This window comes from Nocardioides pocheonensis (assembly GCF_003725535.1).
In the GTDB taxonomy this organism is placed as follows: domain Bacteria; phylum Actinomycetota; class Actinomycetes; order Propionibacteriales; family Nocardioidaceae; genus Marmoricola; species Marmoricola pocheonensis.
The window spans coordinates 178,471-235,580 of record NZ_RJSF01000007.1 but is presented as its reverse complement, the minus strand read 5'-3'; the positions used below and the strand labels follow the sequence as shown (position 1 = coordinate 235,580).

The following is a 57,110-nucleotide window of genomic DNA, read 5'->3' as shown; positions in this document are numbered from 1 at the left end:
CTGACCCAGCTGAACAAGCTGGCGAAGAAGGACGGCCTCACCGCCCTCGAGCCGGCGAAGGCCGAGGACGCCAACGCCTTCGCCGTCACGCAGAAGTTCGCCCAGGACAACCACCTGACCACGCTCAGCGACCTCGGCGCCTCCGGCCTCTCGGTGAAGCTGGGCGGCAACAGCGACTGCCCGCAGCGCGCGGACTGCCAGAAGGGTCTCGAGGACACCTACGGCATCAAGGTGAGCGGGTTCGAGCCGACCGGCTTCGGCAGCCAGGCCACCAAGGACGACCTCGTCCACGGCGTCACCCAGATCGGGTCCGTCGGCACGACCGACGCCACCCTCGACAAGCTGGGGCTGGTCATCCTCGCCGACGACAAGCACCTGCAGAACGCCGAGAACCTCGTGCCGATCGTCAACAGTGACTGGCTCAAGGACAACGCGAAGGCGAAGAAGGCGCTCGACAAGCTCTCGGCGGTCCTCACCACCGCAGACCTCACCGCGATGATCGGCAAGGTCGACCTCGACCGCCAGAAGGCAGCCGACGTGGCGAAGGCCTACCTGAAGGACAAGGGACTCATCTGACCGGCCGGACGACCCTGCGGCGTCAGCTGGCGCGGGCGGTACGCCGGCTGCGGCACGGACGTCCCCTCGTCACGCTCGTCGTCACGGCCTCCGGCGCCCAGCCGCACCTGCTGCGCCGCACGCTCGAGTCCGCGCGCAACCAGCGCACCCCTGCGCTGGAGGTCCTGGTGATGTGCCTGGACGACGAGGCCCGGGGCACCGCCGAGGCGGCCGCCGGCGACGACACCCGGGTGCGCATCCTCGACGCGCCCGACGTGCCGACGGCACGGCTGAGCGGCCGGCGTCGCGCGCGAGCGCAGCACCATCTCCTGGCTGCCGCGGGTGACGTCTACGTGCCCGGCGCCGTCCAGGCGGCGATCGACCTCCTCGACGGTCCCGGGCCGGTGGTCCTCGGGCGCGAGGGCGAGCCCGCCGGCCGCACCGACCTGCACGAGACACCCCAGGTCGCGGGTTGCCTGCGCCTGGGGCGGGTCGTGCTGCCGAAGGGCGAGTCCGCCACGTTCGACGACCCGGACCCGGACGGCGCGAGCACCGCCGCCCGGCGGCTGCGCGCGGGCTTCACGGTCACCGGGCGCCCGGCGTACCTGGACGCGCGCGAGGCCACCCCGCCTCCGCACGCCGTCCGTCGTGACCCTCTGCCCGGCCTCGATGCCCGCATCCGGCGCGACCGGGCCGCGCTCGACGAGCTGCCCGTGCAGGACCTGCCGGCCGCGCACTGCCACGCCGCCGCCGGGGCGGTCCGGGCCCTCCAGCCCTTCCTCGAGCACGCGGAGGTCGCGACGTCGGACCAGTGGGCCGCACTGTCGGCCCACGCCCGGGACCTCCTGGCCGCAGCCGCAGACCGCGCCGCGGACGTCCCGGTGCTGCCCCGGGTGCTCGCCCGCCTTGCCGCCGACGACCGGCGCGACGACCTCGTGGCCCTGGTCGACGCCCGCCGCTTCGCCGGTGACGACTTCCCGACGTCGGTGGTCGACGGGGAGGTCCACGCCGACCTCGGCGTGCGCGTCGACGCGGCCGACCTGCGGCTCGGTGAGCAGGAGACCCGGCTCCGCGCCCGCGTCCAGAGGCTCGCGGCCCACGAGGGGGAACTCGTCCTCCAGGTGCAGGGCGGTCTCCGGCACGTCGCGCAGACCGAGGCCCCGCGGGTGAGCGCCGTGCTGAGCGACGGCGAGCGGCGCCTCGCGTTCGCGGTCTCGGTCGCCGACGACCCGGCCGTCGACCAGTGGCTCGCGGAGCCGGAGCACGACCACCCGGCCGGCCTGGTCACCGCGCGCATCCCGCTCGACCAGCTCGTCCCCGGTTCGTGGCAGATCGCGCTGACCTGGCAGACCCAGGGCCTCGAGCGGTCCGGGCTGGTGGAGGAGGTGGACCACCAGGGCTCGGCAGGCAGGAGCCGGCTGGTGGTGGGCGATCTGGGCGTGCACCTGCGCGAGTCGCCGGGCGGAGTCCGGCTGCGGGTCGAGCGGTACGCCGGCGACGCGCCCGAGCACGACGTGGAGTCCGTCGAGATCGGGGAGTCGAACCTCCACGTGACCGTGCGCGGCGAGGCCGACCACGTGTTCCTCGAGGGAGAGGGTCTCCACCTCGACGCCGTCCGCCAGCACCACGGGGTGTGGGCGGTGCCGCTCGTGCACGACGTGTGGGGGCTGGTCGAGCGGCCGCTGCCGACGGGCAGCTACCGGCTGCACGTGGAGCGGTCGCGCACACGCCGGCCGGCCGTGCTCGCCCCCCGGGTGCTCGACCGCGTGCCCGAGGAGACCCGCACGGCTGCGCACCGGCTTCGGCTGCTCCGCGGCCACGCCGACGGCCTGGTCGTGCGCCTCGACCCGCTGCTCGGCGCCGACGAGGTCGGCGCACGGGCCCAGCGCCGGCTCCAGCAGGCCTACCGCTCGGTGCAGGAGCCGCTCGACGAGCGGCTGGTGTACTTCCAGTCGTTCACCGGCCAGTGGGCCAACGACCACCCGCTGGCGATCCAGCAGGAGCTGGCCCGGCGGCGGCCCGACGTACGCATCCGCTGGGCGGTGTCGGACTCCTCGGCGAACGTGCCCGACGGCGCCGAGCCGGTGCTGATCCGCAGCCGGGAGTGGTACGACGTGCTCGCCCGGGCCGGGCACCTGGTCACCAACATCGAGCTCGACCGGTGGTTCCACCGCCGGCCGGGCCAGCAGCTGCTGCAGTGCTTCCACGGCTACCCGTCGAAGACCATGGGCCTCGGGCTGTGGCGCTCGCGCGGCCTGCTGCCGGGACACCTCGAGCAGCAGCTGGACCACACCTCGCGCACCTGGAACGCGCTGCTCACCCCCGACCCGGCGATGGACCGCTACTACCGCAGCGAGTACGCCTACGACGGCCGCATCCTCGCCCTGGGCTACCCGCGCAACGACGTGCTGGTCTCACCGCACGCGCACGACCTCAGGATGGACACGCGCCACCGGCTCCGCATCGCCCCGGGGCAGCGCGCGGTGCTCTACGCCCCCACCTGGCGCGACGACCTGGCCACGAACTTCCGCGCGGCCGAGGCCGTCCACCACCTCGACGTCGAGCAGGCCGCCGCCGCGCTCGGCGACGACTACGTGCTGCTCCTGCGCGGGCACCGCTTCCACGCCCCGGGTGACCGCTGGGGCTCCCGGGTCGTCGACGTCACGACCTACCCGGACGTCAACCACCTGATCCTGGCCGCCGACGCCGCCGTGCTCGACTACTCGTCGATGCGCTTCGACTTCGCGCTGACCGGGCGACCGATGGTGTTCCTGGTCCCCGACCTGGACGACTACGACTCCCGCACCCGCGGCTTCCTGTGGGACTTCGGCGAGACCGCGCCGGGCCCGTGGGTGCGGGACACCGCGGGGGTGGTCGCGGAGCTGCGTGACGTCGACGGGCTCGCCCGACGCTGGGCCGAACCGATCGCTGCGTTCAACGCGCGGTACAACCGGCTGCAGGACGGCCGGGCCTCCGCGCGGGTGGTGGAGGAGTTCTTCTCCGACCTGCCCGACCCGGTCTGAGGGTCAGCCCCGCCTGACGCCGAGGCGGGCCGCCGTACGCCGGGCGAGCAGCTGGAGCAGCTGACGGCCCCCGAGGTCGTCGCGCTGGCCGCGGACGTCGGCTGCCGGGCCGGCCAGCGTGCGGGCCTTCATCCGCTTCGCCGCGGTGCGGAGGCCGCTCACCACGTCGGCCAGCACGTCGAGGTCGACGGCGGTGATCTCGTCGGGCAGGTCCACCGGCTCGACCTGGCCGCGCACCCGGAGCCGGTCGGGGTCGCCGACCACGTTGACCCCGGACGACCGGATGTCGTCGACCTGGGTGTCGGCGAGCTCGGCGACTCGCTCGAACGCCCACGCGGGCACGCCGCCGATCCGCGGACCGCTCTGTCCGGCGCGGTTCTTGAGCTCCTTCACCACCCCGAGCTGCACGAGCTGGCGGTACTCCACCGGGGTCCACTGCTCGTCGATCGCGAGCCGGTTGATCCGGCGCACGGCCTCGGTCTCGGCCAGGCCCATGGACTGGTTGGCCGGTCCGCCCGGGGGCGCGATCAGACCGGCGGGCAGGCCGAGAAGTCCCTCGAACGCGCGGGGGAGGGCCTCGCGGTCGCCCTCCTCGGCGACCACGACCGCCATCCGCTCGGGCGGCAGCACCTTGCCCCAGCGCGCGAGCACCGCGCCGACGTCCTGGGGGTCCATGACGAGCCGGTGCCGCCAGGTGTCGGCGTCGGGGTCGAGCATCTCGCGCAGGAAGTCCTCGTAGGACGTGGTCATCCGGGCCTTCACCTGCTGCTGCCAGTGCGAGGGCAGCACCTTGTCGAGCCGCCGGGCGACGTACACGAGGTGGGTGCGGTCGGCGCCGGTGGCTGTCAGGATCCGGTCGATCGCGGCCTCGTCGGCCCGGCCGAAGTCCTCGTTGCTGAGCACCATCCGGGGCAGCGTGGTGGTGGCCATCTCGTCGACCAGGCGCTGCCAGCTCTCCGGGCGGGGGTCACGTCGGCCGATCGCGCCGTGGGCGAGGCCGAGGGCGATGCCGCCGGCCTCCTTCTCGTGCGGCCGGCTGCCCACGTAGTGCACGCCGTGCCGGGCCAGCTGCTCGCGGACCTGGAACATCGCGTGCTGCATGGCGGTCGACCCGGTCTTCGCGGGGCCGATGTGCAGCAGCACCGCGGGCGCGGGCACAGGGCTCGGGACGCTGGTGGGCACCACGTGATGCTAGCGTGAGCCGCCATGTCCGATGACGCCTCCGCCGAGCCGCAGGGCCGCCGGCTGGTGCTCGTCACCGGTGCCGGACGCAGCGGCACCAGCACGATCGCGGGAGCGCTGCACTTCCTGGGCCTGCACGTCCCGCTGCCGGTGATCAAGCCGAACGAGTCCAACCCGATGGGGTTCTTCGAGTCGACCTGGCCGGTCAAGTTCCACCGCCGCCTGCTGGAGCGCGCCTTCGTCGAGCAGACCGACGGCCGGCCGCTGGCGCAGGAGCTGGCCGCGGCCGTCGTCGACGACGTCGTCCGCGACGAGCTGCGCACCTGGCTGGCCGACGTGGCCCTGGTCGAGCCGCAGGTCGTCGTGAAGGACCCGCGCTCGATCTGGGTGCCGTGGCTGTGGAAGGAGACGGCCGGCGAGCTCGGCTACGACGTCGGCTACCTCACCATGCTGCGCCACCCGGCGGAGGTGCTCGGCAGCCGGTCGACGTACTACCGCGAGAACCGGCCGGGGATCACCGACTTCCAGTTCACCGTGATGAACCTCTGCGGCTGGATCAACGGCAACCTCGTGGTCGAGCGGCAGACCCGCTCCGACCGCCGCGTCGTCCTCGGCTACCACGACCTCGTCGAGGACTGGCGCGCCTGCCTCGCCCGCACGCGGGACACGCTCGGCCTGACCTTCGACGACGACCTCCAGCCCGGTCACCACCACCAGGTGGACGACTTCATCGACCCCGGCCTGCGGCGGCACGAACCGTCGTGGGACGAGTGGGACGTGCCGCGTGACCTGGTCGAGGTCGCGCAGGAGGTCTTCGACCAGATGACGCGGCTGTCCGAGACCGACGGGCACGACCCGGCCGCCGAGGCGGCGCTGGACGCGGTCGGGGAGCGGTACGCCGTCGTGATGCGCGACGCCGAGGCGATCGCCCACGACGCGATCCGGTCGTTCAGCAAGTCGATGACCGCGAGGGCGACGGCCGGCCACGAGGCGAGGCTGGCCGAGCAGGCCGCCGAGCTCGAGCAGGCCCACGCGCGCGTCCGCGAGCTCGAGGCGCAGGCCGGGCAGGGCGCGTGGTCCCGTTTCTACGCCGGCATGAAGCGGCGGCTGGGTGCGCGCCGGGCGACGCGGCAGGCGGGCTGACCGTGTCCCCGGCGCACCCGCCGCGTGCGTTCCTCCACGTCGGGCTTCCCAAGACCGGCACGTCGTACCTGCAGAGCCTGGCCTGGGCCAACCTGCCCGAGCTGCGCGAGCAGGGTCTGGTCGTGGTGCCCGACCCCGGCCCGACCGCGCAGGGCAGGCCCGGCGCCGAGGTCATGCTCGCCGCCCGCGGCCGCCTGAAGCCGGAGCGCGACGCGCTGACCGCCGGGGAGGTGCTCGACCGCCTCGCCGCCGAGGTGGCCGACGCCGATGAGGCCGACGTGCTGCTCTCCCAGGAGCAGCTCGCCGGCTGCACGCGGAAGCAGGTGCGGGCGCTGCTGGAGCGGTTCGGCGACCGCGAGGTGCACGTCGTCGTCACGGCGCGTGCCCTGTCGCGCCAGGTGCCGTCGGCCTGGCAGGAGCGCGTGAAGACCCGCAGCACGGTGGCGTTCGAGGACTTCCTCGTCGCGGTGCGCGACCGGACCGAGGACGCCAAGGGCTTCTGGCGCAACCAGGACCTCCCGGCTGCGCTCGCCCGGTGGGGCCACACGCTGCCGGCCGGCCAGGTGCACCTGGTGACGGTGCCACCCGAGTCCGGGACCGACGAGCTCGCGGCCCGCTTCTTCGGGGTGCTCGGCGTCGCCCACCTCCGGTTGCAGGCCGCGGAGACCCGCAGCAACACCTCGCTCGGTGCCGTCCAGGCCGAGCTGCTCCGCCGGGTGAACCTCGCGCTGGGCGACCGGCTGCCGAAGCCGCGGCTGGGCTACGACCGGGTCGGGCGCTGGTTCCTGGCCGACAAGTTCCTCGCGGCGCAGGGCGGCCCGCCGCCGCTGATGCCGACCTGGACCGAGGAGTGGTGCGACCGGCTCGCCCAGGAGTGGACCGCGACGATCCGCGAGGCCGGGTACGACGTGCGCGGCGACCTGACCGACCTGCTGCCCGACGCCGGGCACTTCGCCGGCGCCGAGGCCGACGTGGACGACCAGGCGCTGCTCGACTCGGCGCTGCGCGCGCTGGCCGACGTGCTGGCCTTCCGGCACGACGAGCTCGCCACGATCGACGCCCTCCACGCCCGCGTCGCCGAGCTGGAGGCCCGGCTCGCCGAGCAGGTCAGCGCCAGGGAGTCGTCTCGTCCAGGAACGTCGCGAGCACTCTCTCGGTGGCGCGGCCGTCGTTGAGCCGGTTGAAGCGCTCGTTGAAGGCCGCGATGTCCGCGGCGTACCGGCGCGCGACACCCTCGTGGTCGGCCAGCAGGTCGGCGACCTCGCCCGTCGTGCGCGCCCAGGGGCCGGGAGCCGACTCCTCGAAGGGGAAGAGCGGTGCGCGCAGCGAGAAGTAGGAGTCGATGTCCGGGACGAAGAACACCATCGGCTTGCCGGTGATCGCCCAGTCGAAGCGCAGCGACGAGTAGTCCAGGACGGCCACGTCGGCGGCGAGGGTCAGGTCGTTGATGTCCGGGTAGTCGGTGACGTCGACGACGGTCGCGGCCCGGCCGACCCGATCGGCCTCGCGCTGGTTGTTGTTGTGGCCGCGCACCAGCACGACGTACTCCGGACCGAGGCGGCGGGTCAGCTCGTCGAGGTCGAGGTCGTCGAAGCGGCGGGCGGCGTACACCCGGGTGGTGAGCGTGTCGCGGAAGGTCGGTGCGTAGAGCACCACCGTGCGGTCCTCCGGTACGCCGATCCGGGCCAGGACGTCGCGCCGCACCTGGACCGCGTCGGAGTTCACCAACGGGTCGGTGCGGGGGTAGCCGGCGGCGAGCACCGCACCGGTGTAGCCGTACTGCTCGCGGTAGTAGGCCTCGCACTCGGCGCTGGGCACCAGGATGAGGTCCCACTCGCCGGCGGCCCGGCTGGCGAAGTGCCGGACCTGGCCGGGTGGGAAGCCCTTGCTGCGCCAGAAGTCGCGCCCCATCGACTTGAACGGGTAGCCGTGGAAGGTCTGCAGGTAGGCCTGCTCCGGGCGCAGCCGCAGCCAGGGGCCGAAGTCGATGTTGCGGCAGAGGAACCGGCTCGCGACGACCGCGTCGTACCACTCGGCGCTGTCGAGCAGCACCGCCCGCGCGCCGTCGGGCACCTGCACCGACCAGTCACGGACGCCCCAGACCCGCTCGAGGTCCGGTCGCGTCGCGGCGAGGTGGCGGTCGATCGCGAGCTGGCTGTCGGTGCACGACTCGCCGAGGTAGCTGGCCAGCAGCACGCTGTCGGTCAGCGCCGGCGTGGCGCTGCGGTAGGACGCGTGGAGCCGGAACTGGTGGTACTTGCCGAGCTCGTCGTCGCGCAGCGGCGGCACGACGGAGAGCTGCACGGTCCGGTCCGGGCCCAGGGCCACGTCGAGGCCGAGGTGGGCGCTGCGCAGCCGGAGCGGCAGGTCCCCGGCGAGCTCGGGGGCCGCGACGGCGGTCCGGCCGTCCAGCGTGAGCGTGTAGTCGCCGCTCGGCGCTGGGCGGGTCGCGCCGAACTCCGAGGCCCGGGTCTCGAAGCGCAGGGCGTGTCCGTCGTCCGCCGGCTTCACGTCGATCAGGGCCAGCGAGAGTCGTGCGTTGCCGAGCGTCGCGCGCGTGAGGTCGTCGCCGGCGCCGCGCACCCGGAAGCAGAGCTCGCCGTCCCCGAGCTCGACCGCGTGCACCGTCGCGCCGTTCGGTGGGGTGCGCGTGGCGGCCTTGGCCGCGCGGAGTCCGAAGCCGAGAGCCGGGTCCCAGAAGCCTGCGATGCCGCCGCCTGACCCGGGCTGGTCGCCCGACGTGCCCGGGATCCGGTAGTGGAAGGCTCCCGACGAGGTGATGCCGTCGACCGTGACGCTGCCCTGGAGGTGCCAGGGTGCGGACCCGTCCGCCAGCAGGGTGAACGGCACCTCGACGCGGAAGCCCCCGCGGGCGCAGCCGGCGTGAGGGAGCTGGGCCCAGAGCTCGGCCTCGGGGATCGTGAGCTGCTCGGGCTCGAGGTCGACGGTGCGGTCGCCGGACCGCAGGCTCAGCGACAGCGCGGGGGCCTCGGTGATGTCCAGGCTGCGGTGCCGCATCCAGCCGGTGAGCGTGACCCGGTCGGCGTGCAACGCGACCTTCTGCACGACTCCCTCGAAGTGCGCCTCGAGGGGCGCCATCCGGAGCAGGTGAGCTGGCAGCTCGCGGGCGAACGGCAGGTCGGTCGGCAGGTCGGCGACGAGGCGACCGTCGACGACCTTCGTCGGCGGCACCTGGTGCACCGAGAGGAAGTAGTTGGTGGCGTCCTCGACGTCGTCCCACCGGCCCTCGGCGACGAGCTGGCCGCGGACCTTGGGGTAGACCCGGACGAGGTCCCAGGCCCGCTCGGTGGCCCGGTCGCAGAACGTCCGGTACGTCGCGCCGAGGATGTTGCGGTAGGCCTCGTTGGCGTCGAGTCCCTGGGCGGCGTACGGCGCGAAGTCGACCTCGAGACAGCGCGCGACCCAGACGTCGTAGACGAAGTCGGAGGCCTCGGCCTTGAGCAGCTCGTGCGCCTCCTCCTTGACCGCGATCCGGTCGAGGAGGTTCTCGATGTTGGCCTTCTGCTGGCCGGTGGAGGTGTGGTCCTCGCGGATCCGCCAGTTGTAGGTGACCATGCTGAGGATGTCGAACTTGGTCGCCCGCACGTACGCCGTGAGCATCGGCACGTGGTCCTCGTAGGCGATGTGACCCCGGAAGCCGCCGACCTGCTCGCGCCAGAAGGCTGTGCGGAACATCCGGTTGGCGCAGATGATGTCCTGCATCGCGGCCGGGAACTCGTCGAGCGTCGTGCCGATCCGGTCGGACTGGTGCACGGTGCGCTGCCAGGTGGTGCGCATGAACTGGCTGTGCCGCAGCCGGCGCACGCTGCCGACGCAGAAGTCCGATCCCGAGCGCCGCAAGGTGTCGACCATGTGCTCGAAGGCGCCCGGCGGGATGGTGTCGTCGGAGTCGATGAAGGCCAGGAACTCGCCCTGGGCGTGCTCCACGCCGTGGTTGCGGGCGATGCCCTGGCCGGAGTTCGGCTGGGTGAGCACGCGCACGCGGGCGTCGCGGCGCTCGAACTCCCGCAGGATCGCCAGCGAGCCGTCGGTCGAGCCGTCGTCGACCGCGATCACCTCGAGGTTGTGCAGGCTCTGGGTGAGCACCGTGTCCAGCGTCTCCCGGACGAACGCCTCGACGTTGTAGACCGGCATCACCACCGACAGCACCGGCCGCAGCGAGCGCCGCTCCCAGGCGACCAGCGGCCGGCCGGCGACCCGCCGTACGCCGCGCTTGACCCGCCCGCCCGCCTTGCGGCGGGCGAGGCCGAACGCGCGCTGGGTCAGGCTGGGTGTCGCGGGCATGCGGGTGCGGGGCCTCTCTGGCGGCGGCGGTCTCGTCGGCGGGGGACCGGGTCAGTCTAGGAGACCGGGGCACCATGGACTCGTGACCCTCGCTCCCTGCACCGACCGCTCGGCCGCCGACTGGATCACCACCAGCGCCTCGCCGTGGGACCGCCTGGTGACCTTCGGCCCCGAGGGGTTCGAGGCGTACGCACGGCTGCGGGTGATCCCCGACCCGGAGGCCGAGGGCCAGCAGGAGGGTGACGTGGGGCCGGTCGGTCCGCTCTCGGAGGTCGAGCAGGTGCGCGTCGCCGTGGGCCTCCTCACTGCCCACACCCGGACGCCGGAGCACGCGTACGTCGCCTGGTGGGACGGCTGGCCGCGGACGGTCGAGGGGTTCACGCCCGACGACCTGGAGGGGTCACGCTTCGACCTGCCGCACCGGACCTACTACCTGCTCGAGGGCTCGTTCGCCGGCTTCGACGCGTGGGCGACGCGGGCCGACGGCGCGTCGCAGTTCAGGCCGGCGTTCGTCTGGCCCGCCGACCACGCGTGGTGCCTGGCCTTCGACGTGGACCCGCACTGGGCAGGCATCGGTGCCGCTGCGGGCGCGATCGACGACCTGCGCGCCGACCCGCGGCTCGACGTGGTGCTCGCGGATCCCGGGGAGAAGCAGCCGGCGTACTACTGATCGTGGGTGGGTCGGCGCTGCTCCACGATCGCGACGACCGCGACCTCGCCGTCCTCGCGCAGCGACAGCGGCGTGACCGACGTGCGGACGTGCTCGCCGATCATGCGGCCGGCGCGCTTGGCCGCCCAGCTCACGTCGACCGCCTGTTGCACCGGGTACGCGCGCACTCGGCGCACCGACGTGCCGCTGAGCTCGAGCTCGCGGGCGATCTCCACTGCCAGGTCCTCGTGCACGTCCTGCGCCATGCAGTGACGGTGCCCGGTGGGGATGGATCCCAAACCTCGCCTGGATCACCTCACGCGGCGGTCAACCTGCGGAGGAGCTGTGTGCCCGGATCGGGTGCCCCGGGTGGATCGGGTGGGTGGCTCTGTTGTCGGTGTCCGGTGGGGCTGGTGAGGTCGAGGATGCGGGTGCCATCGGACCTGACGGTCAGGGTGGTGTGCCAGCCGGGCAGGTCCTTGGTGTAGTTGCAGGCCTCGCAGAGTCCCGTGCCGTTGGTGCTGCTGGTGTCGCCGCCGTGCTTGGCCGGGGTGGCGTGGTCGGCGTGTCGGACCGGGGCGTCGCACCACGGGGTGGCACAGACGTCGTCGGTCAGGATCAGCTGGTGGCGCAGCTGCCCGGTGAAGAGCCGGCGGCGGGAGTCGATCGCGACCAGGGCTCCGGACTCGGGGTGGGTGAACAGCCGACGGACCCAGGCTCGATCGGCGTCCCGGGCCAGGGCGCGGGCGGTGTGCGCGGGGACCGTGCCGCAGCCGACGAGGTGGGCGGGCTCCTGGGAGCCGGCGAGGAGCGCCTGGTCGGTCATCACCAGCCCGATCTCGACCGGGGTGCCGGTGGCCTGTCCGGTGAGGCGCTCCACGAGCGTGTCGGCCATGATCTGCCCGCGAGTGCGCGGGTCGCCCTGGGCCTTGCGGGTGTCGGCTTCCCGGGTCAGCGCGACCTGGCAGGCGACGCCGTGGGCGACGGGAAGGAACCCGGTCAGGTAGGTCATCGTGTCGGGAGCCGGCCGCAGGCTGACCCTCCGGTCGGACTGGGCGCCGCGGACCCGGCGCACCGCTTCGCCGCGGGGACACCCTCGGCGGCCTCCCGGCCGGCCCGGACGGCGTACAGGTGGGCGGTCAGCCTCGCCTGCGCGGCCGCCGCCGCCGCCTTCAGCTCCTCCAGCGCCCTGACCTGGTCGAGCAGCTCGGCCTCCTCGAGGCCGGCGCGGGTCCATACTCGTTCGATGGTGTGGGCCAGGGTCGTACTCGCGGGGGGCTTGCTCCTTCTCGTCGCGGCATTCTCCCTGGGCACGCAGCCACAGTCGGTCGTGGTCGACGACCAGATCTACTCCTGCGACGCCGCGATTGCTCCCTCGTGGCTCGAGCCCGGCACACCCGACCAGACCTTGAGCCCGGGATCCGCGGCGACCGCGGATCAGCGACGGGCCGCGACCGCCTGCGGTCCGGTCATCCATCGATCCCGAGTGGCCCTCTTGTCGGCCGTGGGACTGGGAGGTCTCCTCGCGCTGATCGGGTGGACCGCGATTCGTGAGCAGCGCGCACCGGCACCCCGCGAGCTCGTCCTCTCTCACGACTGAACGCCGGTCCCGTCTAGCATCGACCCGGTGACCGCCCCCACGCCGTACCTCCACCTCCCCGGCACGGCCCGGGACGCCCTGACCTTCTACGGCGACGTCTTCGGCTGCGCGGTGCAGCTGCACTCGTTCGCGGAGTTCGGCCGGACCGACGGTCCCGCCGACGCCATCGCCCACGGCTACCTGCACGAGGGGCCGGTCGCGCTCTTCGCCGCCGACGTGGCGGGGGACGAGCCGACGTTGCGGTGCGAAGGCATGATGCTGTCGCTGCTCGGCACGGCGGCCCCGGCCGACCTCCGCACCTGGTTCACGCGCCTGTCCGAGGGTGGGCGGGTCGTGGACGACCTGCAGCGGCGCCCGTGGGGAGCGTCGGACGGGCAGGTGGTCGACCGGTACGGCCTGCACTGGCTGATCGGGTTCGAGGGCGACGACGGCGACTGAGGCCGAACACCGCAGACCTCAGACCTCGCCCAGGTCCCCCGCGAGCGGGTCGTCGCGCCGGATGTCCACGATCAGGCCGGTCTCGTCGCTCAGCAGTACGTCGATGGACCGCACGGCGACCTCCCGGGACTCCAGCAGCGTGCCGGGCGGCTCCTCACCGAAGGCTCGCGTGCGCATCGGGGTGCCGGTGCGCTCCGGGTTGATGCAGTTGACCCGCACGCCGTCGGCCGACCACTCGTCGGCGAGCGCCTGGGTGAGGTTGACGAGCGCGGCCTTCGCCGAGGAGTACAGGCTGTAGCCGCTGCGCCCGCGGGTGTAGGAGCTCGACGTGAAGTTCAGCAGCGAGCCACCCGTGCGCTTGAGGTGCGGGAAGAACTCCTGGGCGATCATCACCGGCGCCAGGTAGTTGATCTCGGTGGCGGCGTACACCGCCTCCTCGGTGGTCTCCACGAGGGGGCCGCGCGGGAGGACGGCGGCGGAGTTCACCACGTGGTCGATCCGGTCGGTCTCGGCGAGGACCGAGCGGATCGCGTCCTGGAGGTCGCCGCGCCGCTCGACGTGGGTGTTGGTCGTCGAGCGGCTGAAGCTGAAGACGGTCGCGCCGTGGTCGCGGGCGAACGCGGCGATGTCCGCGCCGATGCCGTAGCTGCCGCCGAAGACCACGAGGGTCTTGCCGGTGAGCGCCTCGCGGTAGGACTCCTCCGAGCGCGCCGGCGGGAGGTTGCTGGTCGTGAGCTGGAACAGCTTGTCCGCGAGGTAGACGTCGATCGGGTCGGTGACCTTCATGTTGCGCTCCTCGCCGGCGACGACCCAGATCGGTACGTCGGGCAGGTAGCGCAGCACCACGGTGCAGTCGTCGGTGGCCTGGAAGTCGGGGTCGGCCATTCCGATCGCGTAGGCCTTGCGGATCACGCCGGCGCGGAACGCCTGCGGGGTCTGCCCGCGACGCAGGTGGGCGCGCGGCGGGATGTTGCGGATCACGTTGTCCTCGTCGACCTCGATGATCGTGTCGGCCGAGGGGATCGCCACGTCGACGGCGTCGTAGGAGTCCAGCACCTCGAAGCAGTCCGAGATGATCCGGGCGCTGACCAGGGGTCGCACGGCGTCGTGGAACAGCACCTTGGTGTCGTCGTCCGGGATCGCGTCCAGCGCGCGCAGCGTGGTGCCGTTGCGGGTGTCGGCGCCCTCGAGCACGTGGGTGACCTTCGTGTAGCCGCCGGAGCGGACGATCGCGTGCACCGCGTCGAGGTGGCCCTGGGCCATCATCACGATCACCTCGTCGACCATCGGGTGGGCGTCGAAGGTCGCCAGCGTGTGCTCCAGGATCGTGCGCCCGGCCACCTTGATGAGCTGCTTGGGGATGTCCAACCCGACTCGGGTGCCGACGCCGCCGGCGAGGATCACCGCCACGCGTGGGGTTGTCATGGTTGCTCCTTCGCAGCGTCGTTCCTGGCGGCCCGAGCCTGACGCACCCGCTGCCCGAGCGCGAATCGGACCGAGCGGACCAGGCCGAGGCCCTCGAGCTCGGCGATCCGCTCCTCCTGTGCGCGGGTGGTCTCGGTCCACTGCCGCGCGTAGCGGACCGCGTGCTCGTGCCCGGCGTCGGCGATGCCCTGGACCAGTGCGAGGTCCTCGGGCGCGAGGCGGCCGCGCAGGTCGATGAGGTCCAGCTCGGCGAGGAACCGGTGGTAGTAGTCCATCGTGTAGTGCACGTAGAACGGGCCCCACGGGTGGTCCGCGCAGGTGAGGTAGCCCTCGTCGCGCAGGTCGATCGCGTCCCAGCCGTACGTCGAGGTGGCGTGGTCGTCGAGCCGCCGCCACAGGGCGTTGGCCAGCGGTACGTCGATCCGCACCCCTTTCTTGAACGACCGCAGCGGCACCGGTCGGGTCTCGCCCGGCGGCACCAGCTCGTCGGTGTTGAAGCCGCAGTGCACGACGACCTTCGTGTCCGGGCAGTGCTCGCCGACGTACGCCGCGAACCGCTCCAGCGCCTCGGACCACAGCTCGAAGTACCGGTCGGGGTCGTCGAGGATCCGCAGCCGCTCGAAACCGTCGTTGGCGGCCAGGTCCTGGTAGAAGTCGGTGTGGTGGGTCTTCCAGCGGTTGTTCGTGACGAACCGGCCGTCGCGGAGCCGGAGCACGCCGAAGTGGATGTCGGCGAAGAAGTCGAGGACCAGGTAGTCGGGCGGCTGCTCGGCGAGCAGGCCCAGGAGCTCACGGCTGAGGTCGGAGCGGATGTTCCAGAGGTCGTAGTCGCTCATCGACTTCGTGGGCGTGAACTCCGCCTCCACCGCCGGCGACATCATCGTGATCACCGACGTCTGGCTGGCGGCGTACGGGACCTGGTACCGGCTCCGGTAGTCCGGGTTGAAGCGCGAGTTGAAGCTGTCACGGGTCGTGCAGCTGCCGAACACGGCGACGCTGCGGGGGCCAGACACGCGTCCCAGCATAGGGAGCAGGCGCTCCGGTATCCTCGGGTCGCCCTGTCTGGAGGAGATTGGTGGTCGCGTGACGCCCCGGTTCTCGATCGTCACCGCGGTGTACGACGTCGACCGCTTCCTCGAGGCCTTCATCGCCTCCGTCGACGCGCAGACGTTCCCGGCCGACCGGTTCGAGGTGGTCGCCGTCGACGACGGTTCCACCGACACCTCGGCGACGCTGCTCGCCGCGTGGGCAGAGCGGCGGCCCGGGCTCGTGCGCGTGCTCACGAAGGAGAACGGCGGCCAGTCGAGCGCCCGCAACCTCGGGCTCGAGCACGCCCGCGGAGAGTGGGTGACCTTCGCCGACCCCGACGACGTGATCGAGCCCGGCTACCTCGCCGAGGTCGACCGCTTCCTGACCGAGCACCCCGAGACCGGCATGGTCGCCTGCAACCTGCTGGTGCTGCAGGACGCCACCGGCGAGCTCGAGGACACGCACCCGTTGAAGCACCGCTTCCGCGGGAAGGCGCGGGTGCGCGACCTCGACGACCACCCCGGCTTCTTCTTCGTGAGCGCCCCGGTGGCGTTCTTCCGGCGCGACCTGGTCGAGGCCGCGGGCCTCCGGTTCGACCCGGAGATCCGGCCGAACTTCGAGGACGGCCACTTCAGCGCCCGCTACCTGCTCGGCCTGGAGCGGCCGCTGGTCGGCTTCGTGCCCGGAGCCCGCTACCACTACCGCAAGCGGGCCGACGTCTCCTCGACGCTGGCGCAGAGCAAGGTCGACCCCGAGCGCTACACGCGGGTGCTGCGGCTCGGCTACCTCGACCTGGTCAAGCGGGCGTCCGAGGGCGGCGTACGGCCGGTGCCGCAGTGGTTGCAGAACGTCATCCTCTACGAGCTCTCCTGGATCCTGAGCGTCCAGCACCAGGCCGCCGGGCTGGCGTCACGGCCGGACGTCGTGGACGAGTTCGAGGCGCTGATGACCGAGCTGCTGGACTACCTCGACCCGGCGGTGATCGACGGCACGCCGGTCGCCCGGCTCAAGCGGCTCTACCGCGAGATCCTGCTGCACTCGTGGCGCGCCGAGCCGTGGTGCCAGGAGTTCGCCCTGCTCACCCGGCTCGACGAGGACCAGGACCTCGTGCAGGTGGTCTACCGGTTCACGAAGCGACAGCCGCGCGAGGAGATCCTCTCCGACGGCGTGGAGGTGGTGCCGCCCCACGCGAAGGTCCGCGACTACCAGGTCTTCGGCCGCACCGTGATCCACGAGCGGATCCTGTGGCTCCCCGCGGGCGGCCCGCTGCGGATCCGGCTCGACGGCCGCGACGTGGCGCTGGAGCTCGACCAGCCCCGCCGCACGTCGTACGTCGCCAACCCGCCGGCGATCCGGCGCAAGCTCGGCCACGTGGGCCCGCGGGAGAAGCGCACGGTCGACGACGAGGCGCCGCAGCGGCCCACGCTCGTCGAGCGGCTGGCCTGCTCGCCCCGCGTGCGCCGCCGGTACGCCGAGGCCTGGCTGCTCATGGACCGGCTGCACGACGCCGACGACAACGCGCAGCGGCTCTTCGAGTACCTGCGCGCCGAGCGGCCGGAGATCGACGCGTGGTTCACCGTGAAGAAGGGCACGCCGGCCTGGCGCGCGCTGCGCAAGCGGTTCGGCCGCCGGGTGGTGGCGCACGGGTCGCTGCGCTGGGCGGTGCTGGCCCTCAACGCCCGCCACCTGCTCTCGTCGCACGCCGACCTGCCGGTGATCGCGCCGCGCGAGCTCGAGGAGCTGACCGTGCGTCCGCGCTGGCGCTACACGTTCCTCCAGCACGGCGTGATCAAGGACGACCTGTCGACCTGGCTCAACGTGAAGCCGATCGACCTCTTCGTCACCAGCACGAACGACGAGTACCACTCGGTCGCCGACGACCACACCGGCTACGTGTTCACGACGCGGGAGGCGATCCTCACCGGGCTGCCGCGGTTCGACCGGCTGCGCGCGCTCGGGGAGCAGGTGCCGGAGGCCGAGCGCAACCTCGTGCTGGTCGCGCCCACGTGGCGCAGCTGGCTGACCGGCGACATGGACATCGTGTCCCAGCGGCGGGAGGTGGCGCCGCACGTGCTCGAGTCGGAGTTCATGCGGCTCTGGCTGCACGTGCTCACCTCCGAGCGCCTGCGGGCTGCCGCCGAGCAGCACGGCGCGGTCGTCGGCTTCCTGCCGCACCCGAACCTGCAGCCCGTGCTGGAGCAGGTCGACCTGCCCGACTGGGTGCGACCGCTGACGTTCGACGACGACGTCCAGCAGCTCTTCGCCCGGGCTCGCGTGCTGGTGACCGACTACTCCTCGATGGCCTTCAACACCGCCTACCTCGACCGGCCGGTCGTGTACTTCCAGTTCGACCGCGACCGCGTGCTCGGCGGAGAGCACGTCGGGAGCCGCGGCTACTTCGACTACGAGCGGGACGGGTACGGCCCGGTGGTGCTGGAGCCCGAGGCCGCGGTGGACGCGCTGGTGACCGCGCTCGACGAGGGCCTGGCGCCGGAGTACCTGCGCCGGGTCGAGGACGCCTTCCCGCTGCGCGACGGTCGCTGCTGCGAGCGGGTCACCGAGGCGGTGCTGGCCTCGACCCGCAAGGTCAGCGCGGAGGCTGCAGGGCGCTGACCGCGTCGAACACCCGCCGGCAGCTCTGGTCGTCCGGGTGGGGGAACGCGGCGGCCATCCGCTCGGCGTACGGCGACACCGGCGACGACCCCTGCTCCAGGGTCTTCACGATCGCGGCGACCGCCTCCTCGGCCGACGCCGTCACGGGCCCGAAGCCGTCGCGCCCGTGGTCGAACCAGCCGGCCCGCCCGAGGTGCGCGCCGGTGAGCGCCAGCTCACGGTCGAACTGGAAGTACACGACCGGGCGCTCGATGTACGCCGCGTCGAAGGCGATCGAGGAGTAGTCGGTGACCACGACGCGGGACCGGGCGACCAGGTCCGCCGTGCCGGGACCGCTCTCCACCTGCACGTGCTCGGGCAGCGACAGCCGGGCGGCCAGCGCGGTGAGGCGGGGGTGCGGCCGGAACGTGACGGTCATGCCCTGGCGGCGGCAGGCCTCGGCGAGGGCCTCGTCCGCGAGCACGGCCGACCACTGCCGGACGAAGTCGGAGGCCACGGCGTCGGGCCCGAGCCAGCGCCGCCAGGTCGGCGCCACCAGCACCAGGTCGCGCTCCTGCGGGCCGATCGCCCGGCCCACCTCGAGCAGCTCGTCGAAGCGGGGCAGCCCGGCGAGCCGGACCTCCTTCGTCGTGAACGGGTACGCCGACCCGTCCCCCGCGATCGACGCCGCCTCGCCCGCCGTGCTGGTGACGAACAGGTCGATCGGCCGGTCGCCGAGCCAGCCGGACAGGTCGTCGGCGATAACGCCGTGCTGGAGGAACGTGAACCGCCACCGGGGCACGGTGAACTCCGTGATCGCCGCCGGTCGCACGACCTCGTCGTCGGCGTGGGACGCCAGCAGGTGGACGCAGTGCGCCATCAGCACGCGCCACTCGAGCGAGCCGTGGGCGACGACCCGCTTGCCGAAGGCACGGCGCAGCTGCGACCAGTCGGGGGCGTCCTCGGACAGCACGAACCACGCGTTGACCTCGGGGCGCTGCTCCCGGAGCCAGCGGAACAGCGCCTCGCCGCTGTCGCCGGCGCCGTCGACGCGGTCCATCAGCACCCAGGCGCCGGCGTACTTCTTCCGCGCGGAGCCGCGGGCCGCGCGCTCGCGGGCCTTGCGTCCCTCGTCGGTCCTCGGCTCGGGCTCGGCCCGCGCCACGAGCTGGCGGTCCTGCCGGGACGGGGACCCGGTGCGCCGGCGCACGTCGCGAGGGGTGACCCGGGTGGTCTCGGCCAGGGTCGGGCGGGTGAACACCAGGTCGGCCCAGCGGTCGCCGACGCGCAGCCGCAGGTCGGGGGCGAACGGCACCCAGAGGATCCGTTCCCGGGCGAGCACCCGGCCGAACCAGGTCAGGTCGCGGGTCTTCGCGTGGGCCGGCTCCGTGGGCACGTCGGCGTTGAGCACCAGCTCGGCAGGCGGCTCGCCCGTGAAGGAGTAGCGCAGCCGGGCGAGACCCTGGTCGGCGTCGAACGTGTCGATCCACACCCGCGCGTCGTGCCACGGCGTCCCGGCGTACCCGTGCGCGAGCGCGACCAGGTGCTCCGGCCGGGACCCGAACTCGAGCCGGGGGAGCACCTGGTCCAGGTCGCAGTGCTCCAGGATGCGGGCCACGCCGCGGTGGAAGGACTCCAGCGCCGGGTCGTCGGTGAGCACCGGCACCTTGCCGACGTCGTGGGCGACGAGGTAGCCGAGGATCTCGTAGCAGAGGAAGTGCTGGAGCCACCGCGGCACCCGGCCGTGCCGCTGGAGCGCCTCGTCGAGCACGGCCAGGTAGCCGAACTCGAAGACGTCGGTGTAGCGCCGCCGGTCGAGCATGCTGCGCTGCAGCGACGACGACTGGTCGGCCCGCTTGCGGTAGTGGTAGCGGGTCGAGCCGACCATGCCGACCAGGGGCCGCTCGCAGCGCAGCAGGTACGCCGAGCAGAAGTGCCCGTCCTCGAAGTTCGGCCGGATCCGCACGTCGAACGACACGTCGTGGGCACGCAGCAGGTCGAGGTCGAAGAACGCCGCGGGCGCACTGCCGTGGAACGTCGACTCGTCCAGGTCGAGGTCGGCGAGCCGGTCGTGGCCGAACATCCGGCGCAGCGGGTGGGTGTTCGTGACCTCGCCGGTGGCGTCGTTCCACAGCGCCCGGTTGGTGGCCACCATCACGGCGTCCGGGTGCGCCGCGAGGAACGCGTCGACGGTGCTCAGGTAGTCCGGGTCGAGGGCGTCGTCGGGGTCGGGGAAGGTGACCCACTCGCCGGTCGCGACGGCCAGGCCGGCGTTGCGGGCCGCGCCCTGGCCGGCGTTCGGCTGGCTGAGCACGCGCACCAGGTCGGGACTGCGGTCGGCCCACTGCCGGAGCAGCGCCAGCGAGTCGTCGTTCGACCCGTCGTCGACGACCACCACCTCGACGCGGCCCAGGTCGAAGTCCTGCGCCTCGACCGACGCCACGAAGTCCGGGAGGTAGGGCGCGACGTCGTACACCGCGGTCACGAGGCTGAAGCGCGGTCGTGGTGTGCTCACCTCGTCGCCTTCCGTCGTTGCCGGGCCGTACGAAGCATAGAGAGCGCGAGGCCGTGCCCGGTCAGCCCGCGCCCAGGGCCTTCGCGAGGATCGGGCCCAGGTACGGCGCGAGCGTGCGGGCGTACGTCGCGGTGAGGTGCGTCGCGTCGAAGTAGGTGATCACCCCGCCGGTCACCGCGCTGCACGTGGTCGGCCCGCAGATGTGGTCGGTCAGGTCGACGAAGCTGACCAGCGGGCTGTGCACCTGCTGCACCGCCTGCTGCTCCGGGGCCGGAGGTAGCCATGCCTGCCGGGTGCCGTTGCAGTCGCGGTAGGCGGTCTTCTTCTCGGCGATGCAGTCGGGCACCGAGACGCCGGGAGCCGGTGTGTCGCGCAGCACCACGGTGCGGATGCCGGCGTCGCGCCAGGTGCGCAGGATCGAGGCGTAGCCCTGCAGGTACAGCTGCTCGCTGCTCGTGGTGCCGTCGGTCTCGGCTCCGACCGAGATCCGGTTGGCCATCACGACCAGATCGGGGTGGAGGGCCACCACGCGCTGGGTGGTGCGATGCACCCAGGTGAGGCACGCGGTCGCGTTCGCGGCCGTGTCGAACTGCTGGCGCACGTCGGAGAGCGCGCAGCGCGAGGCGAGCATCGTGGTGATCTTGAGGTGCTGGTCGGCCGCGACCTGCTGCAGGGCGGGCAGCCACTGACCGGCGTGGGAGTTGCCCACGAGCACGACGTTCTTCGCCGACGTCGCGTCGCCGAAGATGCACTGCTTGGTCGGGAAGCTCGGCTGGTAGGCCCAGCAGTCGTGGCCGTTGGCCTGGTTGTCGTAGGCGTCGGACTTGTCCTGCGCAGCCTCGATCGGAGCGGGGACCACGTCGGCGTACGCGACGTCGGGGCACGACTTCGGGTGGTCGAGGGCACGCGACCCGAAGCAGGGGTCCTTGCCGGCCAGGCCCTTGGCGAGCACCGCCGCTGCCCGCTCGCTGCGGTGGTGGACCTCGGCCAGCTGGGCGCCGGCGAGGCCGATCACGACCGCCATCGCCGCCGCGGCGAGCGCGAACGGCTTGCGCAGCGGGATGCCCCAGCGTGCGGCCCGGAACCGGTCCTCGACGAACAGCTTGGTCAGCCACGCGAGCAGCAGGGTGGCGGCCAGGATCGCCCCGCGGTCGGTCCAGGTGAGGGCGTGCCCGGTCGCGGCGGGCACGAGCACGATCAGCGGCCAGTGCCAGAGGTAGACCGAGTAGGAGATGTCGCCGAGCCACTGCACCGGACGCAGCGCGAGCAGGGGGCCGGGCGAGAGCCACGCCCGCCTCCAGGAGTCGGGCGGCTGTGCCGCGATCACCGCCGCCGTGCCGAGCACCGGCATCGCCGCCTGCCAGCCGGGGAACGGCGTCCTGCCCGTGTACGTCGCGGCCGCCCAGCCGATCGCCAGCAGCCCGACCCAGGCGAAGGCGGTCGCGGCCCACGGCCGGATGCGGCCCGGACGCAGCAGCGTGAACGTCGCCAGCAGCCCGCCGACGCCGAGCTCCCACATCCGGGTCGGCGTGACGAAGTACGCCGCCGGCGGGTTCGTCGCGGTGTCGTGGATCGAGTAGGCGAGGGACGCCGCGACGAGCACGACCAGCCCGGCCAGCACCACGGGCAGCGGCCGCCGGCGCATCGCGCGGGCCAGCGCTCCCAGCACCAGGATCAGCACCGGCCAGACGAAGTAGAACTGCTCCTCCACCGAGAGCGACCAGAAGTGCTGGACGGGCGAGGGGGCGTTCTCGGCGGCCAGGTAGTCGACCGCGTCGCGGGCGAGCAGCCAGTTGACGACGTACAGCACGGCGGCGCGGGCCTGGCGTGCCGTGTTCTCCCACTGCGTCTCCGGGGCCACCAGCCGGGAGCCCGCGAGGGTGACGGCGAGCACGAGCAGCGAGGCCGGGAGCAGGCGGCGGACCCGGCGGCTCCAGAACATGCCCAGGTCACGGGGGTGGGCGGGCATCCGCTCCAGGAGGTGCAGCGTGATCAGGAACCCGGAGATCACGAAGAAGACGTCGACGCCGGTGAAGCCGCCGGTGAGCGTGTGCGGGGCCAGGTGGTAGACGAGGACCAGGGACACCGCGATCGCGCGGAGACCCTGGATGTCGGTGCGGACGGAGCGGCGGCTGTCGGCCGCGGTCGCCGCGGCACCGGCCGCAGGTTCGGCCGCAGTCTTCGCCGCTGTGTCGGTGGAGGGTGCCTGCATCCGCTCGCCTCGTCGGGGATCGGTCTCGCGGCATCGTACGGCGCGCGCCTGTCCCGCCCGAATCCCGCGAGACCATGCGCCCCGGGCCCTGTGACGTACCCCACCGTCGCGACGGGTTCCGGCCGTGTCCGGGCCCGGCGTACGCTCGTTGACGTCATTGAGTAGTCCGGTACCCGCGAGGGACTGGAACGAAAGGCGATGAGTCCAGATGGCCCGAATCGGGGTTGTGGGCGCCGGCCGGGTCGGCGCCGTCCTGTCCGCCGCGCTGCGCGCCGCCGGTCACGAGATCGTGGCCGCTGCCGGCGAGTCGACGGCCTCCGTCGACCGCATCGAGGCGCTGCTCCCCGGCGTACGCCGGGCCAAGCCGACCGACGTCGCCCGCAGCTGCGACCTGCTGCTGCTCACGGTCCCCGACGACATGCTCGAGAACGTCGTCACCACGATGGTCGGCGCCGGCGCGATCCGCTCCGGCCAGGTCGTCTGCCACACCTCGGGCCGGCACGGGCTGGCGGTGCTCAGCGCCGCCACCGCGATCGGCGCCCACCCGCTGGCGCTGCACCCCGCGATGACCTTCACCGGCACAGCGGTCGACCTCGACCGGCTGTCAGGCTGCGTCTTCGGCGTCACCGCCGGGGAGGACGACCGCGCCCTGGCCGAGTCGCTGGTCGCCGACATGGGCGGCGTCGCGATGTGGGTGCCCGAGGACAAGCGGACGCTCTACCACGCCGGTCTCGCGCACGGCGCGAACCACCTGGTCACGCTCGTCGCCCAGGCGATGGAGCTGCTCGCCGCCTCGGGTGCCGAGGACCCCGCCGCCACGCTGCGGCCGCTGCTGACCGCCGCCCTCGACAACGCGCTGGTCGCGGGCGACGCGGCGCTCACCGGCCCGATCGTGCGCGGTGACGTGAACACCGTGGCCGGCCACCTCGCGGAGATCGCCGAGACCGCCCCCGGCACCATCCCGTCGTACGTCGCGATGGCGAAGGCCACCGCCGACCGGGCCGTGCTCGACGGCCGGCTGCTGCCGATCCGGGCGGTGAAGATCGTCCGGCTGCTCGACGAGGCGCTCGCGAAGGTGGAGCTGCCGGCGGTGCCTGCGCCGCGGCACGGTTCGCCCGCTGCGCTCCGCCGGCCCGGGACCGACCCGGCGTGACCACGACCCTGCAGCGCGCGGACACGCGCGTCGAGCTCGACCGTGCGCTCGCCGGGAGGACCGGCGGCGCACGGGTGGCCTTCGTCCCGACCATGGGAGCGCTCCACGACGGCCACGTCTCCCTGATGCGGTGCGCACGCGAGATCGTCGGCCCGGACGGCGCGGTGGTGGTCTCCGTGTTCGTGAACCCCACGCAGTTCGGCCCCGGGGAGGACCTCGACCGCTACCCGCGCACGCTCGAGACCGACCTCGAGGCCTGCGCGGCCGCCGGCGTCGACGTGGTCTTCACGCCCTCGGTCGACGAGGTCTACCCGGGTGGCCTCGAGGCGGCCGCTCGAGGTGTGACCGTGGATCCCGGACCGCTGGCCGACGTCCTCGAGGGAGCCTCGCGCCCGGGCCACTTCCGGGGCGTGCTCACCGTCGTGGCCAAGCTGTTCGGGCTGGTCCGGCCCGACGTCTCCGTGTTCGGCGAGAAGGACTACCAGCAGCTCGCGCTCATCCGCCGGATGGCCGCCGACCTGTGCCTCGGTGTCGACGTGGTCGGAGCACCCACGGTGCGCGAGCCCGACGGTCTCGCGATGTCGAGCCGTAACCGGTACCTCGACACCGACGCCCGGCTCGACGCGGTCGCGCTCTCGCGAGCACTGTTCGCCGCCCGAGCCGAGGCGGAGCGCGGAGCGGAGTGGGCCCTCAGCGCTGCCCGTGCTGAGCTGCGGCGTACGCACCTGGTCGACCTCGACTACCTCGAGATCACCGCACCCGACCTCGGGCCCGCTCCCGAGCACGGCCCCGCCCGGATGCTGGTCGCGGCCCGCGTCGGCTCCACCCGACTGATCGACAACATCGCCCTCGACCTCGGACCGTCCACCGGCAGGGTGGTTGAGCCTGCCGAAACCACCGGAGAGTGACCATGCTGCGCACGATGATGAAGAGCAAGATCCACCGGGCCACCGTGACCCAGGCCGACCTGCACTACGTCGGCTCGGTCACCGTCGACCGCGACCTGCTCGACGCCGCGGACCTGCTGCCCGGTGAGCTGGTGCACATCGTCGACGTGACCAACGGCGCGCGGCTGGAGACCTACACGATCGCCGGCGAGCGCGGCTCGGGCGTGATCGGGATCAACGGTGCCGCGGCACGCCTGGTGCACCCGGGCGACGTCGTGATCCTGATCGGCTACGGGCAGATGGAGACCGCCGAGGCCCGGATCTTCGAGCCGCACGTGGTGTTCGTCGACGCGGACAACCAGATCATCGGCACCGGGTCGGACCCCGCGGAGGCCCTGTCCGGCATGGTGGGGGCGGGCAGCGGGCTGGGCAGTGGGCTGGTCCGGGGCGACCTCGTGGACGCGAACCGATAGCGTCTGCGGGGTGGTCATCAGCCTGCCCGAGCGACTCGCTGCGGGCGCACCGGGATGGGACACGACGGCGGACGTCGTCGTGGTGGGTTCCGGCATTGCAGGGCTGACCGCCGCCCTCCGGCTCCGCGACCACGTCGGCAAGGTCCTCGTGGTCACCAAGGACGTGCTGTCCGCGGGCTCGACGCAGTGGGCCCAGGGTGGCATCGCGGCGGCGCTGGGCCCCGGTGACACCCCTGCCCAGCACGAGCGGGACACCCTCGTGGCCGGCGCGGGCGCCTGCGATCTCCAGGCCGTGCGGACCCTCGTGACCGAGGGCCCGGAGGCGGTCCGTGAGCTGATCGCCCTGGGTGCGAACTTCGACCACTCCTCCGACGGGGTGCTCTCGCTGACCCGTGAGGGCGGCCACCACCGCGACCGGATCGCGCACGCCGGCGGCGACGCGACCGGTGCCGAGATCCAGCGCGCCCTGGTCGCCGCGATCAAGGAGGCGCCGGACATCGAGGTGATCGAGCACGCGCTCGCCGTCGACCTGATGCTGGACGAGAACGGTGGCGTGTCCGGGCTCACCCTGCACGTGATGGGCGAGGGGCAGCGCGACGGGGTCGGTGCGGTGCGCTGCCGGGCCGTCGTGCTCGCCTCCGGCGGCCTGGGCCAGGTCTTCTCCCAGACCACGAACCCCTCGGTCTCCACCGGTGACGGCATGGCCCTCGCGCTGCGCGCCGGTGCCGTGCTGCGCGACCTCGAGTTCGTGCAGTTCCACCCGACCGTGATGTACCTCGGTCCGCAGTCGACCGGTCAGCAGCCGCTGATCTCCGAGGCGGTGCGCGGCGAGGGCGCCTTCCTCGTCGACTTCGCCGGCAACCGCTTCATGCAGGGACAGCACGAGCTGGCCGACCTGGCTCCCCGCGACGTGGTCGCGAAGGCGATCACCCGGCGGATGCAGGAGGAGGGCAAGCAGCACATGTGGCTCGACGCCCGGCACCTCGGGGCCGCGTTCTGGGAGAAGCGGTTCCCGACGATCCTGGCCACGGCCCGCCTGCACGGCGTCGACCCCGTGACCGAGCTGATCCCGGTCGCTCCGGCGTGCCACTACGCCTCGGGCGGCGTCGCCACCGACCTCTGGGGCCGCTCGACCGTGCCGGGGCTCTACGCCACGGGAGAGGTCGCCTGCTCCGGCGTGCACGGCGCGAACCGGCTCGCCTCGAACTCCCTCCTCGAGGGCCTGGTGTTCTCGCGCCGGATCGCGCAGGTGCTCCCCGCCGAGCTGTCGGCGTACGCCGAGCCGGCGCCCGACTCGCGCCGGCCGGGCGTCGTCTCGGCGACCGTCAGGACCGCGATGCAGGCGACGATGACCGAGCGCGTCGGCGTGCTGCGGAACGCCGACGGGCTCGCGCTCGCCGCCAAGGACCTCGAGGACCTCGCCCAGACCGAGGGCGAGGAGGGCACCGCGGCCTGGGAGACCACCAACCTGGTCTCGATCAGCGCCGCGCTGACCGCCGCCGCGACCCTGCGCGAGGAGACCCGCGGGTCGCACTGGCGCGAGGACTTTCCGGCCCGCGACGACGAGCACTTCGCGGGCCACGTCGACGTCGTGCTCGTCGACGGTGCGCCCAGCGTGCGGTTCCACCCCAGCCCGGCCACCGACGGAGGTGCTGCGTGAGCACGGCGGCCTACGACCTGCTGCCCGACGAGCTGCTGGCCGAGCTCACGGCCGCCGGCCTCGACCCTCGCGCCATCCACGACGCGATCGTCGCGGCGATCGCCGAGGACCTCCCGCCCGGCGGTCCGGGTGTCGACGTCACCAGCGCCGCCACGATCCCGGCCGACCTGTACGGCGACGCCGACCTCGCCGCGCGTGAGGACGGCGTGGTGGCCGGGCTCGCGATCGCGGAGCTGGTCTTCGTGCACGTGCTCGGCGACCAGGTCGAGGTGACCGACCGCGTGCCCGACGGCACCCGCGTCAGCGCCGGCGACGTCGTCATGCGCGTCTCGGGCCCGGTCCGGGGCCTGCTGACCGCCGAGCGCACCGCGCTGAACTTCGCCTCCCACCTCTCCGGGGTCGCGACCGCGACCGCGGCGTGGGTCGCAGCCCTCGAGGGCACGCGTGCACGGGTGCTGGACACCCGCAAGACGCTGCCCGGCTACCGCGCGCTCCAGAAGTACGCCGTCCGGTGCGGCGGCGGCGTCAACCACCGGTTCGGCCTGACCGACATGGCGCTGGTCAAGGACAATCACGTGGTCGCGGCCGGTGGCGTGCTGCCCGCGTTCGAGGCGGTCCGCTCCGCCTACCCCGGGCTGCCGGTGGAGGTCGAGGTGACCGACCTCGACCAGCTGCGCGAGCTGCTCGACGCCGGGTGCGACCGGATCCTGCTCGACAACATGAGCACCGAGGAGATGGCCGAGGCGGTCAGGGTGACCGACGGCCGGGCCACGCTCGAGGCCTCCGGCGGCCTGACCCTCGAGCGGGCCCGCGAGGTAGCGGAGACCGGCGTCGACTTCATCTCGGTGGGTGCGCTCACGCACTCGGTCAGGGTCTTCGACCTCGGCCTGGACCTGCGGTGAGGGTCCTGTGAGCCTGCTGTGCGCCGACATCGGGAACTCCCACACGACGCTCGGTCTCCTCGACGACGGGGACGTGCTCGACCACTGGCGCGTCGCCACGCTCGAGAGCCGCACCGCCGACGAGTGGAACGTGTTGATCCGCGGCCTGATCAACCAGAGCCCGCGCAGCGAGATCGGCATGGTCACCGGCATCTCGGTGTGCTCGACGGTGCCGTCGGTGCTGCACGAGTGGCGCGACATGCTCGCCCGTCACTTCGCGGCGGTGCCGTCGGTCGTCGTCGAGACCGGGGTGCGCACCGGCGTACCCGTGCTGATGGACAACCCGCGCGAGGTCGGCGCCGACCGGGTCGTCAACGCGCTGGCCGCCGCGACCCTGTACGACGGGCCGGCCGTCGTCGTCGACTTCGGGACCGCCACCACCTTCGACGTGGTCAGCCCGCGCGGCGAGTACATCGGCGGCGCGATCTCGCCGGGCATCGACATCTCGCTCGAGGCGCTCGGCCGCCGTGGCGCGCAGCTGCGCAAGGTCGAGCTGCTCCGGCCGCGGTCGGTGATCGCCAAGAACACCGTCGAGGCGGTGCAGTCGGGCATGGTGTTCGGCTTCGCCAGCCAGGTCGACGGGATCGTCGAGCGGATCATCGACGAGCTCGGCGTCGAGCCGGCGTCGGTCAACGTCATCGCCACCGGAGGGCTCGCGCCCGTGGTGGTCGACGAGTGCCGCTCGATCACCGACCACCAGCCCTGGCTCACGCTCCGCGGCCTGGAGCTGGTCTTCGCCCGGAACACCTGACCCGTGAACAGAGGAGCCGGGAGCCGCCACCCGTGGTGACGGCTCCCGGCTCCGTGCTGGGCCGGGGCTAGCCTGCGGCCAGGGCCGGCAGCAGGGCCGCCGCGTTCGGCGTACCGAGGCCGGTCACCGGGTCCCACCCGGTGGTCGCCGGGTAACCGGTGACGTTCGGGTCGGCGGTGTTGTTGCCCACCGTGATGTCGTAGAAGTCGTTCGCGTACGACGTCGGGTTGGACGCCAGCTCGTACAGCCGCGGGTTGATCAGGCCGAGGTCGTGACCGGCGATCTGGTCCGCGATGGCGACCAGGCCGGCCCACTCCGGGCAGGCCAGCGACGTGCCACCGATGTCGTACCACCCGGTGCTGCACGGGGCACTGCCGCAGATCAGGCCGCTCTGGCCGTCCGGCGGCAGGCTCAGGTACACCAGGGCGCCGGTGCCGGCGCTCGCCTGCAGCGCGATGTCCGGGACACCGCGCATCGTGCCGATCGCCGTGCTGCCGGCCGGGAGCGGGTCCTGGTAGCCGGGCTTGCCGAACACGTGGCTGAAGCCGCCTCCGGAGAAGGTCCAGCCGACCTCCGCCTGGCCGGGGTTCGCCTGGCACTTGGCCGGCGGGTCGGCGCTGTCGACGACGCGGCTCGTGGTGTTGGTCGGGTCGGTGCACAGGTAGGTGCCACCGACGCCGGTCACCAGCGGGTCGGACGCCGGCCACTCCACGGTCGGGTACGGGAACGTCGAGCCGCCCTTGCCGACCGGGGACTTGCCGCCGTTGGCGGAGCCGCCGTCACCCGACGAGCCCAGCACCGTGATGCCGGCCTGCTGAGCGGAGATGTAGGCGTGCCGCAGGTTGAGGAGGGACTGCTTGCTGCCGAAGGCGTCCTCCGCGGAGGCGAAGCTCTGCGAGATCACGTCGGCCATGTGGTGGTCGATGACGTACTGCTCGGCGTTGATCATGTCCGGGAAGCCCTGGACGCCCAGGGTCTCGGCGGTCGGCGTGGTCACCAGCAGGATGTTGGCCCCGGGAGCCATCGCGTGCGCGGTCTCGACGTCGAGGGCCACCTCGAGCGCCCAGGCGGACTTGTCCTCCTGGTGGGTGCCCTTGCCGGGCTGGGCCTTGGTGGCCGGCGATCCCTGGAAGTGGAACTGGCTGAAGGTCGGCATGCCCGGAGCGCAGGTGACGCCCTCCTCGCCGCACATCGCCGGCAGGCCGAAGGCCTGGTCGTAGACGTGCAGGTCGTGGGCCATGGTGTCGCTGCCGTAGCTGTCGACGACCGCGATGGTGGTGCCGGTGCCGTCGAAGCCGTCCGCGTACAGCGGGTTGACGTTGTACGCCGCGCGGGTGGACTGCGGCGTGAAGCACCGTCGTCCCACGGAGAAGCACTGCGCCTCCGTGGGTGGCGTCTCCGAGCTGGAGACCTGGACGTAGTCCGACGCCGTCGGGTGCATCAGGACGCCGTGGGCGGCCGTCGGGGTGGTGGTCGCCGCGTTGAGGGAGAGCGCGCCCAGGGTGAGGGCGAAGAGCGCTCCGGTGGCGCGACGGACGGTGGAACTGTGCATAGCTCGACCTCCGAGGTGAAGGCGCGACTCCCATGGGTGGGAAGCGGCGCTGCGTTCGGACGCTAACACCGAGGCGGGGTGTTCAGGCACCCCTCGGACGCGCCCATCTTCGGGCTCACCGGCCTCGATAGCCTTGGCGCCATGACCGACGTGCCCGCACCCCCGGCGATCGACGCCGACGCCGACCTGCCCGAGCAGATGCAGGTCCGCCGGGAGAAGCGGGCGCGGATGCTCGAGGCGGGACGCCCGGCGTACCCGACGGTGGTCGAGCGGACCCACACGGTCAAGGAGATCCGCGAACGCTACGACCCCGCGCTCGAGGCCGGTGAGCTCGAGCCGGACACGCACACCGGCGAGGTCGTCTCGATCGCCGGCCGGGTGATCTTCCTGCGCAACACCGGCAAGCTCTGCTTCGTGCGGCTGCGCGAGGGCGACGGCAGCGAGATCCAGGTGATGCTGTCCCTGGCTGACCTCGGTGAGGAGTCGCTGGCGGACTTCAAGGCGCTGGTGGACCTCGGCGACCTGATCGCGGTCACGGGCGAGGTGGTCACCAGCCGCCGCGGTGAGCTCTCGGTGCAGGCGTCCGCCTGGCAGATGGCCGCGAAGACCCTGCGACCGCTGCCCAACGAGCACAAGCCGCTCTCCGACGAGGCCCGGATCCGGCTGCGGTACGTCGACATGATGATCCGCCCCGAGCCGCGGGAGATGGTCCGCACCAAGGCGGCGGTGCTGCGCAGCCTGCGCGAGACGCTGCACGACCTGGGCTACCTGGAGGTCGAGACGCCGATCCTCCAGCTGACCAACGGCGGCGCCGCGGCCCGGCCGTTCCGCACCCACCTCAACGCGCTCGACCAGGACATGCTGCTGCGGATCGCCCTCGAGCTCGACCTCAAGCGCGCGATGATCGGCGGGGTCGACAAGGTCTACGAGATCGGCCGCACGTTCCGCAACGAGGGCCTGGACTCCACCCACGCGGCGGAGTTCTCGATGCTCGAGGCCTACCAGGCCTACGGCGACCAGTTCACGATGATGGAGCTGACCCGCCGACTCGTGATCGACGCGGCGCGAGCGGTGGGCCGCACCGTCGTACCGGCCCGGGACGGCAGCGAGATCGACCTGGAGGCCGAGTGGCGCCAGGCGCCGATCTTCGACCTCGTCTCCGTCGCGGTCGGTGAGGAGATCACCGTCGAGACGCCGGCGGAAACCCTGCGCAAGTACGCCGATGCGCGTTCCGTGGAGCTGCAGCCGAAATGGGGCGCCGAGGAGATCGTCGTGGAGCTGTTCGAGCAGCTCGTCGAGGATTCCCTGATCCAGCCGACTTTCGTGATGGATTACCCCGCTGCGGTCAAACCGCTGGCCAAGGCGCACCGTTCGAAGAATGGCGTGAACGAGGCGTGGGACCTCATCATCAACGGCGTCGAGCTCGCACCGGCGTACTCCGAGCTCAACGACCCGGTGGTGCAGCGGGAACGCCTGACCGCGCAGTCGCTGCTGGCCGCGGCGGGCGACCCGGAGGCGATGGAGCTCGACGAGGTCTTCCTCAAGGCGATGGAGTACGGAATGCCGCCCGCAGGCGGCATGGGCATGGGCGTGGATCGGCTGATCATGCTGCTCACCGGCGCAGGTATCCGCGAGACGATTCTCTTTCCGTTGCTCCGGCCGGAATGATTTCTGCTGCATTCCTGCGCTAATCTTGATGCGTCCGGAATTGTCCGAGCCGAAATCCCGAGAAATGGGTGACCCATGGCGCAGCAGGTGAACATCGTCCTGGTCGACGACATCGACGGCACTCCCGCCGAGGAGACCGTGACCTTCGCCCTCGACGGCAAGGAGTACGAGATCGACCTGAACGCCAAGAACGCCGGCAAGCTCCGCGACGCGCTGGCGCCGTACGTCGGTCACGCCCGCCGGGCCGCGGGGCGCCGACGCGGTGGCCGCGGTGCCGCCTCCGGTCCGAGCCCCGCCGACATCCGCGCCTGGGCGCGTGACAACGGCTTCGACGTGCCCGACCGCGGGCGGGTCTCCTCGGAGGTCCGCGAGGCCTACGTCGCCGCCCACTGAGAGGGCGGTCCCCCTCGTGGGGGACCACCGATCTCGCCCTGGCGGGGGTGGTGGGGCAGCCGCTCCGGGCCGGAGCATTCTCGGCATGAACGATCTCTGGGTGCGCAACGACCGGCCGATCCCCGCCGGCTACTGGGTGGCTGCCGCGCTGGGCAGTCTCGTGGTGCTGGTCTGCTACGCCACCGCCTGGTGGACCCCGTGGTTCGCCCGACAGCTCGCCGAGGGGCTCGGCCCGCAGGTGTTCGGCTACGGGATGGTGCTGATGGTGGGCTTCGGTGCGGCCATCGGGTCGGCCATCGGGGCTGCCCCCTGGCTCGCGCTTCGCTGGCCCGGTCTGGGGATCGCCCTGGCGCTGCTGCCCGCGGTGCCCACCCTCGTCGACGGTGGCTCGCTGCACTTCGGCGTCTTCGCCGCGTTGCTCGCGGTCGCCGTCAGCGCAAGCTGGCGAGACGCCCGAGCGACGGTGGTCGCGGCGGCCGTCGCCGCGGCGGTGATTCTCGTCTGGGTGGGCTCGGACGGCTCGATGGCGGCGCCCTTCCGGTCCTACATCGAGCAGCGGTCGATGGACCACGAGGCCCAGATGGGGATGCTGCTCCTCTACCTGCTCGCGGTCGCGGTCACCCTCGCCGGAGCATGGGTTCTCCGTCGCTCCGCCGAACGCGAGCTCGAGCGCCGGTCGTTGGCCGCGCGGTCCGGCGAGGTCGAGCAGCAGGCCGCGGTCGTGGCCGAGCGCGCTCGCCTGGCCCGTGACCTGCACGACGTCGTCGCCCACCACGTCTCCCTCATCGCGGTGCGGGCCGAGACCGCGCCGTACACCAACCCCGAGCTGGGCGACCAGGCCCGAGGTGTGCTCGGCGACATCGCGGCGGACGCCCGGCTCGCGCTCGACGAGCTCCGCGGGGTGCTCGGCATCCTGGGCCGCTCCGGGGACGCAGAGCGCTCCCCGCAGCCGACCTGGTCGGACATCGCGGCGCTGGTGGAGCGCACCCGGTCGGCCGGCGTGGACATCGAGATGGTCGGCGACACCACGGCCGAGGTCGCACCGTCCGCCGGGTACGCCGCCTACCGGGTCGTCCAGGAGGCGCTGACCAACGCCCGCAAGCACGCACCCGGCGCACGGGTGACCCTCGACCTCGAGGCCACCAGTCAGCTGCTGACCGTCCAGGTGTCCACCCCGCTGGGGCCGTCGGCGACGACGAGCAGCGCCGGCCAGGGCATCGTGGGCATGCGGGAGCGGGTCGAGGCCCTGGGTGGCCGCCTCCTGGCCGGTCCGGTCGGCGACCACTTCGTGGTGGAGGCGATCCTGCCGCGTGGCCTCGCCGAGGGGGCTGCGTGACTACGGTCGTCGTCGCCGACGACCAGCCCGTGATCTGCGCCGGCTTCGCCGCCCTCCTCGCCGCCCAGCCCGACCTCGACGTGGTCGGCACGGCGGCGAACGGCCGCGAGCTGGTCAGCCTGGTCGAGCAGCACCGCCCCGACGTGGCGCTGGTCGACGTGCGGATGCCGGTGCTGGACGGCATCGAGGCGACCCGGCTGATCACCCGCGACCACGACACCCGCGTGCTGATCCTGACCACCTTCGACCTCGACGCCTACGTCTACGACGCGATCCGGGCCGGGGCGAGCGGGTTCCTGCTCAAGGACGTCACCGCCGACCGGCTGGTCGACGGAGTCCGGCTGGTGGCCGAGGGCTCGATGCTGCTCGGGCCGGCGGTCAGCCGTCGGCTGGTGGCCGACTTCGCGTCCCGGCGTACGGCGCCCGCTCCCGCGTCGCCGGCCCTCGACGGGCTCAGCCCACGGGAGACCGAGGTGCTCCACCAGCTCGCCCGGGGCCGCTCCAACGCGGAGATCGCGGCCGAGCTGTTCATCGCCACCGAGACGGTGAAGTCGCACGTCGCCGAGGTGCTGCGCAAGCTCGGGCTGCGTGACCGGATCCAGGCGGTGGTCTTCGCCTACGAGCAGGGCCTGGTGCAGCCCGGTGGCTGAGCCGGACCGTCGTCGGTCGGCGCCGGGACCAACGTCCCTGCCGCCGGCGCCGTCGCGCTCCTAGGCTGGAGGATCATCTCCGGGGCCAGGAGGTCGCCGATGGACGAGCGCAGCTGGGTGTCCGAGGCGCCGTGCCGGGTCCGCCTGGGGGAGCCCTGCCGGCTCTGCGTGCCCGGCGCGACCGGTCCGCAGGACTGCGGGCTGGCGTACCTGGTGATGACCGACCCGTACCTGTGCGCGGAGCTCGACCGGATGCGGTCCGAGCTTCTCGCGGCGCAGACCGACCTCTCGTCTGTTCGCTGAGAGCGAAGACGCGTTTTCCGCGGAACACGTAGGGTTGGGTAAGGGTTGATCCGGCGTGCGGGACGTGCGCTTGCCCGACCCGCGAAGTCCAAGGAGCGATGCCCATGTTCGAACGGTTCACAGACCGTGCCCGACGCGTTGTCGTGCTGGCCCAGGAAGAGGCCCGCATGCTCTCGCACAACTACATCGGCACCGAGCACATCCTGCTCGGCCTGATCCACGAGGGTGACGGCATCGCGGCGAAGGCGCTGGAGAGCCTCGGCATCTCGCTCGAGGGTGTCCGCGCCCAGGTGGAGGAGATCATCGGCCAGGGCCAGCAGGCTCCGAGCGGCCACATCCCCTTCACTCCGCGTGCCAAGAAGGTGCTCGAGCTGTCCCTGCGCGAGGCGCTGCAGCTCGGCCACAACTACATCGGCACCGAGCACATCCTCCTCGGCCTCATCCGTGAGGGCGAGGGCGTGGCTGCTCAGGTGCTGCAGAAGCTCGGCGCCGACCTCAACCGGGTCCGCCAGCAGGTGATCCAGCTGCTGAGCGGCTACCAGGGCAAGGAGGCGCAGACCGCCGGCACGGCGCCCGAGGCGGCGCCCAGCTCGAGCCTGGTCCTCGACCAGTTCGGCCGCAACTACACGCAGGCCGCCAAGGAGGGCAAGCTCGACCCGGTCATCGGTCGCGAGAAGGAGATCGAGCGGGTCATGCAGGTGCTGTCCCGCCGTACCAAGAACAACCCCGTCCTCATCGGCGAGCCCGGCGTCGGCAAGACCGCCTGCGTCGAGGGTCTGGCCCAGGCGATCGTGCGCGGCGACGTGCCCGAGACCCTGAAGGACAAGCAGATCTACTCCCTCGACCTCGGTGCGCTGGTCGCCGGCTCGCGCTACCGCGGTGACTTCGAGGAGCGGCTGAAGAAGGTCCTGAAGGAGATCAAGACCCGCGGCGACATCATCCTGTTCATCGACGAGCTGCACACGCTCGTCGGTGCGGGTGCCGCCGAGGGTGCGATCGACGCAGCCAGCATCCTCAAGCCGATGCTGGCCCGCGGCGAGCTGCAGACGATCGGCGCGACCACGCTCGACGAGTACCGCAAGCACCTGGAGAAGGACGCCGCGCTCGAGCGCCGGTTCCAGCCGATCCAGGTCGCCGAGCCGTCGATCGCGCACACGATCGAGATCCTCAAGGGTCTGCGCGACCGCTACGAGGCGCACCACCGGGTGACGATCACCGACGAGGCCCTGGTCTCGGCGGCGACGCTGGCCGACCGCTACGTCTCCGACCGGTTCCTGCCGGACAAGGCGATCGACCTGATCGACGAGGCCGGCTCGCGCCTGCGGATCCGCCGCATGACCGCGCCGCCCGACCTGCGCGAGTTCGACGACAAGATCGCCGACGTGCGCCGCCGCAAGGAGGGCGCGATCGACGGTCAGGACTTCGAGGCCGCAGCCCGTCTGCGCGACGAGGAGAAGCAGCTGATCCTGGCGAAGGCCGAGCGCGAGAAGCAGTGGCGCGCGGGCGACATGGACGTCGTCGCGGAGGTCGACGAGGAGCTCATCGCCGAGGTCCTCGCGGTCGCCACCGGCATCCCGATCGTGAAGCTCTCCGAGGAGGAGTCGACCCGGCTGCTCAAGATGGAGGACGAGCTGCACAAGCGGGTCATCGGCCAGGAGGAGGCCGTCAAGGCGCTCAGCCGGGCGATCCGGCGTACGCGTGCGGGCCTGAAGGACCCGAAGCGTCCCGGCGGCTCGTTCATCTTCGCGGGCCCCTCGGGCGTCGGGAAGACCTGGCTGTCCAAGACCCTCGCCGAGTTCCTGTTCGGCGACGAGGACGCGCTGATCCAGCTCGACATGTCGGAGTTCTCCGAGAAGCACACCGTGTCGCGGCTGTTCGGCTCGCCTCCGGGCTACGTCGGCTACGAGGAGGGCGGCCAGCTCACCGAGAAGGTGCGCCGCAAGCCGTTCTCCGTGGTGCTCTTCGACGAGGTCGAGAAGGCCCACCCGGACATCTTCAACAGCCTGCTGCAGATCCTGGAGGAAGGTCGCCTGACCGACAGCCAGGGCCGCGTGGTCGACTTCAAGAACACCGTGATCATCATGACCACGAACCTGGGCACGCGCGACATCTCCAAGGGCGTGAGCCTGGGCTTCGGCAACGCGTCGGACGTCCAGGGCACCTACGACAAGATGAAGGCCAAGGTCTCCGAGGAGCTCAAGCAGCACTTCCGGCCCGAGTTCCTCAACCGTGTCGACGAGATCATCGTGTTCCCGCCGCTCACCAAGGACCAGATCATCTCGATGGTCGACAACATGATCGCGTCGGTCGAGCTCCGGCTGAAGGACCGCGACATGTCGATCGAGCTGACCCAGAACGCGAAGGACCTGCTCGCCACCCGCGGGTTCGATCCCGTGCTCGGCGCGCGTCCGCTGCGGCGCACGGTGCAGCGCGAGATCGAGGACGTCCTGGCCGAGAAGATGCTGTACGGCGAGGTCGGCCCCGGCCAGATCGTGGTGGTCGACGTGGAGGGCGAGGGCCCGACCGCGGCGTTCACGTTCAAGGGCAACGCCCGGGCGGTCCTGCCGGACGTGCCACCCGTCGAGGTGGCTGCCGACGGAGGCAGCGAGAACATCTGAGCACGCAGCGTCGAGCCGGTCGGGACCTGGTCCCGGCCGGCTCGACTGCTTTCTCCGAGGGTCTGCCGCTTGTCCCCGGTGGCACGCTGGCTGCGTGAGGACCCTGGTCGCTCCGCTCGCCGCGCCGGTACGCCGGCAGCTGGCCCAGCTGCTGCGCTCCAAGGTGGCCGGCGACGACGCCGCCGCGCGCGCCCGGCAGATCTGGGGCGCACCGGGGCCGCGCTGGTTCACCCCGGCGGACCCGGTCTGGCGGGTCCACGCCGACGCCTCGATGTTCGTCGGCGGACTGCGGGCCCTCCTGCTCCAGTCGCTCCACCCGCTCGCGATGGCGGGCGTCGCCGGCCATTCCGGCTACCGCAGCGACCCGTGGGGGCGGCTCCAGAGGACCAGCCACTTCCTGGCCACCACGACCTTCGGCACCGTCGACGACGCCGAGCGCGCGATCGCGCAGGTCCGCGAGATCCACCTCCGGGTGCGGGGCAAGGCCGAGGACGGCACGGCGTACGCCGCCAGCGACCCGCACCTCCTGGACTGGGTGCACCTGGCCGAGGTCGACAGCTTCCTGAGCGCCTACCAGCTCTTCGGTCCCGAGCCGCTGAGCCCGGCGGAGGCAGACGAGTACGTCCGGCAGAGCGGCGAGGTGGCGGCACGGCTCGGCGCGACGACGCCGCCGACGACGGTCGCCGAGCTCGGCCGGCGCCTGGAGGCCTTCCGGCCCGAGCTGCGGTCCACCCGCGTCTGCCGCGACGCCGCCCGCTTCCTGCTGCTGGACCCGCCGCTGCCGCTGGCCGCCCGGCCCGGCTACGGCCTGCTCGCCGCCGGGGCGGTGGCGAGCCTGCCCGGATGGGCCCGGCGGGAGCTCCGGCTGCCGCCGCCGTTCGTCGCGTGGGACTGGCCGAGCCTGCGTCTGGGCGCGGCCGGAGCCGGGGTGGTGCGCTGGGCCATGGGCGACGCCAGCGTGGCGACCGCTCGGAGGCGCTCAGCCGGGTAGGGCGTAGCGCCCGTCGTCCCGCTCGACCACGAGCCCGTCGGCCACCAGGCCGGCCAGCGCACGCGTGCGCTGGGTCTCGTCGGACCACACCTCGTGCAGCCTCTCTGGCGCGACCGAGCCGTCCGTGTCGCGCAGCACGGCCAGCAGCCGGCCGCGGCACTGCCGGTCGGTGCCGGCGTAGGTCTGACCGCGCCGCGGCGGCCCGTCGTACGCCGGCCGCCCGGCCCGCTGCCAGGCGCACAGGTCGAGGATCGGGCAGGAGTCGCACCGCGGCCCGTTCGCCGTGCAGACGAGCGCCCCCAGCTCCATGACGGCGACAGCCCACAGCTCCGGCCGGTCGTCGGGCACGAGCCCCTCGGCGAGGTCCCGCTCCGCCCGGGTGAGCGACGCCGGCGGGAACTCTCGCGCCGAGACGGCCCGGCCCAGCACCCGGCGCACGTTGGTGTCGAGCACGGCGTGCGCCCCGCCGAAGGCGAACGACGCCACCGCCGCGGCGGTGTAGTCGCCGACGCCCGGGAGCGCAAGCAGGTCGGCGTGTCGGTCCGGCACCTGGCCGCCGTGCTGCTCGGTGATGGCGACGGCGCACGCGTGCAGCCGCAGGGCGCGCCGCGGGTAGCCCAGGCGCCCCCACGCCCGCACGGCTTCTCCGCTCGGTTCGGCCGCGAGGTCGGCCGGGGTCGGCCAGCGCTCGAGCCAGGCCTCGTAGACCGGCAGCACTCGCGACACCGGGGTCTGCTGCAGCATCAGCTCGGAGACCAGGATCGCCCACGGGCTCGTGCCCGGCCGGCGCCACGGCAGGTCGCGGGCGGACGCGGCGTACCAGTCCAGCACCGGCTCGAGCAGGGCGTTCACGCGCACACTCTAGGCAGGCATGCCCGGTGCGCCTCCCCGAGCGACGGGCGGAGATTTCCTAACGTTCAGGGCATGCGCACGGTGACCAGGCCTCGAAGACGCCTTCCCGCGCGCGTCTACTGGTTCCGGCGCTCGATGGTGCTGCTCACCGCGCTCGCCCTCGTCTTCGCGATCGGCCGGCTGCTGAACGGCTCGGGTGGCGGGTCTCCCGCGGACACCGCCCGCGTGACGGCCTCGTCGCCGTCGGCCCACGTGACCCACGGCGTGGCCGGGCCGCTGCCGATCCAGCCCACCACCACGGGAGCGACGACGCGCGCCCCGCACCCGTCACCCACCGGCACGCCCGTGGTGCTCGCGATGCCCACCGGCCCGTGCGCGCTCGACGAGATCACCGTGACGCCGACCGTGCCGGCTGCGGTGGCCGGCGGCCGGGTCGACCTGGTGCTCCAGCTCACCGGCATCAAGCCGGCCTGCACGTTCACCGTCTCCAAGGACACGATCGTCGCGAAGGTGACCTCCGGCAAGGACCGGATCTGGTCGAGCCAGGACTGTCCCGACGCGATCACGCGGGCCTCGGTGGTCGTGCGCAGCGCGGCGCCGACCGACGTCACCGTGTCGTGGAGCGGGCGCCGTTCCGACCAGCAGTGCAGCCGCGCCGCCGACTGGGCCCTCCCGGGGTACTACCACCTCACCGCCGCGGTGATCGGCTCCGAGCCGAACGACACCCAGTTCCGGCTCGCCCACCCGCCGCGCGCGGTGATCACCAAGACCGCGCACCCGCGCACGAAGAAGGGCACCGGGACCGTCTGCGGCGGCGACAACGCGGCGACGAGCTGCTGACCACCGCTGGTCGAGCCTGCCGAAACCACGTCGTGCCGCCCGCTCACCGATGGTTGAGGTGCGAGCGCCTGTGAGCCTCGAAACCACTCCTCGGGGTCCCGCCCATCGATGGTTGAGGTGCGAGCGCCAGCGAGCCTCGAAACCAGGACCGGGTCCCGAACTCCTGCGCCGGAAGGCGACCGGGGTTTCGAGCCGCCGTTCGTCCGCGCTCGCAGGCTCGGGCGGACGAGGCTCCCTCAACCTCCTCGCGTCACGACCCTGCTCGTTCCTCGCAGGGTCGTGACTCGGACTCAGACGTACCGCTCGAGGATGCTGGACTCCGCCAGCCGGGACAGGCCCTCGCGGACGCTCCGGGCGCGCAGCTCACCGACGCCCTCGACGATCTGGAGCTCCTCGACGCCGGCCGACAGCAGCTTCTGCAGGCTGTCGAACTGGTCGATGAGGCCGTCCACGACCGTGCTGGGCAGCCGCGGCACCTTGGCGAGCAGCCGGTAGCCGCGGGGCGTCACCGCGCCCTCCAGGTGCTCGCCCTGACGCAGGCCGAGGGCCTTGGCCACCATCGAGATGTCGACCAGGTCGGTGGGGGACAGCGTCTCCAGGTCGGCCAGCACCTGCTCGGGCGTCCGCTTGCGCCGACCGCTCGGGAGGTAGTCGCGGACCACGAGCTGGCGCTCGGCGTCCACGCCCGTGATCAGCTCCTCGAGCTGCAGGGAGAGCAGGCGCCCGTCGGTGCCCAGCTCGAGCACGTAGTCCTCGATCTCGCGGGCGATGCGGGTGACCATCTCCAGCCGCTGCGCGACCACGGCGACGTCACGGACCGTGACCAGGTCCTCGATCTCGAGCGCGGACAGGGTGCTGGACACCTCGTCGAGGCGCAGCTTGTAGCGCTCGAGGGTCGCCAGGGCCTGGTTCGCGCGGGAGAGGATCGAGCCGGAGTCCTCCAGGACGTACCGGGTCTCGCCGACGTACGCCGCGATGATCTGCATCGACTGCGACACCGAGATCACGGGGAAGCCGGTCTGCTTCGCCACCCGGTCGGCGGTCCGGTGCCGTGTGCCGGTCTCCTCGCTGGGGATCGTGTGGTCGGGCATCAGGTGGACGTTGGCGCGGTGGATGCGGGACACGTCCTGGTCGAGGATGATCGCGCCGTCCATCTTGGCCAGCTCGCGCAGGCCCGTGGCCGTGAACGGCACGTCGAGGGTGAAGCCGCCGGTCGAGATGGTGTCCACCACCCGGTCGTGGCCCAGCACGATGAGGGCGCCGGTGCGGCCGCGCAGGATCCGCTCCAGGCCGTCGCGCAGGGACGTGCCCGGCGCGATGCTGGCAAGGGTGGCGCGCAGGGCCTCGGCCTCGTGCGCGTCATCGGCGGCTACCACGCGCCTGAGTCTAGGGGAGCGGTCGGCGGGGCCCGACCGACTTTGGTATCCCGGGCGACCGACCCGGGGATGCCCTACGGCGCCTCGCGCCGGGCTTCGTCGTCGGTCATGCCGAGGATCTCCAGGGCGCGCCCCACGTTGTCGACGTCCACGACGCGCAGGCCGTCCATGATCCGGCTGTGGCCGACGGTCTGGGGCGACTGCGCCGGCACGGCCGCCGCCCGGAAGCCCATCCGGCCGGCCTCGGCCAGCCGCACGCCCAGGTCGCGCACCCGGCGCAGCTCCCCGGAGAGGCCGAGCTCGCCGATCGCCACCACCTGGCGGCCGAGCGGCTCGCCGCGGTGGGCCGAGACGATCGCGAGGGCGATCGCGAGGTCGTTGCTCGGCTCCGTCAGCCGGGCGCCCCCGACGCTGGAGACGAAGACGTCGTGCTGGTGGAGCCGGATGCCGGCGTGCTGCTGGAGGATCGCCAGGATCATCGCCACCCGCGCCGGGTCGACCCCGGACGTCGTGCGGCGAGGCCGCTCGGACGAGGTGTGGGTGACCAGGGCCTGAACCTCGCTCAGCAGCGGGCGCCGCCCCTCGAGCGCGACCGCGACGCAGGTGCCGGCGACCGGCCCGTGGCGCGCGTCGAGGAAGAGGCCGGTCGGGTCGGTGATCGCGACGATGCCCTCGGCGGACAGGTCGAAGCAGCCGACCTCGTCGACCGGCCCGAACCGGTTCTTCACCGCGCGCACCATGCGCAGCCGGGAGGACCGCTCGCCCTCGAAGTGCAGGACGACGTCGACGAGGTGCTCGAGCACCCGCGGGCCGGCGATCGAGCCGTCCTTGGTGACATGGCCGACGAGGACCAGCGTGATGTTGCGGAGCTTGGCCATCCGGATCAGCGCCGCGGCCACCTCCTTGACCTGCGTGACGCCCCCCGGCACGCCGTCGACGTCCCCGGCGCTGATCGTCTGGATGGAGTCGACCACCAGCAGGGCCGGCCGGGTCGCCTCCACGTGGCCGAGCACGGCGCCCAGGTCGGTCTCGGCGGCGAGGTAGAGCTCGTCCTGGATGCCGCCGGTGCGGTCGGCGCGGAGCCGGACCTGGGCCGCGGACTCCTCGCCGGTGACGTAGAGGACCCGGTGGCGGTAGCGGGCGGTCTGCGCGGCCACCTCGAGCAGCAGCGTCGACTTGCCGACCCCGGGCTCGCCGGCGAGCAGGATCGCCGCGCCGGGCACCAGCCCGCCACCGAGGACCCGGTCGAGCTCGGGGACGCCGCTCGTGCGCGCCTGGGAGTCCTCGATCGGGATCTCGCCGATCGGCAGCGCCGGCGTGGTGACCGGACCGGCCTGCGCCCGGCTGCGGGGTGCCGATCGCTCCACCACGGTGCCCCACGCCTGGCACTCGCCGCAGCGTCCGACCCACTTCGTGGTCTCCCAGCCGCACTCGTTGCACTGGTACGCCGCCGCCGCGGGCCTGCTCTTCGCCATGGTTCGAACATATGTGCCCACGCCGACAACTTCGCCGAGCCACGCGCACGGGAGCATCTTCCCTATGATTTGATCGATCCACTGATCGTCCGGGCCACCCGGACCGCGGTCGAGACAACGGGCGCACGGCATCCGTCAGGGGAGGAGGTGGCGATGAGCCCGATCCGTCGGCTCACCGATCAGTACCCGACGCTCGCGACGGTCGCCGAGCGCGCGGGCGTCTCCCGCCAGACGGTCTCCAACGCCCTCAACAACCCCGAGCTGCTGCGCGAGGACACCCTCCAGCGCGTGCAGGCCGCGATCGACGAGCTCGGCTACACCCCGAACCGCGCCGCCCGACAGCTGCGCACCCGCTCCTCGCACATGATCGGGCTGCGCTTCGAGCCCGCGCAGGAGGGCACCAGCAACGCGCTGATGGACCGGTTCGTGCACACCCTCGTCGAGACCACCGCGGAGACCGGGCACCACATCCTGCTGTTCTCCGGCGCCGCCGACGACCCGCTCGACGGCTACGACGAGCTGCTGCGCGCCACCGCCGTCGACGCCTTCGTGATCACCGACACCTACACCGGCACCGCGGAGACCGAGCTCCTGCGGCGCGTGGGGGCGCCGTTCGTGACCTTCGGCCGGCCCTGGGACGACCCGGACGCCGCGCACCCCTGGGTCGACGTCGACGGCGCCCGCGGTGCCTGCCTGGCCACCGAGCACCTCGTCTCGGTCGGCCACCGCCGGATCGCGTGGCTGGGCTGGGAGGAGACCTCCCGCATCGGCGAGGACCGACGCTCGGGCTGGGAGCAGTCGATGGCCGACCACGGGTTCGACACCCGCGGGCTCGGCGTACGCACCACCGACAACGTCGACGCCGCCCGCATGGAGGCGCACAAGCTGCTCGAGGACCGCACCGTCACCGGCTTCTGCTGCGCCAGCGACACCCTGGCGATCGGCGTCCTGCACGCGCTGCACGAGCGCGGCCTGCGGCCCGGCATCGACGTGGGCGTGGTCGGGTTCGACGACTCCCTGGGCGCGCACGTGACCTGGCCCGGCCTGACCTCGGTGCGTCAGCCGCTGGAGCAGGTGGCGCGCGAGCTCGTCGAGCTGGTGCACTCCGTGCTCTCGCACCGGCCCGTCGAGCCGCTCGGGCGGATGCTCGAGCCGACCCTGGTGGTGCGCCGCTCGACGGTGCCCGACGCACCTCGGCCGGGCACGATCCCCCGTGCGGCTAGTAGCGCCGCCACCAGAGGTTGACCGCGTAGTCGACCCCGGTCGCGTCGGGATGCTCGTCGAGCACCTCCTCGGCGACCGCCGTCGGCAGCTCGATCCGTACGACGGCCTCGAAGTCGTCGCGCGAGTCGAACGTCCACGCGATCTCCAGCCGCTCGCGCGACCAGCCGTGCAACGACCAGAACCGCTCGACCGCCCGCGGGTCGACCTCCGGGAAGCCGCGCCGGAACCAGCCGCCGAAGGTCGAGCGCTCCGGGTCGTTGTCGATCACGAAGGCGGCACCGCCCCGGCGTACCACCCGGTCGAGCTCGGCGAGCCCGGGCTCGCAGCCCGGGCCGAAGAAGTAGGCCCACCGGGCGTGCACCACGTCGACCGATGCGTCCGGCAGCGGCAGCCGCCCGGCCGTGCCCGCGTGGACGCTGACCGAAGGGAGACGCCGGACCCGGCGCCGGGCGATCGCGACCAGGGCGTCGTTCGGCTCCACCCCGACCACGGAGCGGGCGGTCTCGGCGAAGTGGGGCAGGTGGAAGCCGGTCCCGCAGCCCACGTCGAGCACGTCGCGACCGGCCCAGTCGGCCCTGCTCCGCATCGCGTCCCAGAGCACGCCGGCCCGGTCGACCCCGCGGTTCTCGATCTCGTACACCGCGGGGTTGCCCCATATGTTCGGGCTGGGTCTGACGTCTGGATTCAGATCCGGACCAGGCCCTGTGCGGTCTGGAAGGTCACCGCGACGATGCCGGGGGTGCCGTTCGGTGCCACCCACTCGACCTTGACGTCCTCGAGCGGCTGCTCGACCGGCTGGCCCAGCCAGTCCGAGACGCGCGCCGGGTCGCCTGCGATCTCCAGCGACTCCAGCGAGATCCGGCCGGACGCGCCTGCCGACGGATGGTCGGCCGGGTCGCCCTGCCACTGCACGAAGAACGGCAGCTGCGGGTCGGCCTGCAGGCCCTTGACGCCGAGCTGCTTCCAGAGCAGCTCGTGCCCGTCGGGGCGGTGCCGGTTGCCGTTGACCGCGCTGCGGCCGAGGCGCTCCTCGAGCGGCGCGATGTCGTCGACGGCGATCACCCAGCCGAGCCAGCCGCCGCCGTCGGCGGAGCGGGCGCGCACGGCCTGGCCGAACGGTGCCTTGTCCGAGGCCGGGTGGTCGAGGACCTCGACCAGCTCCAGGTAGGTGCGATCCGTGAGCGGGAGGATCCGGTTGCGGGTGCCGAAGCGGGGGTGCACACCACCGTCCTGGAATTCCTCACCGAGGAGCTCCGAGAGACGCGCTGCGGTGCCGGCGAGTCCCCCTGGGCCGGCGGCGAAGACGATGTGGTCGAGGCGCATGGTTGATTCTCACTCGGGCGTCGGAGACCTCTGACACCGGGGTCCCGATCTGCTCAGGCTCTCCTCAGGAAGAGCGCGACGACGCCTGCTCCGTCGCCGGGTGCAGGGCCAGTGCCGACCGCGAGCGGAGGTGCCGCTCGCAGGCGGCCGCCAGGACGTCGTACGCCGCCTGCCCCATCAGCGTGATCAGCTCGGTCGCGCTGGACAGGTAGACCGGCTCGGCGCCGACGTGGGCCTCGGTGTTGCCCGAGCAGTACCAGTCGAGGTCGTGGCCACCAGGACCCCAGCCGCTGCGCTCGTACTCGCCGATGCTGATCTCCTGGTACGACGTGCCGTCGGGTCGCTCGACGTCGCGGAACGTCCGCCGGATCGGCAGCTGCCAGCAGACGTCCGGCTTGGTCTCGACGAAGTGCACGCCCTCGCGCAGGGCCAGGCCGTGCAGCGCGCAGCCGTAGCCGCCGGCGAACCCGCGGCTGTTGTGGAAGATGCAGGCCTCGCCCTCGTCCGAGCCGTCGGGGGTGATCGGGACCGTGCGGGTCTTGCGCTCGCCGTCCTCGATCTCGACCCACCGCTTGCGGGACAGCCGGCCCTTGGCGTTCATCGCCAGGTGGCGCTTCTCCCACACCTCGTCGTCGAGCCGCTCGACCCACGCGGCGACCCGCTCCTCGTCGTCGCGGTCGGAGAAGTGCGCGCCGAGCGCGCAGCAGCCGGCATCCGGTGACGTCGCGTAGATGCCCTGGCAGCCGTTGCCGAAGATGCAGGTCCAGCTCGACGTCAGCCAGGTGAGGTCGCAGCGGAAGACCTGACCGGCGTCGGCCGGGTCGACGAACTCGAGCCAGGCACGCGGGAACACGGGGTCGACTTCGGGCACCCACGAACCCTACGCGGCAGAGGGAACCGATGCCCGCGGCGGTAGCCTCGGGACATGCGCCTGGGCGTCCTGGACATCGGCTCCAACACGGGTCACCTGCTCGTGGTCGACGCCCACGGCGGGGCCGCGCCGATGCCCGCGTCGTCGTACAAGGAGCCGCTGCGCCTGGCCGAGCACCTCGACCCCGAGGGCGCCGTGACCCCGGCCGGCGTGAGTGCCCTGACCGAGTTCGTCGGCGACGCGCTCGCGCTGGCCGAGGACAAGGGCTGCGAGGAGATCTACGCGTTCGCCACCTCGGCGGTGCGCGAGTCGAGCAACGCCGACGCCGTCCTGGAGCACGTGCACGAGCACACCGGTGCGCGCATCGCGGTGCTCGCCGGCGAGGACGAGGCCCGGCTGACCTTCCTCGCCGTACGCCGCTGGTTCGGCTGGTCCTCGGGTCGCCTGGGCGTCTTCGACATCGGCGGCGGCTCGCTCGAGGTCGCCGCCGGCGCGGAGGAGGCACCCGACGTCGCCTGGTCGCTGCCGCTCGGTGCCGCGCGCCTGGCCCGTACACACTTCGCGACGGGCCGTCCCGACGACGAGCAGCTCCGTGCACTGCGGCGCTCGATCCGGGCCGACATCGCCCGCGACGCCGGGAGCCTGCTGCGCAGCGGCCCGCTCGACCACGCGGTCGCGACGTCGAAGACGTTCCGCTCGCTGGCCCGCATCTGCGGAGCAGCGCCCTCGAGCGAGGGCCTCTTCGTCCGCCGGATGCTCCCGGCGAGCGCGCTGGAGAGCTGGATCCCCAAGCTGCTGGAGATGACGCGCGCCGAGATCGCCCAGCTGCCCGGGGTCTCCCAGGACCGAGCGCACCAGGTGGTCGCCGGGGCGTTCGTCGCGACCGCGGTGATGGACATCTTCGACCTCGCGGAGCTCGAGATCTGCCCCTGGGCACTGCGTGAGGGCGTCATCCTCGAGCGGCTCGACAAGCTCAGCGTGCTGGGTTGAGCGGGATGGGCCCGACGTTCGCGCTCTCGACCGCCTCGGTCTATCCCGAGTCGGTCGCGCACGGCTTCGAGTACGCCGCCCGCCTCGGCTACGACGCGGTCGAGGTGATGGTGAGCATCGACGCGATCAGCCAGGACGTCGACAAGGTGCGCCGGCTGCGCGACTACCACGAGGTGCCGGTGTGCGCGGTCCACGCGCCGTGCCTGCTGATCACGCAGCGGGTCTGGGGCACCGATCCCTGGGTGAAGCTCGAGATGAGCGCCGAGATGGCCCACGAGCTGGACGCCGACGTCGTCGTGGTGCACCCTCCCTTCCGCTGGCAGCGCGAGTACGCCGCGGGCTTCGTCGAGGGGATCGCCCGGCTCGAGGAGCAGACCGGGCTGGCGTTCGCCGTCGAGAACATGTACCCGTGGCGCGCCACCTCGCGCCGCGCGATGGACGTCTACCAGCCGCACTGGGACCCCAGCCGCGAGGACTACGCGAACACCACCATCGACCTCTCGCACGCCGCCACGGCGCAGAGCGACCCCCTGGAGATGGCCCGTCGGCTGGGCTCGAGGCTGCGCCACATCCACATGACCGACGGCAGTGGCTCGGCCAAGGACGAGCACCTGGTGCCCGGCCGGGGCACGCAGCCGTGCGGGGAGTTCCTCGAGCACCTGGCCGAGGCGGGCTTCGAGGGCCACATCGTCGCCGAGATCAACACCCGCAAGGCCGGCACGCGCGCGGCCCGGGAGGCCGACCTGCTGGCCACGCTGGCGTTCAGCCAGCTGCACTTCGCGCGCACGCGCGAGGCGTCCGCCGAGGGCGGCAGCCAGACGGGGTCGTCGTGACGGTCTCGCGGGGCCGGCGCCCGGGCTCCCCGGACACCAGGGCGGCGATCCTCGACGCCGCCCGCACGCTGTTCGCCTCGGGCGGCTTCTCCGGGACCTCCGTGCGGGCGGTGGCCGCCAAGGCGGGCGTCGACCCGGCGCTGGTGCACCACTACTTCGGCACGAAGGACGACCTGTTCGTCGCGGCCCTGGCGCTGCCGGTCGACCCGCGCGAGGTGCTCGCCTCGGTCGCCGCGGAGGGCCCGGACGGCGCGGCGGAGCGCCTGCTGCGCGTGTTCCTGTCGGTGTGGGACGACCCGGAGCTCCAGCTGCCGCTGCTCGGCCTCGCCCGTACCCTGCTCGACCCGTCCGGCAAGCAGCTGCTCCGCGACGGCTTCCTGAAGGTCGTGATCGGACCGATCGGGGTGGCGCTCGGCATCGACGAGCCCGAGCGACGGATGCCCGTGGTGGCCAGCCAGGTCCTCGGCCTGATCCTGATGCGGTACCTGCTCGAGGTGGAGCCGGTGGCCTCGATGCCGGCCGACGAGGTGGTCGGCATCTACGCGCCGACGATCCAGCGGTACCTGACCGGCGACCTGTCCTGACCGGACCTCCGACCCTTGTGCGGGCCGCCCGGCCGGCGTACATTTCAGCAGATGGTGAAATCAGGGGTCGAGGTCAGCGGGCTGCGCGTCGTACGCGGTGGCCAGGAGGTGCTGCGCGACCTGACCTTCTCCGTCGTCCCGGGTGAGGTCACCGGCCTGCTCGGACCCTCCGGCTGCGGCAAGACCACGCTGATGCGCGCGATCGTCGGCGTCCAGCGGATCACCGCCGGCGCGGTGACGGTGTTCGGCGAGCCCGCCGGAGCCGCCGCGCTGCGGCCCCGGATCGGCTACGTCACCCAGGCGCCCAGCGTGTACGACGACCTGACCGTGGCCGAGAACCTCTCCTTCTTCGCCTCCGTGCTCGGTGTCGGCCAGGACCGCGTCGATGCATGCGTGCGGGTCGTCGACCTGGCCGCGGAGCGGGGGAAGGTCGCGTCCCGCCTGTCCGGCGGTCAGCGCTCACGCGTCTCGCTCGCGGTCGCGCTGCTCGGCGAGCCCGCCCTGATCGTGCTCGACGAGCCGACGGTCGGGCTCGACCCGGTGCTGCGTCGTGACCTCTGGGAGACCTTCCACGCACTGGCCGACGAGGGCGCCGCGGTCTTCGTGTCGAGCCATGTGATGGACGAGGCGACCCGCTGCGACCGGCTGCTGCTGATGCGGGAGGGCCGGATCATCGCCGACGACACCCCGGCCGGGCTGCTGGAGAAGACCGGGGCGGACGACATCGAGACCGCGTTCCTCGACCTCGTGGAGCAGGCGGCGTCGTGAACCCGAGGATCACCGCCGCCGTCACCCGCCGGGTGCTCATCCAGCTGCGCCGCGACCGGCGTACGTCGGTGATGCTGCTGGTGCTGCCCTGCGTGATCATGGCGCTGCTGTGGTGGATGTTCCAGGACCGCCCGGGGTTCGGGTTCGCGGCGCTCGCCCCCGCGCTGCTGGCGCTGATCCCGTTCATCATCATGTTCCTGGTCACCTCGGTGACCACCCTCCGTGAACGCACCTCCGGCACGCTCGAGCGGCTGCTCGCCATGCCGATGGGCAAGGGCGACTTCCTGGTCGGCTACGCGATCGCATTCGGCCTGGTCGCGGCGGTGCAGTCGGCCCTGGCCGTGGGCCTGTCGGTGTGGTTCCTGGACCTCCAGGTCGCGGGTCCGGTCTGGATGCTGATGCTGGTCGCGGTGGTCGACGCGATCCTCGGCAGCGCACTCGGCCTGTTCGTCTCGGCGTTCGCGCGCACCGAGTTCCAGGCGGTGCAGTTCATGCCGGCGCTGGTGGTCCCGCAGATCCTGCTGTGCGGGCTGTTCATCGCGCGCGCCGACCTGCCGCCGGTGCTGCACACGATCTCCGACGCGCTGCCGCTCTCCTACGCCGTGGACGCCATGCGCAAGGTGGCCGGCGAGGCGAACCCCGCCGTCTGGGGCGACCTCGCGCTGGTCGCGGCGTTCGCCGTCGCGGGCCTCGTGCTCGGGGCGCTCACCCTGCGCCGCCAGTCGGAGTAGGTCAGCTGTTCGGCTGTCGTTCCGAGGCGTCGTGGCCGCGACCGTCCTCAGAGCTGTAGCGCGGCGTCCTTGACGCTGAGTGCCCCGCCGGCAACCCCCTCAGCGTCAAGAACCCCGCAATACAGCAGATCCGCACCCGACCGCGGAGCCCAGCCACCCGCACGCCGCCTCGTCGCTGCCTCGCAACCCGAGCAGGACGGCACCGGAGCACGCACCGGCGCGACACACCCGGATTTCGGCCCGCACCACCCTCCGGCGTAACGTGTTCAGGCGGCACGACGAGGTGCCACGTGTCCCAGGGAGACCATGTTGCTGCGTCAGTCGCTGTTGCTTCTCGCCCGGAGCGGGCGGGTCAAGGAGCTCGTCACCCGGACGCCCGTGAGCGGAGCGCTCGTCGCCCGCTACGTGCCGGGCGAGGCGACCAAGGATGCCGTCGAGGCGACCCGTGACCTGGTCGCCGACGGCCGGCTGGTCACCCTCGACTTCCTGGGCGAGGACACCCTCGACGAGGGCCAGGCCGAGGCCACCGTCGCGGCGTACCTCGAGGTCCTGGAAGCCCTGAGCCAGGAGGGGCTGGCCCGCAGCGCCGAGGTCAGCGTGAAGCTCAGTGCGATCGGTCAGGCGCTGCCGGAGATCGGGGCGAAGCTCAGCCTCGAGAACGCCCGCCGGATCTGCCGCGCGGCCCGCAACGTCGGCACCACGGTCACCCTGGACATGGAGGACCACACCACCACCGACCAGACGCTCGCGACGCTGCGTGAGCTGCGCAAGGACTTCCCCGAGACCGGCGCGGTGCTGCAGGCCTACCTGCACCGCACCGAGGACGACTGCCGGGCGCTCGCCTACGAGGGTTCCCGGGTGCGGCTGTGCAAGGGCGCCTACAAGGAGCCGGCGACGGTCGCGTTCCAGGACCGCCACGAGGTCGACAAGTCGTACGTCCGCTGCCTGAAGGTCCTGATGGCCGGCCAGGGCTACCCGATGGTGGCCACCCACGACCCGCGGATGATCCGGATCGCGGGCGCCTTCGCCACCCGCTTCGACCGGGCGCCGGGCACCTACGAGTACCAGATGCTCTTCGGCATCCGTCCCGACGAGCAGCGGCGCCTGGCCGCCGTGGGCGAGCGGATGCGGGTGTACGTCCCGTACGGTCAGGAGTGGTACGGCTACCTGATGAGAAGGCTCGCCGAGCGCCCGTCGAACCTGACATTCTTCTTGCGTTCGCTGCTGTCCCAGAAGTAGGCGCAAGCAGTCCACGGCGCACGACCCAGGAGGGGCGCATGACGGTCGCCATCATCGGTGCCGGAGTGATGGGGGAGACCCTGCTCTCCGGGCTGATCCGCGGCGGCCGCGACGTCGCCGAGCTGATGGTGGGCGAGAAGCGCCCCGAGCGCGCCGCCGAGCTGCGGGAGAAGTACGGCGTCACCGTGGTCGCCAACACCGAGGCCGCGCAGGCGCAGACCGTGGTCCTGGTCGTGAAGCCGCAGGACATGGCCGACGTGCTCACCGAGATCGGGCCCGTGCTGAGGCCCGGCCAGCTGGTGGTCTCGCTGGCCGCCGGCATCACCACGCGGGCGATCGAGAAGCACATCCCCGACGGGGTCGCCGTCGTGCGGGTCATGCCGAACACCCCGGCCCTCGTCGACGAGGGCATGGCCGCGATCTCGCCCGGGTCGCACTGCGACGACGAGCACCTCGCCGTGGCGGAGGCGCTCCTCTCCGCGACCGGCCGCGTCGTGCGCGTGCCCGAGAAGCAGCAGGACGCGGTCACCGCGATCTCGGGCTCCGGCCCGGCGTACCTCTTCTTCGTGGTCGAGGCGATGATCGAGGCGGGCGTCCACCTCGGCCTCCCGCGCACGACCGCCACCGAGCTGGTCGTGCAGACCGTGGTGGGGTCCGCGAAGCTGCTCCGCGAGACCGGCACCCACCCGACCGTGCTGCGCGAGCAGGTCACCTCGCCGGGCGGGACCACCGCGGCGGCGATCCGTGAGCTCGAGGACCACAAGGTGCGGGCCGCGTTCATCACGGCCATGGAGGCGGCGCGTGACCGCTCGGTCTCCCTGGCGGAGGGCATGGACTGACCGTGCCCGTCTCCGGCTGTGGCCCGACCTGCGTGGTCTTCGACGAGACGCTGACCGCCTACGACTTCGGCCCGGCGCACCCGATGAACCCCGTGCGCGTCGACCTCACCATGCGCCTCGCCCGCGACCTGGGCGTCGTCGGCGACTCGGGCAGCGGCCTGGTCGCCGTGCCCGCGCCCGACGCCACCGACGACGACCTGCTGGTGGTGCACGACCCGGCGCTGATCGAGGCGGTACGCCGCAGCAGTGCCGATCCCGCGCGCACCGACCCCCGCCACGGGCTCGGCACCGACGACAACCCGACGTTCTCCCACATGCACGAGGCGGCGCGCCACGTGGTCGGGGCGAGCGTCGAGGCCGCGCGCCGGGTCTGGCAGGGCGAGGCGGTCCACGCCGCCAACATCGCCGGCGGCCTGCACCACGCCATGCCCGACCACGCGAGCGGCTTCTGCGTCTACAACGACGTCGCGGTCGCGATCCGCTGGCTGCTCGACCACGGCGCCAAGAAGGTCGCGTACGTCGACGTGGACGTGCACCACGGCGACGGCGTGCAGCAGATCTTCTACGACGACCCGCGGGTGCTGACCATCTCGTTGCACGAGACCGGGCAGATGCTGTTCCCGGGCACCGGGTTCCCCGCGGAGACGGGCGGCCCGAACGCGATCGGCACGTCGGTGAACGTCGCGCTGCCCCCCGGCACGGCCGACGCCGGCTGGCTGCGGGCGTTCCACGCGGTCGTCCCGCCGCTGGTGCGGGCGTTCGAGCCGGAGATCCTGGTGACCCAGCAGGGCTGCGACTCGCACCGGGACGACCCCCTCGCGCACCTGATGCTCACCGTCGACGGCCAGCGCGCCAGCTACCTCGCCCTGCACGACCTCGCGCACGAGGTGTGCGGTGGCCGCTGGCTGGCGGTCGGCGGGGGCGGCTACGCGGTGGTCGACGTCGTGCCGCGGTCCTGGACGCACCTGCTCGCGGTGGTCGGCGGTGCTCCGCTCGACCCCGGCACGGAGACCCCGCCGGCCTGGCGCGACCACGTCATGGAGTCGCTCGGGCGGGTCGCGCCGGGGCGGATGGGCGACGGCCGGGAGCCGGCGTACCGCGACTGGTCGGGGGGCTACGACCCGAACACCTGGCTCGACCGGGCGGTCCACGAGACCCGCGCGGCGGTCTTCCCGGAGCACGGGCTCGACCCGCTTCCCTGACCGCCGCTGATTTTCGGCCCCGGACGGGCAATTTCGGTTCTCACAAGTATCGTGAGTCAATCCCTTCCCCACGAGTAACAGATGGCTCTATCCTCGCTTGAACGGGCGCGCGTGAACTCCGGTGGGGAAGCCGGAGAGCGAGCTCACCAGAAAGTGCGGTGCGAGATGGGTTCGAACCTGTCCGGAGACATTTCCGAAGTGAAGTTCCTGACGATCGCCGAGGTTGCCTCGGTGATGCGCGTCTCGAAGATGACGGTCTACCGTCTGGTGCACGGCGGCGAGCTGCCTGCCGTGCGCGTTGGGCGCTCGTTTCGGGTGAGCGAAGAAGACGTCAACGAGTACCTGCGGAAGAGCTTCTTCCAGACCGGCTGAGCCCGCATCGCCTCCACTGCGATCACCGCCTGTGTCGATCGCGTCACTCCGATTCGTTGCCAGGGATTCCTGCGGATAGTCTTGTGCCTTCCGACGGAGCCCAACGGACGGCTCCGCGTGCATGAAAAGGGCATCCGTGGGTTCTGTCATCAAGAAGCGTCGCAAGCGCATGGCGAAGAAGAAGCACCGCAAGCTGCTGAAGAAGACGCGCGTGCAGCGGCGTCGTCTGGGCAAGTAGGCCCGGGCAGCAGCGCGGGCGGGTAGAGACGCAATCGGGGGGAGAGCTCCTGTGGGTCGTGTCGTGCTGGTCACCGGGGTCGCTCGCGACCTCGGCCGCCGGTTCGCCCGGCAGCTCGCGGCCGCGCCTGGCGTGGACCGCGTGATCGGCGTGGACATCTCCCCGCCCCGAGGCGACCTCGGGGCGGTGTCGTTCGCGCGCGCCGACATCCGCAACCCCGTGATCGCGAAGGTGATCATGCGGGAGCAGGTCGACACCGTCGTGCACATGAGCGTGCTGCCGCCGGCCAGCGCCGGCGGCCGCGTGACCGCCAAGGAGCTCAACGTCATCGGCACGATGCAGCTGCTCGCGGCGTGCCAGCAGTCGCCCGACCTCGAGCACTTCGTGCTGAAGTCCAGCACCGCGGTCTACGGCTCGTCGAGCCGCGACCCCGCCATGTTCTCCGAGGACATGGACGCGCGGCGGATCGGCGCGGTGGGCTTCGTCAAGGACCTCAACGAGGTCGAGGCCTACGTCCGTGGGTTCGCCCGCCGGCGGCCCGACGTACGGGTGACGACGCTGCGCACGGCGAGCGCGCTCGGCCCCGGCCTGAGCACACCGCTCACGGCGTACTTCAAGCTGCCGGTGATCCCCACCGTGCTCGGCTTCGACCCGCGGATGCAGTTCCTCAACGACACGGACCTGATCGACGCGGTCGAGCACGCGACGCTGCGCGACGTCGCCGGCACGTTCAACGTGGCCGGTGACGGCGTGATGATGCTGTCCCAGGCGGTCCGCAGGCTCGGCCGGCCGGCCCTGCCGATGCCCGGCTTCGCGGTGGCGACCTTCGGCCAGGCGATGCGCCAGGCGCGGCTCGCCGACTTCTCGCGCGAGCAGGTGGCCTTCCTGACCTTCGGCCGCGGCGTGGAGACCACCCGCATGCGCGAGGTGCTCGGGTTCCACCCGTCGCGGACCACCGAGCAGGCGTTCGAGGAGTTCGCCGCCTCGGTCCAGCCCGGGGTCGTCTCCGAGCGGCGGGTGCGGGCCGCCGAGACGATGCTGCTCGGCGCCCTCGGCGGCGGCCGGGAGCGGACCGCCGAGCTGACCGCCGCGGGCACGGCCCGTCCGGCAGAGGGGGTGCGCCACGATGGGTGACGCCGAGATCATCCCGATCGGCACGCGCGGCAAGCCGGGGCGGGGCACCGGGAGCGTGAAGCCCTCGAGCTCGGCCAGGAGCCTGGCCACCCGGACGGCGAAGAAGCCCGTGGCCCGGTCGGGTGACGTGCCCGAGGGCACGTCCGAGCGTCCCGTGGAGCGCCCGGAGGAGCGTCGCGGCGACGTCGCGGGCGCCCGCATGCCGGAGCCGAGGCAGCCCGCGGTCGAGCCCCCGGCCCCGACGCCCACCGAGCCCCCCACCACGCGCGACCACCGCCACCCGACCCCCGGCATCCCGGCGGTCGACTGGATGGCCGGCTTCACGAACGCCGCTGTGGAGGTCTTCGGCGACAACTGGGAGCCGCGGCTGGCGGCGTTCCTGGCCTTCCTGCGTCGCCGGCTGACCGGTGACTACACCGTCGACGAGTACGGCTTCGACGCCGAGATCACCCAGCGCTTCTTCATGACCGCGATCCGCCCGGTGGCCGAGAAGTGGTTCCGGATCGAGGTGCGCGGCACCGAGAACATCCCGGCGGACGGCGGGGCCCTCGTGGTCTCCAACCACTCCGGCACGATCCCGATCGACGGCCTGATGACCATGGTCACCGTCCACGACCACGCCCACCGGTTCCTGCGCCCGCTCGGGGCCGACCTGGTGTTCCGGCTGCCGGTGGTCAGCGAGATCGCCCGCAAGGGCGGCGTGACGCTGGCCTGCAACGAGGACGCCGAGCGGATGCTTCGCGGCGGCGAGATCGTGGGCGTCTGGCCCGAGGGCTTCAAGGGGATCGGCAAGCCCTACAGCGAGCGCTACAAGCTGCAGCGCTTCGGCCGGGGCGGCTTCGTCTCGGCGGCGATCCGCACCGGCGTACCGATCATCCCGACGTCGGTGGTCGGCGCCGAGGAGATCTACCCGCTGGTCGGCAACATCCCCTCGCTGGCCCGGCTGCTCGGCATCCCCTACATCCCGATCACGCCGTTCTTCCCGCTGCTCGGCCCGCTCGGGCTGGTCCCGCTGCCCTCGAAGTGGATCATCGAGTTCGGCGAGCCGATCCGCACCGACGTGTACGACGCCGGCGCAGCCGAGGACCCGATGCTGGTCTTCAACGTGACCGACCAGGTCCGCGAGACCATCCAGCAGACGCTCTACAGCCTGCTCATCCAGCGCCAGTCCGTCTTCGGCTGATCAAGGGCGCGTCAGCGGCCTTGATCGTCGGTGGTTGATTTCGGCAGGCTCAATCCGGCGGAGCAGCGAGCGCGGCTGAGGCACGAAGCCGCGACCGAGCGTGCCGAAACCTGGTGACGTGCGGGCGTGGGCGCGCTACGGCCCAGTCAGCAGGTTGGTGACCCCGTTGAGGGTGTTGTTGACCGTGTCGGTCACCGGGCTCAGCGCCCCACCGGTGGAGTCGTTGACGGTGCCGAGGAGATCCTCGACACCGCCGGTCACGGTCTTGACCGTGTTCTGCAGGGGCGCGGTCGGCGTCGTGGGCAGGCTGGGCACGGTCACGCTGCCCGGGAGGATCGACCCGGACGCGTCGCGCGTGGCCTGCTGCGTGGTGGCCACCGGGGTCTTCGGCGTGTTGGCCGCGATCGCGGCTGCCTTGTCGGCCAGGGCCTTCGTGGCCGCCGTCTGCTGGTCCGCGACGGCGGCTGCGGCCGCGTCGGTGATCAGGCTCTGCAGGGCCGGGGCGGAGGACAGGTTGGCGAAGTCGCTGGCACCGGTGTCCGGGCCGCAGTTGCTGCACAGGACGCGTGCCTGCTGGTCGAGGTCGCCGAGCAGGGCGACGGCCGAGGCGAAGTCCGGCTGCGTCGTCGGCGGGGCCTGACCGGCCAGGCTCTGGAGCCGGTCACGCTGGGCGAGGAGCGTGTTGCGCAGGGCCGCCAGGTCGTCGGGGTTGCCGCCGCGCTGGTAGGCGACGAAGAGCAGGTCGGCGCCGCCCGACTCGCTGCGCTTGAACGAGGTGAGCGTGTGGCTGATCCGGGACGTCGAGTCACCGGCGCCGACGAGGCCGTCGACCTCGTCCAGACGCGTGTTGGCCTGGGCGATCAGGTCGCGGCCCTTGGCGGCGTCGCTGGTGTTCAGGGAGACCTGGGCGCTCTCGATGCCGCGCTTGAGCGCGTACAGCGGGTCGCCCGGCAGGGAGTTCTCGGCGGCGGCGGCGACGCCGGCGGTGCCGC

General features: G+C 72.5%; 51 protein-coding genes (2 of these 51 only partly in view). 34 read left to right on the top strand and 17 right to left on the bottom strand.

What is annotated here, in order from left to right; translation table 11 throughout:
• Both EFL26_RS04275 and EFL26_RS04270 read left to right on the top strand, forming a co-directional pair.
• On the top strand, nt 1–576 hold the 3' portion of the coding sequence (locus tag EFL26_RS04275) for an ABC transporter substrate-binding protein (RefSeq protein ID WP_123221629.1). The gene continues 339 nt to the left of window position 1, outside the view; the window shows 576 of its 915 coding nt (coding positions 340–915); its start codon lies off the left edge, out of view; it ends in the stop codon at nt 574–576.
• Between the two features lie 170 nt (nt 577–746).
• Nucleotides 747–3,578: a CDP-glycerol glycerophosphotransferase family protein gene (locus EFL26_RS04270; protein ID WP_123221628.1), complete on the top strand. Its 2,832-nt coding sequence runs from the start codon at nt 747–749 to the stop codon at nt 3,576–3,578.
• Nucleotides 3,579–3,581: 3 nt separating this feature from the next.
• Here EFL26_RS04270 and EFL26_RS04265 read toward each other — a convergent pair whose 3' ends face one another.
• Nucleotides 3,582–4,760: a hypothetical protein gene (locus EFL26_RS04265; RefSeq protein ID WP_148046625.1), complete on the bottom strand. Its 1,179-nt coding sequence runs from the start codon at nt 4,758–4,760 to the stop codon at nt 3,582–3,584.
• Nucleotides 4,761–4,784: 24 nt separating this feature from the next.
• Between EFL26_RS04265 and EFL26_RS04260 the strand changes: the two genes are divergently transcribed.
• Nucleotides 4,785–5,903, top strand: a complete 1,119-nt coding sequence (locus EFL26_RS04260; RefSeq protein WP_123221626.1) for a sulfotransferase family protein — start codon at nt 4,785–4,787, stop codon at nt 5,901–5,903.
• 2 nt (nt 5,904–5,905) lie between these two features.
• Nucleotides 5,906–7,078, top strand: a complete 1,173-nt coding sequence (locus EFL26_RS04255; protein ID WP_123221625.1) for a hypothetical protein — start codon at nt 5,906–5,908, stop codon at nt 7,076–7,078.
• Here EFL26_RS04255 and EFL26_RS04250 read toward each other — a convergent pair.
• The gene (locus EFL26_RS04250; RefSeq protein ID WP_123221624.1) at nt 7,011–10,208 is read right to left on the bottom strand and encodes a bifunctional glycosyltransferase/CDP-glycerol:glycerophosphate glycerophosphotransferase; all 3,198 of its coding nucleotides are present in this window, start codon (nt 10,206–10,208) and stop codon (nt 7,011–7,013) included. The two genes, EFL26_RS04255 and EFL26_RS04250, sit on opposite strands and share 68 nt — an antisense overlap.
• Before the next feature lie 82 nt (nt 10,209–10,290).
• Between EFL26_RS04250 and EFL26_RS24475 the strand changes: the two genes are divergently transcribed.
• On the top strand, nt 10,291–10,878 hold the full coding sequence (locus EFL26_RS24475) for a hypothetical protein (RefSeq protein WP_221176837.1): 588 nt from the start codon (nt 10,291–10,293) through the stop codon (nt 10,876–10,878).
• Here EFL26_RS24475 and EFL26_RS04240 read toward each other — a convergent pair.
• From EFL26_RS04240 to EFL26_RS23835, 3 genes are read right to left on the bottom strand one after another with little or no spacing between them, the layout of a single operon-like run.
• On the bottom strand, nt 10,872–11,123 hold the full coding sequence (locus EFL26_RS04240; protein ID WP_123221623.1) for a hypothetical protein: 252 nt from the start codon (nt 11,121–11,123) through the stop codon (nt 10,872–10,874). The two genes, EFL26_RS24475 and EFL26_RS04240, sit on opposite strands and share 7 nt — an antisense overlap.
• Before the next feature lie 50 nt (nt 11,124–11,173).
• Nucleotides 11,174–11,869, bottom strand: a complete 696-nt coding sequence (locus tag EFL26_RS04235; RefSeq protein ID WP_148046624.1) for a hypothetical protein — start codon at nt 11,867–11,869, stop codon at nt 11,174–11,176.
• Complete coding sequence (locus EFL26_RS23835; RefSeq protein ID WP_148046623.1) at nt 11,866–12,171, bottom strand: hypothetical protein; 306 nt, start codon at nt 12,169–12,171, stop codon at nt 11,866–11,868. The genes EFL26_RS04235 and EFL26_RS23835 overlap by 4 nt, the downstream gene beginning before the upstream one ends.
• A 313-nt stretch (nt 12,172–12,484) precedes the next feature.
• Here EFL26_RS23835 and EFL26_RS04225 point away from each other — a divergent pair, with 313 nt between their 5' ends.
• A complete protein-coding gene (locus EFL26_RS04225; RefSeq protein ID WP_123221620.1) occupies nt 12,485–12,895 on the top strand; it encodes a VOC family protein in 411 nt (136 codons plus the stop codon).
• Between the two features lie 18 nt (nt 12,896–12,913).
• On the opposite strand, the gene EFL26_RS04220 is transcribed toward EFL26_RS04225, so the two are convergent.
• Both EFL26_RS04220 and EFL26_RS04215 read right to left on the bottom strand, forming a co-directional pair.
• Nucleotides 12,914–14,320 carry a bifunctional cytidylyltransferase/SDR family oxidoreductase gene (locus EFL26_RS04220; protein WP_123221619.1) on the bottom strand — a complete coding sequence of 469 codons (1,407 nt, stop codon included), beginning with the start codon at nt 14,318–14,320 and terminating at the stop codon, nt 12,914–12,916.
• Nucleotides 14,317–15,333: a DUF6270 domain-containing protein gene (locus EFL26_RS04215; RefSeq protein WP_148046622.1), complete on the bottom strand. Its 1,017-nt coding sequence runs from the start codon at nt 15,331–15,333 to the stop codon at nt 14,317–14,319. Before EFL26_RS04215 ends, EFL26_RS04220 begins: the two co-directional genes overlap by 4 nt.
• A gap of 70 nt (nt 15,334–15,403) precedes the next feature.
• On the opposite strand from EFL26_RS04215, the gene EFL26_RS04210 reads away from it, so the two are divergent.
• Entirely contained in the window at nt 15,404–17,962 is a 2,559-nt protein-coding gene (locus tag EFL26_RS04210) for a bifunctional glycosyltransferase/CDP-glycerol:glycerophosphate glycerophosphotransferase (RefSeq protein ID WP_183408019.1), read from the top strand.
• Here EFL26_RS04210 and EFL26_RS04205 read toward each other — a convergent pair.
• Both EFL26_RS04205 and EFL26_RS04200 read right to left on the bottom strand, forming a co-directional pair.
• A complete protein-coding gene (locus EFL26_RS04205; RefSeq protein WP_123221616.1) occupies nt 17,937–20,456 on the bottom strand; it encodes a bifunctional glycosyltransferase/CDP-glycerol:glycerophosphate glycerophosphotransferase in 2,520 nt (839 codons plus the stop codon). The genes EFL26_RS04210 and EFL26_RS04205 overlap by 26 nt on opposite strands.
• A 61-nt stretch (nt 20,457–20,517) precedes the next feature.
• Nucleotides 20,518–22,668 (bottom strand): acyltransferase family protein, encoded by a 2,151-nt coding sequence (locus EFL26_RS04200; RefSeq protein WP_123221615.1) that lies wholly within the window; start codon nt 22,666–22,668, stop codon nt 20,518–20,520.
• Nucleotides 22,669–22,876: 208 nt separating this feature from the next.
• On the opposite strand from EFL26_RS04200, the gene EFL26_RS04195 reads away from it, so the two are divergent.
• The 6 genes from EFL26_RS04195 to EFL26_RS04170 are packed head-to-tail and all read left to right on the top strand — an operon-like array spanning nt 22,877 to nt 28,533.
• The gene (locus EFL26_RS04195) at nt 22,877–23,821 is read left to right on the top strand and encodes a Rossmann-like and DUF2520 domain-containing protein (protein ID WP_123221614.1); all 945 of its coding nucleotides are present in this window, start codon (nt 22,877–22,879) and stop codon (nt 23,819–23,821) included.
• Nucleotides 23,818–24,729 (top strand): pantoate--beta-alanine ligase, encoded by a 912-nt coding sequence (gene panC, locus EFL26_RS04190; RefSeq protein ID WP_246000001.1) that lies wholly within the window; start codon nt 23,818–23,820, stop codon nt 24,727–24,729. Before EFL26_RS04195 ends, panC begins: the two co-directional genes overlap by 4 nt.
• A 2-nt stretch (nt 24,730–24,731) precedes the next feature.
• Nucleotides 24,732–25,181 carry an aspartate 1-decarboxylase gene (panD, locus tag EFL26_RS04185; RefSeq protein ID WP_123221613.1) on the top strand — a complete coding sequence of 150 codons (450 nt, stop codon included), beginning with the start codon at nt 24,732–24,734 and terminating at the stop codon, nt 25,179–25,181.
• A gap of 10 nt (nt 25,182–25,191) precedes the next feature.
• Nucleotides 25,192–26,841, top strand: coding sequence for an L-aspartate oxidase (locus EFL26_RS04180; RefSeq protein WP_246000000.1), 1,650 nt, complete (start codon nt 25,192–25,194; stop codon nt 26,839–26,841).
• Nucleotides 26,838–27,743 (top strand): carboxylating nicotinate-nucleotide diphosphorylase, encoded by a 906-nt coding sequence (gene nadC / locus EFL26_RS04175; RefSeq protein WP_123221612.1) that lies wholly within the window; start codon nt 26,838–26,840, stop codon nt 27,741–27,743. Before EFL26_RS04180 ends, nadC begins: the two co-directional genes overlap by 4 nt.
• 7 nt (nt 27,744–27,750) lie before the next feature.
• On the top strand, nt 27,751–28,533 hold the full coding sequence (locus tag EFL26_RS04170) for a type III pantothenate kinase (RefSeq protein WP_123221611.1): 783 nt from the start codon (nt 27,751–27,753) through the stop codon (nt 28,531–28,533).
• A gap of 67 nt (nt 28,534–28,600) precedes the next feature.
• Here the strand turns inward: EFL26_RS04170 and EFL26_RS04165 are convergent, their stop codons facing one another.
• Nucleotides 28,601–30,085 (bottom strand): S53 family peptidase, encoded by a 1,485-nt coding sequence (locus EFL26_RS04165; RefSeq protein ID WP_123221610.1) that lies wholly within the window; start codon nt 30,083–30,085, stop codon nt 28,601–28,603.
• Between the two features lie 141 nt (nt 30,086–30,226).
• On the opposite strand from EFL26_RS04165, the gene lysS reads away from it, so the two are divergent.
• From lysS to EFL26_RS04130, 7 genes are all read left to right on the top strand, one after another.
• Nucleotides 30,227–31,753 carry a lysine--tRNA ligase gene (gene lysS / locus EFL26_RS04160; protein ID WP_123221609.1) on the top strand — a complete coding sequence of 509 codons (1,527 nt, stop codon included), beginning with the start codon at nt 30,227–30,229 and terminating at the stop codon, nt 31,751–31,753.
• Between the two features lie 75 nt (nt 31,754–31,828).
• Nucleotides 31,829–32,146: a histone-like nucleoid-structuring protein Lsr2 gene (locus EFL26_RS04155; protein ID WP_123221608.1), complete on the top strand. Its 318-nt coding sequence runs from the start codon at nt 31,829–31,831 to the stop codon at nt 32,144–32,146.
• A gap of 85 nt (nt 32,147–32,231) precedes the next feature.
• The gene (locus tag EFL26_RS04150) at nt 32,232–33,482 is read left to right on the top strand and encodes a sensor histidine kinase (RefSeq protein WP_123221607.1); all 1,251 of its coding nucleotides are present in this window, start codon (nt 32,232–32,234) and stop codon (nt 33,480–33,482) included.
• Nucleotides 33,479–34,132, top strand: coding sequence for a response regulator (locus EFL26_RS04145; RefSeq protein WP_123221606.1), 654 nt, complete (start codon nt 33,479–33,481; stop codon nt 34,130–34,132). The genes EFL26_RS04150 and EFL26_RS04145 overlap by 4 nt, the downstream gene beginning before the upstream one ends.
• A 99-nt stretch (nt 34,133–34,231) precedes the next feature.
• Nucleotides 34,232–34,435: a DUF6767 domain-containing protein gene (locus EFL26_RS04140; RefSeq protein WP_123221605.1), complete on the top strand. Its 204-nt coding sequence runs from the start codon at nt 34,232–34,234 to the stop codon at nt 34,433–34,435.
• A 104-nt stretch (nt 34,436–34,539) separates the two neighbouring features.
• Entirely contained in the window at nt 34,540–37,053 is a 2,514-nt protein-coding gene (locus EFL26_RS04135) for an ATP-dependent Clp protease ATP-binding subunit (RefSeq protein ID WP_123221604.1), read from the top strand.
• Nucleotides 37,054–37,147: 94 nt separating this feature from the next.
• Nucleotides 37,148–38,044 (top strand): oxygenase MpaB family protein, encoded by an 897-nt coding sequence (locus tag EFL26_RS04130; RefSeq protein ID WP_245999999.1) that lies wholly within the window; start codon nt 37,148–37,150, stop codon nt 38,042–38,044.
• Here the strand turns inward: EFL26_RS04130 and EFL26_RS04125 are convergent.
• The gene (locus tag EFL26_RS04125; RefSeq protein ID WP_183408018.1) at nt 38,033–38,896 is read right to left on the bottom strand and encodes an HhH-GPD family protein; all 864 of its coding nucleotides are present in this window, start codon (nt 38,894–38,896) and stop codon (nt 38,033–38,035) included. The two genes, EFL26_RS04130 and EFL26_RS04125, sit on opposite strands and share 12 nt — an antisense overlap.
• 72 nt (nt 38,897–38,968) lie before the next feature.
• Here EFL26_RS04125 and EFL26_RS04120 point away from each other — a divergent pair, with 72 nt between their 5' ends.
• Nucleotides 38,969–39,736, top strand: coding sequence for a hypothetical protein (locus EFL26_RS04120; RefSeq protein WP_148046621.1), 768 nt, complete (start codon nt 38,969–38,971; stop codon nt 39,734–39,736).
• A 290-nt stretch (nt 39,737–40,026) separates the two neighbouring features.
• Here the strand turns inward: EFL26_RS04120 and disA are convergent, their stop codons facing one another.
• On the bottom strand, nt 40,027–41,112 hold the full coding sequence (gene disA / locus EFL26_RS04115) for a DNA integrity scanning diadenylate cyclase DisA (protein ID WP_123221602.1): 1,086 nt from the start codon (nt 41,110–41,112) through the stop codon (nt 40,027–40,029).
• A 74-nt stretch (nt 41,113–41,186) separates the two neighbouring features.
• Nucleotides 41,187–42,587: a DNA repair protein RadA gene (gene radA, locus EFL26_RS04110; RefSeq protein WP_123221601.1), complete on the bottom strand. Its 1,401-nt coding sequence runs from the start codon at nt 42,585–42,587 to the stop codon at nt 41,187–41,189.
• Nucleotides 42,588–42,740: 153 nt separating this feature from the next.
• On the opposite strand from radA, the gene EFL26_RS04105 reads away from it, so the two are divergent.
• Nucleotides 42,741–43,832: a LacI family DNA-binding transcriptional regulator gene (locus EFL26_RS04105; protein ID WP_123221600.1), complete on the top strand. Its 1,092-nt coding sequence runs from the start codon at nt 42,741–42,743 to the stop codon at nt 43,830–43,832.
• Here EFL26_RS04105 and EFL26_RS04100 read toward each other — a convergent pair.
• The 3 genes from EFL26_RS04100 to EFL26_RS04090 all read right to left on the bottom strand — a co-directional run bounded on the left by EFL26_RS04100 (nt 43,807) and on the right by EFL26_RS04090 (nt 46,005).
• Nucleotides 43,807–44,451: a class I SAM-dependent methyltransferase gene (locus EFL26_RS04100; protein ID WP_245999998.1), complete on the bottom strand. Its 645-nt coding sequence runs from the start codon at nt 44,449–44,451 to the stop codon at nt 43,807–43,809. The genes EFL26_RS04105 and EFL26_RS04100 overlap by 26 nt on opposite strands.
• 44 nt (nt 44,452–44,495) lie before the next feature.
• The gene (locus EFL26_RS04095) at nt 44,496–45,134 is read right to left on the bottom strand and encodes a VOC family protein (RefSeq protein ID WP_123221599.1); all 639 of its coding nucleotides are present in this window, start codon (nt 45,132–45,134) and stop codon (nt 44,496–44,498) included.
• A gap of 64 nt (nt 45,135–45,198) precedes the next feature.
• Nucleotides 45,199–46,005 carry a DUF3109 family protein gene (locus EFL26_RS04090; protein WP_123221598.1) on the bottom strand — a complete coding sequence of 269 codons (807 nt, stop codon included), beginning with the start codon at nt 46,003–46,005 and terminating at the stop codon, nt 45,199–45,201.
• Nucleotides 46,006–46,059: 54 nt separating this feature from the next.
• Here EFL26_RS04090 and EFL26_RS04085 point away from each other — a divergent pair, with 54 nt between their 5' ends.
• From EFL26_RS04085 to EFL26_RS04030, 12 genes are all read left to right on the top strand, one after another.
• Nucleotides 46,060–46,995 (top strand): Ppx/GppA family phosphatase, encoded by a 936-nt coding sequence (locus EFL26_RS04085; protein WP_123221597.1) that lies wholly within the window; start codon nt 46,060–46,062, stop codon nt 46,993–46,995.
• A 5-nt stretch (nt 46,996–47,000) separates the two neighbouring features.
• Complete coding sequence (locus EFL26_RS04080) at nt 47,001–47,828, top strand: sugar phosphate isomerase/epimerase family protein (RefSeq protein WP_123221596.1); 828 nt, start codon at nt 47,001–47,003, stop codon at nt 47,826–47,828.
• On the top strand, nt 47,825–48,412 hold the full coding sequence (locus tag EFL26_RS04075; RefSeq protein WP_123221595.1) for a TetR/AcrR family transcriptional regulator: 588 nt from the start codon (nt 47,825–47,827) through the stop codon (nt 48,410–48,412). Before EFL26_RS04080 ends, EFL26_RS04075 begins: the two co-directional genes overlap by 4 nt.
• A gap of 51 nt (nt 48,413–48,463) precedes the next feature.
• Nucleotides 48,464–49,180 (top strand): ABC transporter ATP-binding protein, encoded by a 717-nt coding sequence (locus tag EFL26_RS04070; protein WP_123221594.1) that lies wholly within the window; start codon nt 48,464–48,466, stop codon nt 49,178–49,180.
• Nucleotides 49,177–49,911 carry an ABC transporter permease gene (locus EFL26_RS04065; protein WP_123221593.1) on the top strand — a complete coding sequence of 245 codons (735 nt, stop codon included), beginning with the start codon at nt 49,177–49,179 and terminating at the stop codon, nt 49,909–49,911. The genes EFL26_RS04070 and EFL26_RS04065 overlap by 4 nt, the downstream gene beginning before the upstream one ends.
• A gap of 306 nt (nt 49,912–50,217) precedes the next feature.
• A complete protein-coding gene (locus EFL26_RS04060) occupies nt 50,218–51,150 on the top strand; it encodes a proline dehydrogenase family protein (RefSeq protein WP_425464097.1) in 933 nt (310 codons plus the stop codon).
• 38 nt (nt 51,151–51,188) lie between these two features.
• Nucleotides 51,189–51,989, top strand: a complete 801-nt coding sequence (gene proC / locus EFL26_RS04055) for a pyrroline-5-carboxylate reductase (protein WP_123221592.1) — start codon at nt 51,189–51,191, stop codon at nt 51,987–51,989.
• 2 nt (nt 51,990–51,991) lie between these two features.
• Nucleotides 51,992–53,191: an acetoin utilization protein AcuC gene (locus EFL26_RS04050; protein WP_245999997.1), complete on the top strand. Its 1,200-nt coding sequence runs from the start codon at nt 51,992–51,994 to the stop codon at nt 53,189–53,191.
• Nucleotides 53,192–53,389: 198 nt separating this feature from the next.
• Nucleotides 53,390–53,563: a helix-turn-helix domain-containing protein gene (locus tag EFL26_RS04045; RefSeq protein WP_425464096.1), complete on the top strand. Its 174-nt coding sequence runs from the start codon at nt 53,390–53,392 to the stop codon at nt 53,561–53,563.
• A gap of 136 nt (nt 53,564–53,699) precedes the next feature.
• On the top strand, nt 53,700–53,801 hold the full coding sequence (locus EFL26_RS04040) for a 30S ribosomal protein bS22 (protein ID WP_081683056.1): 102 nt from the start codon (nt 53,700–53,702) through the stop codon (nt 53,799–53,801).
• A 51-nt stretch (nt 53,802–53,852) separates the two neighbouring features.
• Nucleotides 53,853–54,935: an NAD-dependent epimerase/dehydratase family protein gene (locus tag EFL26_RS04035; RefSeq protein WP_123221590.1), complete on the top strand. Its 1,083-nt coding sequence runs from the start codon at nt 53,853–53,855 to the stop codon at nt 54,933–54,935.
• Nucleotides 54,928–56,118: a lysophospholipid acyltransferase family protein gene (locus tag EFL26_RS04030; protein WP_123221589.1), complete on the top strand. Its 1,191-nt coding sequence runs from the start codon at nt 54,928–54,930 to the stop codon at nt 56,116–56,118. The genes EFL26_RS04035 and EFL26_RS04030 overlap by 8 nt, the downstream gene beginning before the upstream one ends.
• A 135-nt stretch (nt 56,119–56,253) precedes the next feature.
• On the opposite strand, the gene EFL26_RS04025 is transcribed toward EFL26_RS04030, so the two are convergent.
• Nucleotides 56,254–57,110, bottom strand: partial view of a DUF5667 domain-containing protein gene (locus EFL26_RS04025; RefSeq protein WP_123221588.1) — the 3' portion only. 298 nt of this gene lie beyond the right edge of the window; only the last 857 of its 1,155 coding nucleotides appear in the window; its start codon lies beyond the right edge, outside the window; the stop codon is at nt 56,254–56,256.

Excerpts from the sequence above, each read along its gene's own strand:
- lysS (WP_123221609.1), top strand. The coding sequence starts at position 30,227 with ATGACCGACGTGCCCGCACCCCCGGCGATCGACGCCGACGCCGACCTG.
- EFL26_RS04235 (WP_148046624.1), bottom strand. The coding sequence starts at position 11,869 with ATGACCTACCTGACCGGGTTCCTTCCCGTCGCCCACGGCGTCGCCTGC.
- EFL26_RS04105 (WP_123221600.1), top strand. The coding sequence starts at position 42,741 with ATGAGCCCGATCCGTCGGCTCACCGATCAGTACCCGACGCTCGCGACG.
- EFL26_RS04200 (WP_123221615.1), bottom strand. The coding sequence starts at position 22,668 with ATGCAGGCACCCTCCACCGACACAGCGGCGAAGACTGCGGCCGAACCT.
- EFL26_RS04250 (WP_123221624.1), bottom strand. The coding sequence starts at position 10,208 with ATGCCCGCGACACCCAGCCTGACCCAGCGCGCGTTCGGCCTCGCCCGC.
- EFL26_RS04155 (WP_123221608.1), top strand. The coding sequence starts at position 31,829 with ATGGCGCAGCAGGTGAACATCGTCCTGGTCGACGACATCGACGGCACT.
- EFL26_RS04240 (WP_123221623.1), bottom strand. The coding sequence starts at position 11,123 with ATGGCGCAGGACGTGCACGAGGACCTGGCAGTGGAGATCGCCCGCGAG.
- EFL26_RS04120 (WP_148046621.1), top strand. The coding sequence starts at position 38,969 with ATGCGCACGGTGACCAGGCCTCGAAGACGCCTTCCCGCGCGCGTCTAC.
- EFL26_RS04030 (WP_123221589.1), top strand. The coding sequence starts at position 54,928 with ATGGGTGACGCCGAGATCATCCCGATCGGCACGCGCGGCAAGCCGGGG.
- radA (WP_123221601.1), bottom strand. The coding sequence starts at position 42,587 with ATGGCGAAGAGCAGGCCCGCGGCGGCGGCGTACCAGTGCAACGAGTGC.
- EFL26_RS04095 (WP_123221599.1), bottom strand. The coding sequence starts at position 45,134 with ATGCGCCTCGACCACATCGTCTTCGCCGCCGGCCCAGGGGGACTCGCC.
- EFL26_RS04270 (WP_123221628.1), top strand. The coding sequence starts at position 747 with ATGTGCCTGGACGACGAGGCCCGGGGCACCGCCGAGGCGGCCGCCGGC.
- EFL26_RS04085 (WP_123221597.1), top strand. The coding sequence starts at position 46,060 with ATGCGCCTGGGCGTCCTGGACATCGGCTCCAACACGGGTCACCTGCTC.
- EFL26_RS04220 (WP_123221619.1), bottom strand. The coding sequence starts at position 14,320 with ATGACAACCCCACGCGTGGCGGTGATCCTCGCCGGCGGCGTCGGCACC.
- EFL26_RS04165 (WP_123221610.1), bottom strand. The coding sequence starts at position 30,085 with ATGCACAGTTCCACCGTCCGTCGCGCCACCGGAGCGCTCTTCGCCCTC.
- EFL26_RS04140 (WP_123221605.1), top strand. The coding sequence starts at position 34,232 with ATGGACGAGCGCAGCTGGGTGTCCGAGGCGCCGTGCCGGGTCCGCCTG.
- EFL26_RS04060 (WP_425464097.1), top strand. The coding sequence starts at position 50,218 with ATGTTGCTGCGTCAGTCGCTGTTGCTTCTCGCCCGGAGCGGGCGGGTC.
- EFL26_RS04135 (WP_123221604.1), top strand. The coding sequence starts at position 34,540 with ATGTTCGAACGGTTCACAGACCGTGCCCGACGCGTTGTCGTGCTGGCC.
- panD (WP_123221613.1), top strand. The coding sequence starts at position 24,732 with ATGCTGCGCACGATGATGAAGAGCAAGATCCACCGGGCCACCGTGACC.
- EFL26_RS04080 (WP_123221596.1), top strand. The coding sequence starts at position 47,001 with ATGGGCCCGACGTTCGCGCTCTCGACCGCCTCGGTCTATCCCGAGTCG.
- EFL26_RS04195 (WP_123221614.1), top strand. The coding sequence starts at position 22,877 with ATGGCCCGAATCGGGGTTGTGGGCGCCGGCCGGGTCGGCGCCGTCCTG.
- EFL26_RS04070 (WP_123221594.1), top strand. The coding sequence starts at position 48,464 with ATGGTGAAATCAGGGGTCGAGGTCAGCGGGCTGCGCGTCGTACGCGGT.
- EFL26_RS04260 (WP_123221626.1), top strand. The coding sequence starts at position 4,785 with ATGTCCGATGACGCCTCCGCCGAGCCGCAGGGCCGCCGGCTGGTGCTC.
- EFL26_RS04150 (WP_123221607.1), top strand. The coding sequence starts at position 32,232 with ATGAACGATCTCTGGGTGCGCAACGACCGGCCGATCCCCGCCGGCTAC.
- proC (WP_123221592.1), top strand. The coding sequence starts at position 51,189 with ATGACGGTCGCCATCATCGGTGCCGGAGTGATGGGGGAGACCCTGCTC.